Source organism: Acinetobacter sp. YH12236 (assembly GCF_013417645.1).
Classification (GTDB): Bacteria; Pseudomonadota; Gammaproteobacteria; order Pseudomonadales; family Moraxellaceae; genus Acinetobacter.
The window spans coordinates 1-57671 of sequence record NZ_VPDM01000022.1 but is presented as its reverse complement, the minus strand read 5'-3'; the positions used below and the strand labels follow the sequence as shown (position 1 = coordinate 57671).

Sequence of the window (57671 nt, the reverse complement as noted above, 5' to 3'; positions counted from 1 at the left end):
AAAAATGCGTCAATACATCTTTGGCGCGCGTAACAAAATTCACATCATCAACCTTGAGCACACTGTTCCTGCGTTAAATGATGCTTTGAACTTCGCTAACCAATTGGCTAGCAAAAAGAACAAAGTTTTGTTCGTTGGTACTAAACGTGCTGCTTCTGCAATCATCCGTGAACAAGCTCAACGCGCTGGTCAACCATACGTAGATCACCGTTGGTTAGGTGGTATGTTGACGAACTGGAAAACTCTTCGCCAATCTATCAACCGTTTAAAAGACCTTCAAACTCAATCTCAAGACGGTACTTTCGCTAAACTTACTAAACGTGAAGCTTTAGAACGTAGCCGTGAGATGGAAAAACTTGAACGTGCTTTAGGCGGCGTTAAAAACATGGGTGGTTTACCTGACGCATTATTCGTAATCGACGTTGATCATGAAGCGATTGCAATTAAAGAAGCTAAAAACCTTGGTATTCCTGTAATCGGTATCGTTGATACTAACTCTAACCCAGACAACGTAGACTACGTTATTCCGGGTAACGACGATGCGATCCGTGCAGTAACACTTTATGCTTCTGCTATGGCTGATGCGATTCTTGCTGGTAAAGAATATGCTCAATCACAAGCAAATGCACAAGCTAAAGCAGAAGAAGCTCCTGCTTCTGAGGCTTAATGCGTTAGACGCTAGCTTGTCATTTTTGCGACACGTGATGGTGGCAAAGTAAGCGTTATGTATGCAGGCGGCCCATGAGAATCCTCTGGGCCGTTTCTGTTCTAAAAAGAATTCATTTTCTACCGAATTTAGGAGATAAACATGACTGCAGTTACAGCAAGCATGGTTAAAGAACTGCGTGATCGTACTGGTCTAGCAATGATGGAATGTAAAAAAGCTTTGACAGAAGCTGGTGGTGACATCGAATTAGCGATCGACAACCTTCGTAAATCTGGTCAAGCAAAAGCAGCTAAAAAAGCTGGTAACATTGCTGCTGACGGCGCGATCACAATTGCTCAAGAAGGTAACAAAGCAATCCTTCTAGAAGTAAACTGCCAAACTGACTTCGTTGCTAAAGACGAAAACTTTGCTGGTTTCTCTGCGAAAGTTGCTGCTGCTGCACTTGCTGCAAACGAAACTGACGCTGCTAAAATCGCTGAACTTAAACTTGAAGATGGCGCTACTGTAGAAGAAGCTCGTATTGCTCTAGTTCAAAAAATCGGTGAAAACATTCAAGTACGTCGTGCGAAAATTGTTGAAGGTGAAAACCTTGCTGTTTACAAACACGGTCTTCGTATCGGTGTTGTTGTATCTTACTCAGGTGATGCTGAAACTGGTAAAGGCTTGGCAATGCACATTGCTGCATTCAACCCGGTTGCTGTAAATGCTGAACAAGTTCCTGCTGACCTTATCGCGAAAGAAAAAGAAATCGCTGAAGCAAAAGCACTTGAATCTGGCAAACCAGCAAACATCGTTGAGAAAATGGTTGTAGGTTCTGTTGAGAAATACCTGAACGAAGTTGTTCTTGAGCGTCAACAATACGTAATCGACAACGACAAGAAAGTTGCTGAAGTTCTTAAAGCGACTGGTACTACTGTTGCTAACTTCGTTCGTTTCGAAGTGGGTGAAGGTATCGAGAAGAAAGCTGAGCTTTCTTTCGCTGAAGAAGTTGCTGCTGCTCAGGCTGCTGCAAAATAATTCGGTAACGAATTAGAAAAAAGCCCCGAATGGGGCTTTTTTTATGACTAAATAAAGAATGATCAAGGGGGAATTATGGCAAATAAAACCCATATGGGGATCGGGGCTGTCATTGCACTTTTGGTGGCTGCTTATTTAGGTCTGGATTTATCAGAATCTAAACAACAGACCAATACTTTTGTACCTTCAGCAGAAGTTGCGATTCAACAGCAGACTCATGTTCAAAAAAGTACGCATAAGCTTTCTGATGATACCCAGCGTATAGAGCAAGCTTACCAGCAAAGACAAAGTGATCTTCAGGTTCAGGCAAGCGGTAAGGTGATAGCATTATTAAAAGATGATAATGAAGGTTCCCGTCATCAGAAATTTATTCTGGAGTTATCCACTGGTCAAACTGTATTGGTTGCGCACAATATTGATCTGGCACCACGCATCCAGAATATTCAAAAAGGGGATCAGGTTGTGTTTTTTGGTGAGTATGAATATAGCGAAAAAGGCGGGGTGATTCATTGGACCCATCATGATCCATCCAATAAGCACATCAGCGGTTGGTTAAAACACCAAGGAAAAACCTATCAATAAGAGAATTTTCCTTGATTTTATAAATGTAATGATATTACATACGCTTTAAGCGCACTGTATTGCCTCAGATTGACGAGATTTCCATTTAGGTAGGACTTTGCCTAAATAGGCATCCATGCACCATAACGGGCCAATGAGAAGGAATTGAAGGTCTTTGAAGAAAGAAGGCTTTTTACCTTCGACTTTGTGTCCATAAAATTGCCCAATCCAGGCAAAAACAAACAAGGCAATAAAGAAGCCGATCCCTACAGGCAAGATCCAGATGAACCAAGCCATCATCAGGGTTAGCGCTGCCATTGCTACAGCCAGTACGATGTCTAAACGTGCATAAAACACAAAAGCCAGAACCAGGAGCAGGGCAGTCAGTAAAGCGCTAAAGTGTGCCATGATGCCAATAATGGAAAAATAGATGGCAGGCACGCAGACCCAATGGATCAGTTTGTTGGTTTTGTTTTGATGACTTTCACTATATTCATCTAACCATTCGGATATTGTTTTCATTCTATCGCTCCCATCCATGAACGTACTGTTATTTTCAAAATATAAAACAGTTTGAGGGGATGGTCAAAGTGAAATCGATAGTGGGTGAGTAAAGGAGAGGAGGCCTATATCTGAATGGAATAATATCGACAGTATTAAGGATAAAAGCAATTCGAATTCTTTCTCTACATCACCAAATAAAAAAGCCACATGACTGTGGCTTTTGAGTTAAATGTAGAGCGGTCAAATCTTATGAGTTTGGACCATCTACACGCTCAATATTAACATGTGCAGTACCAGCATTGGTAATACCAAGCTGTTTAGCAGCGCCGTAAGATAAATCTAGAACACGGTTGCCATGGAATGGACCACGGTCATTAACCTTCACGACAACACTCTTACCATTGTTTTTGTTAGTCACGCGGATAAAGCAGTTTAATGGCAGGCTACGGTGTGCAGCAGTCATTGCATTCATATCGAATGTTTCACCACTGGCAGTTTTACGGCCATGGAACTGACGGCCATACCAAGATGCTGTACCTGTCTGACTGAATTTACGAACTGTGTTTGAAGCAACATTGTTCAGTTTCTCAATCACTGAAGGCTCTTCTGCAGGAATTGCAATTTTTGCTGCAATGGTTTGACGACGAACTTTATCGCCAGAACGCTCAGTGATTGAAAGGCTGTTCAAATTTGTGAAATTTGAATTGAAGCTTTGAGCTTCTTTATTTAATACACGCGCTGCAAGACGCGAATTGTCATGATCATTATTGAATGATGACGACTGAACCATATCTGCTTGCGATTGCGTTAGGGTAACGGTCGCGGCGATGGCTATAAAATACTTCAGAAAAGAAGAATGCATTGAATCAACTCCTAACAGCATGTTTCATTAGATTGGGCCTAAGTAGCTGATAACCCTATAAACATGCCTGATATTTAACTTATGCAACTACATTTAACGAATTGGATAATATTCATGCTGGCAACTGGCTGTCTAGTATTTAATTAAAATAGTTAAAAAAAGTACGCAAAATAAACAATGAGTGATTAAAAAATAATCAATATTGTAACAAGGCGTAAAAAATGCCTAAAATTTAGGCATTTTGTTTAATAAAAATCTTGACTTTAATAGTATGTAGTAATTTTTACTGTTATCGGCTCGTAATTTCTGTACCTAAAAGCCACAATGCAGTGGCATACATACGACTACGATTGTACGTGGTAATCACTTGAAAATTCGGATAAGTAATATAGTAAATCGGTCCGTAATTTTCTTGTAATTGAATGACATTGACCATATCAAGATCATCAATACGAACAATCGGATTCATCGGACTGATTCCTTGGGTTTTGATTACTCCATAAGGTGTTGGCTGAGTCAGATCTTTGGCGATGACAGAATCAGGATTCGAACCGCTATAACGGGCAGGGAAGGCAATTGGCTGATCACGTTGCCAGCCATTTTGAGCCAGATAGTTTGCAATTGAACCAATCGCATCTACCGCAGAATTGCGCAGATCGATATGGCCATTGCCATCATAGTCGACCCCATACTTTGGAATATTACTTGGCATAAACTGCGGATAGCCCACAGCACCTGCATAAGAACCCACGATCGAGGATGCTGACACACCATCTTTATATGACCATGCGATCAATGCCGCCAGTTCATCCTGGAAGTATTGCGCACGACGTTCATAACCAAAGCCAAGAGTTGCCAGTGCATCACGGGTCACAAATGAACCCTTGTTGCTGCCAAAACCGGTCTCTACCCCCAAAATACCCAAAATGATCGATTGTGGTACACCAAACTGCTGCTCAGCGCGATTTAGTGTTGCAGCATATTGCTGCTTGAAACGTACACCACGTTGAATCGTACCTTCAGACAGAAAATTGGTCTTATAGGCATACCAAGGCTTACTTTCACCTGGACGATTCATGATACTGATAATATTTGGAAGATTTTTTGCTCCCGTCATTGCACTGTCTACTTGCTGGGCACTTAGACCATAGGTCTGCATAGTGTTTTGCTTGAAACTGGCATAAGAGGGATGATATTGAAAATCGTTGGCCAGGCTTAAACTACTGAGTCCGAATGCACTGACAAGGATCGAAAGCTGCTTCAATTTTTTATAAAAATTCGATTTCAACATCTTGGTATGATTTCCAATTTTTTGATAGGTTTGTGGCTATGTCATTTGAATCGTGCCATGAAAAAGATCAATTCACTTTTCTCAATTTTCTGGCATTAGAGGCAATATTAAAGATAACATTCTGATGAATAGGAGTCATATAAACTCCCTTAAAAACAGGAAAGGGTTGGTTGTTTTTTCAGCATTTTGTATTTTAGTTCACAATAACTGTAACAAGCTATTTCTTAAGCCACAAAAAAGCCTGACCGAAGTCAGGCTTAATCTGCATTATTTGAATAAATATGCGGCTTTATTCAGTAAAGAATAGGGTGTCGTGATATTCTGCCATTGCCTGAAGTTCATCCTTATTTAAATTCAGGATGATTTTATCTGCTGCAATATTAATCGCTTTGATTACCGCTGAAGCACCAATATCAGCAGCCTTGCGTTTAATCATGCCTAAATCTAAGGTTTTATTAAAGTCGACCATGAAATGACGTACAGTCGCTTCACCAAACTGTTTGTACAGATTGCTGAGACTCTGCTTATCGACACTTTGGCCAGCTTTTAATTCTGCATAATGGTGTTTTAGATTGGTGACCAGATTGGCATCCAGAGGTTCACCAATACGGAAATTTCCTTCCGGATCTTTAAACAGGCTGCGTTCAGAAAAAGCAATCGACTCCTTGACGACTTCATTTGGTGCTTTACTCAGTAACTGTTTCAGTAACACTGCCACAGTAGACTTGATATAGCCTGCCAGTTTTTCTGCCGTATCGCGTTTTTCGCTTGCAGGAAAACGGCGTACCAGTTCCGTGAGAATTGCATCAATAATTTCATCATTAATCATTAATGCAGTTTTATCCCGCAGTGGATAAAGCGGTTCACTCGAGTTTTTATTTTTCTGTGCAGTCTGAATTGTATTTAATAGTTCTGCAGAAGGAATAAAACCAAAAAAAGGCATTCTTAAACCTCAATGTTTTTATTGTCGCGCTAAACGAATAGGGCGAGGCATCCATGTGGAATCCGATACACGACAAGGGTTGATATCCAATCCACCACGGCGTGTATAGGTCGCATATACCATCAGCTTTTCCGGTTTCAGATTTTGCCAGATATCGGCAAACATCTGTTCCACACATTGTTCGTGAAAACCGTTGTGCTGACGATACGAAATAATATAAGCCAAAATACTCTTATAACAAGGTTTTTTGCCCTGATAGCGTATAAATACTGTACCCCAGTCCGGTTGCCCAGTGACTGGGCAGTTACTTCTTAATAAATGTGAATAGAGTTGCACTTCGATATTTTCATCGCTGTGCTGATCTAAAGACAATAAAGAAGCGTCCGGATGATTTTCCAGGCGTTCCGGAATCAGATCATCAATACAGATACCTTCAGGATTGGAAATTTTCAGTTCATCGACATGAAAAAGATCCAGTGTGATTTCAGCACCGGCAGCTTTTGAGAGGTCTTTTTCTACAGTTGCAATAAAGGCCTCTTTCGAATCAAACTTGGCAAAGTTCAGACTATTGAAATATAGCTTTAAAGATTTTGATTCAATGAGATTTGGGGAAAATGCTGGCAGGGTAATCCGACCAATAGCCACTTGAGGTACGCCGGCAGCATTTAACCAAGAAATTTCAAATACATGCCACCAGTCTTTACCTTGCTGAATAGCTTCAACATGGGCATATTTTTCACGGGCAGGCGCACGGGAAATCGGGAACAAAATATCGGGTTGATACTCTGTTGGGTAGTTGGTGTCTTTACCAAGGAGAGAATGTTCTACACTCATTATTCACGCATTCCTGAACCACGAGACAATAAATAGTAAGCAATACCGTAAAGCACGGCACACCAGAAAGTAATCACGACCAATGAAATGGAAACATTGACATCACTATGACCTAAAATGCCGAAACGGAACGCATTGACCATATACACGATCGGGTTAACTAAAGAGAGATTTTGCCAGAACGGACTTAAAGCTGAAATTGCGTAAAACACACCGCCTAAATAGGTCAGTGGTGTGAGTACAAAAGTCGGGATGATCGAGATATCATCAAAAGATTTGGCATAGACAGCATTAATAAAGCCGCCTAAAGAGAATAATAGCGAGGTAATGAGTACTGTATATATAGTCACAAACCAGTTAGTAATATAAAGGTCTGCAAAAAACAGGCTCATGGCACTGACAATAATGGCAACAAACAGACCACGAATTACACCACCCAATACATAACCCCATAAAATAGCATGTAAAGGTACCGGGCTCATAATTAGCTCTTCAATGCTTTTCTGAAATTTTGAGCTAAAGAAGCTGGAAGAAACGTTGGCATAACTATTAGTAATCACCGCCATCATAATCAGACCAGGGACAATAAACTCCATATAACTATAGCCGCCCATTTCCCCAATACGTGAACCGACCAGATTACCGAAGATCACGAAATATAAACTCATGGTAATGGCAGGCGGCAACAGGGTTTGGGGCCAGATCCGCATAAAGCGACGGACTTCTTTATGAACGATGGTATATAAGGCGACGCCGAGCTGGTTTATATTCATTGTGCAGCTCCATCCAGATTTTTCTCGACCATTTTCACAAACAGTTCTTCTAAGCGGTTTGACTTGTTACGCATACTGCGTACCTGAATGTTTTGTGATTCCAGTAACTGGAATAGGTCATTCATACTATGAGCTTTATCCAGTGTCACTTCTAAGGTCATTGGATCTACTAAATTAAATTTCACACCAATAATTTCAATATTTAATGGCTCAATAGGTGCAGCCAGATCGAAGATAAAGGATTCTTCATTGAGCTGATTCAGGAAATTCTTCATGGTAGTATCTTCTTTGATCACACCACGGTCGATGATGGCAATACGACGACATAACATCTCTGCTTCTTCCAGATAATGAGTCGTTAAAATAATAGAAGTACCATTATTGTTCATTTCATTAAGAAAATCCCACATGGAACGACGCAATTCGATATCCACGCCGGCGGTCGGTTCATCCAGAATCAATAATTTTGGTTCATGCATCATCGCACGAGCGATCATCAGGCGACGTTTCATACCCCCTGAAAGCATACGAGCTTGAGTAGAGCGTTTTTCCCAAAGACCCAGTTTACTTAAATATTCTTCAGCACGCGCTTGAGCAATTTTTTTAGGAATACCGTAATAACCGGCTTGAGTGACCAGAATATCAAAGGTCTTTTCAAACTGGGCGAAGTTAAATTCTTGGGGTACTACGCCTAAACATTGTTTGGCTTCAGAAGGGTGGGTATCCAGATTGTGACCAAAAATTTCAACGGTTCCAGAGGTTTTTCTTGTTAATGAACTGATAATACCAATAGTAGTGGACTTGCCCGCGCCATTAGGGCCTAACAGGGCATAGAATTCACCTTCAGGTACAGTTAAGTTAATTCCTTTAAGTGCCTGAAAACCATTTCCATAGGTCTTCGACAAATCCCTTAATGTCAGCGCATCAGTCATAGAGATCTCAAATGGTGAAAAGTTGAGATATTGTGAGTGATCTTGCAGAATAAACCAAGTCATTCACATGGAATTCTCTGTTGCTGTTTTGGCACACTGTATAAAGGATAGGCATAAAAATAACGAAGTTATAGATAGTTGCTTTACCTTATGCATTTTTTTGTTATGATGTGCATCGCGCGCTCATAGCTCAACTGGATAGAGTACAGGTCTCCGAAGCCTGTGGCGTGGGTTCGAGTCCCGCTGAGCGCACCATCATTTTTAAGTTCACTTTCCTCATTAGATTAAAAAATCAATTCCAGATCTATAAAATAAATTATGAATTCTCTTCCTCTTCATCCTGATGTTTTTGACGTATTTGATCTCTTTTAACCTGAGGGTCTTGATTCACGCCTAACTGACCGCGTTGAATCTCTCGATCCTGTTTCTCTTGTGGATCTAATTCTTCTTCTGGAAACTCTTCATTCAGTTCTTCATCTGGTTTAGCCATCGGGAATTACCTCTTGTTGAGAATATATATATGTATAAGTCGCCCTAGTCCTTTAATTCTATAAAAGTGGATGAATTACATTGTTGTATTTAGAAATGATTTGATTCTAGGTATTGTTGCGAATGTAAGATTACTTTTGTAATTGAAAAATTCTTCAAGGTAGATAGAAGTAAATGAAGATTTAAGTAAAAATATAAGTTTTATAAATTAATTTATTCTAAGTTCATAGTTCATGTAATTCATCATGCTATAAATATATATGCCACTATTTTCATCATTTAACACAACGGTTAGAAATAAGTCGTTATATGATGAAGCCTTTGTTACGACCCAATCATAATTATCCTAAATTTTTTGCATGCTTAAATGATGTATTTTGCCAATTTTTTAAAGCTAAAAATTGGAATTTTTCATAAGAATTGATACACATTTGAGAATTCTAACTTTATATATCTCATTTGAGAAAATGAAAAGAAAAAATCTTTAAATAAAAAAATGATATGTTGATTTAAGTTGTTGAAAATAATAATTTAATATTGAAAATTTTATTTTTGGAAAGAAAGTTAGATAGCTAAAATTTTAGAAGGAATATCCTCAGCAGAAAATTTTTATCAAATAATAATTTATAAAATTTTAAAAAGATTATTTACAAATTGCATACAAAGTGGAATGATTATACAATTAATTAGGGGATTTTTTATGCAAATTCTACAAATTGGGCTGTTGTTAATTCTTCTTATATGTGCTCTCACATCCATTATTGTAGGTGTAATCCTCAGTGATTTTATATTTGGAATAATCGGTCTATTGTCCATTGTGGCTGCAAGCCTAGTCTTACAAGCGTGTAAAAACAGCTTAAAAGATCCTTTCAGGACGAAGGAAAGATGATCTATTTCATGTAAAGATAAAAATACTAGTGAGGGGGAAAGAGGCTTCTTAAAATCAGTAATGCATCATTTAATAAGATGAAGAAAATAAATCTAAAAAATAGAAATAATAAGGGGTTAATAATGAACATACTAAAAATGGGATTAGTTGGTGTTTTCATCCTTCTTGCTGTAATTGCCTTGATTACAGGATTTATTCATCAAGAAGTGCGTTTAGTAATTATTGGAATTTGATATACGCTGAATTATCAGGAGACTTTCCCTTGGGAGATTTTAGGCAGCCAACTTATAAAAGTCTTCGGCCATTTGATTTGGTGTCTTAAAACCCAAACCCTTTTGAATTCTTCGATGATTATAAAATAACTCAATGTATTTTATAATATCTGCTTTGGCTTCTTCTCTGGTTTGATAGTTGTAATGATGCATTAACTCATTTTTCAGTATTCCCCAAAAGCTTTCAATCGGTGCATTATCGTAACAGTCTCCGCGCTTGCTCATTGAACCTTGAAAACCATATTGCTCAAGTATATTTCGATATTCATGGCTGCAATATTGACTTCCTCTGTCTGAATGCACAATCAGTTCTTTGGTTGGTTTTTGATTGTGAATAGCCATATTTAGCGCATTACAAACAAGCTGTGTTGTCATGCGCTCATTTAAGCTATAGCCAACCACTTGCTTCGTGTAAAGGTCTTTTACCGCTGCTAAGTACAGCCATCCTTCAACAGTCCATATGTACGTAATATCACTTGACCATGCTTGATTTGGTCTAGTCATTGAGAATTGTTGCTCCAGCAGGTTTTCATAGATCGCTCGATTATGGTCACTATTCGTAGTCCTTTTAAAACGCTTGTGTCGCTTACAATACAGGTGGTTCAGCGCTTTTATCTGACGTACAGCGTACATACTCATTTTTATGCCCTGAGCTTGTAAGTATTTGGTTAATCGAATATAACCATAGCTCTGCCTTGTCTCCTCATGGGCTATTTTCACCAATATCGTCTGTTGATTTCGTTGAATCGTTCTTTTGCTCACGCCTCTCTTGAGCCAATCATAAAAACATGAAACTGAAACATGAAGTAATCGAGCCATTAAGGTAATTGGAAATGAATATCTTTTTTGTTTCATATAGGCGTACCTTACTGACTTTCTTTGGCAAAGTACGCTGCTGCCTTTTTTAAAAATTCACGTTCCATTTCAGCTATTTTGAGCTGTTGTTTAAGTTTTTTATTTTCTTCGAGTAGAGCGTTTAGATCAGGTGAATACTGTTTTGTACCTGCTAAAGTTCCAGCCTTTGCTTTGGTATTCCAATTTGAAAGAGTTTGCATTGAAATGCTAAGTTGTCTAGCTGTTTCCGAGACATTGCCTTGATTGGCTTCAATTAATTTGATGGCTTCAGCTTTAAATTCTGTGGTGTAAGTCTTGTATTTCTTGCTCATGGTAAACTCCTGATGAGTGTGTTTAGTTTACCAAGTTAAAACCTCCTGTTTTTTCAGCACACATCAATTTTATTAATTGTAGCATCACTACTCATGTCAATCTTGGCTAAAGAAAATGCAAAACAATTATTCATGATTAAAGGTCAATAGCATATATTGACCAAAAGCATTTATCTTCTCATGTATATTTGAGTACAGGGGAAAGAATAGGAATCTAGTCACATAGAGTGGTTTTTCTCTTAAAAATTAGTATCTTATTCTCACAATAAAAATGAGACATAGATATGAAAAAATTATTATTCATTGGGTTGATGATTGGGGCTTCTTCAGTTGCTGGAGCGAATACACCATTAGCTATTCAATATGGTAATCCTGTTCCAATAGATAAAGCAGTAATTACAACTACACCTTATCATGCTCAAGAAAACCTAATAAGTCAGTACTCTTTGGCTTTTGGCTATGCCGGTTCAAAAATAGGGTCGGACAGTTTTTTGGGTACCGAATCATTCGATGGGCTGTTTATTAATGGTGAATATCAATCCCATCCAACGGCCAGCTTATGGGCCGAATATAAATTTCAAAGTTCAGATATTGATTACAATCAAGTTGCAATGGGGATAAAAAATAAATTTCTGGAAAATGATCAGCTTTATTCAGCAGTTTCTATAGGTCTGGGAATGAGCTGGGTAGATGAAAGTGAAACGGATGCAGATCTTGGTCGAATCGATCTTGAATTGGATTATTTTACAATTCCCGTTGCATTGGAAGTCGGTTATAAAGTTGCTCCTGAAGCAGATTTATTTGGATCTTTTGGTTATCAATGGATGTTTAACCGTGACGCCAAGATTTGTATGAATGGCGCATGTGTCTCTGGTAAGAGTGATGATCTGGACTTAAATGGGGTTACTTATCAATTTGGTTTTCGCTATTACTTTTAGTGGCTAATCAATCGCCTTAATAGCGAACTCTTTTACTTAAGACTTGAAATTGTATTTAGATGAAATTATTCATTTTTCACATAAATAAAGAATATTTTTTATTGAAATTTAAATAGATAGGGTGTAGAGATAGAAAAGAATAGAATTGTTTGTAGTGCTCTATTGAGCCAGCCAAAATATTTTAATCTGCTTTTGAAAAAGCACAATTTAAATATTGTATAAGTCTTCTTTTAGAAGTGTAAAAGCGTATTGTAGGTAAAAAAAATCCTGCTATATTGAACTCATGGTAGGTTATAAAACGAAACGACGCTACCAATAAGTTGGACGGATCAATGACAGTTAGTTGAGTTCGAACTTCGGTTCAGGCAATAGATCTAGCACTAGCCATCCAACACAGAGCCCGCAGCGATGCGGGCTTTTTAATGCAAAATTTTAAGCGTGAGTTATTAATAATTTTGACTCTTTTATTTGTATGGCACATTCTTCATTAGCGACAATATATAGTCAATAAAAGGTGCTCGCTAAAAAATCTTACATATTCGTTTGAAAGCCTTTCAAATAACTATGTTATAAGAATTCAGACAAGCAAATTTAATAATGCCAATAAAGGGAGGTATGACGATGACAAAAGATTTAATTGAAGTGCAAGTCAAAAACCAGTATGGCAAAATTCTGAATGTAAAAGCATTACTACGTGCTGGCGCTCAGCATAGTGATCCGTCCCAGCGTTTGGAACAGCAAGTCGAATATATTGTCGTGGATGATGAAATTATCCGGCCAACGATTGAACTGTTATTTGCCAGTGAGCAGACCGACTGTATCTATCGTGTTTTAGAACCTAAATAAGGATCCGGGATTCATTATGCTGCTTTGCGACCCTTAAAAAAAGATATAGCTCATCCAATGATGAGCTTGATTTTGATATCTTAGTTCAGCTTCTTTATAAATAGTTTGATGCAGAATAAAAACTGATAAATTTAATTCAAAGAGATTGGATAAATTCCTATCATTTCTCAGTTTCTTAATTTTTTATGTTATATAGCATCAAGCTATCTACATAGATGATCTAAATGAACTTCTTCAAAAATACGCTCTGAGAAAAGCATTATTTCAGAAAACTTTTAATGTGACATTTACATCATAACGGTCAAACTCGTCCAGAATCTGATGAAGTGTTTGCTGTCCGAGTTCATCTGCAGGCCTAATATGTACTTCCTGATTGGTCGCGCTGTCAAAACATTCAATTGTTTGAATTAGCCAATGATGTTCGATTGAACTCTTTTGAATTAATACCCGTCGTGGCTGTAATGCGTCACTGATCTGGCGGGGCAGTACATAAGTAATCGCAAGTTGTATAGTGTCCAATTCTTCAGCTGGACTCAAAAAAGTGATTACCCAATTGCCCACTTTACTGAGCTGCATGGGATTATCAAAGGCATCGAATTCGAGATAATATTGCATGGGAAGAAAGAGGATTAATTTATATTATTTCCTATATGCACCTGTTTAGAGGGGGTGTTCTATCACGCTAAAGTATAAGAACAGCTAGATGCAAGAAGTGATTAAATATTAAATTATTAAAAATCAATAAATTAATATTGATTTGTATCTGTTTTTATTCTGAATATCGATTAGTTAAGAGCTTTAAAGACTAAGATAGTCATCTATAAAATACTTTATTTCACTTGCTGAATAAAACAAAACATGATTAGTTAAAAATCCCTCTCAATATTTAGAGAGGGACGAAAAAATTTAATTTACAGCGTAAGGATCGCGGTATTTTCCAATGCTTTGCGTAGATAAGGATCTAAGTCCTCCTGACGAAGGAGCCACTGAACATAGTCAGCAGGAAGTTCGGCAATCGCAGTACCACGGTGCTTACCGAAATTGATGGTACGTGGAATACGCGCATCTTCAGATGCTTCATAGAGTTCTTCAATACTGCTGATTTTCAGGTGATGCACAATATGCATCAGGATATTTGCTGTCAAAATGATATCCATATCGGCGCGATGGGCTTTACGGATCATTTCTCGGGCGCGCTCGCTGCCTTTGGTAATCATATAGATTAATGCAGAGATATTATGTGCTTCAGCCTCTGGCCAAACACGGCGGGCGAGGGCAAGGGTACAAATTGCTTTAATATTCGATGAATCGACGCCACATTTTTCTAAGGCACGAATATCATAATCAATATTATGGCCAATGATATAAGTGGTTTCTTGCGGGAGTTCAAAGCTGCTGTAATGCGGTTGTCCTTCCAAATCGGACTGCAGAATATGATGTACGGCCATTGCGGCAAAGGAAATCGGTTCGTCGCATGAATAAAGCTGATCAAACAAGCGACTTTTATCCAGACTGATTTTATGGTCTATGATCTCTACAGGCGCATAGGCAATTTCAATGGGTTGACCATTCAAGGTATGGGTTTCAGTATCGAGAATGATAGCCTGCATGACGAGAATATGCCTGAAAAAAAGTGGATATCAAAATCTAACATTATTGTTTCGATCCTGACAATTGAAATGCCGGATTTCAACTTTAATTGCAGACTTTTTGACTGATATAGAATATTTGTAATCTACACTTATAAATAAAAGTTTTCAAAGTTTCTGTAAATATTTCCAAAACTTAAATTTATCGTGTTGGAATGGTCATAAATTAAATCGCTATTTATTAGAAAAATAACAAAATAATCTCTTGTATTTAATGAAATAACTTGGGAAATTATTGTCTAGTTTTATCAACTGATAAAGATAAAACTATAAAAATTATGAGAGATAATAATTAAGACAAGGATAAGATCGATGAAACGTCATGTATTGACTGGTTCTCTACTCGCGCTAAGCGTAGCTTTAACTGCCTGTAATGATAGCGATGATGATCGTTATTATGAATCCAAACCCGCTATTACCGTAAATAATATTGACAATCCAGTCGTAACCACACCTGTAGCCTATACCAAAACAGATCTGACTGCTGTTGCCGATGAGAGCGTGGTCATGACCTATAAGATGTTAGGTATTAATAATAAGGAAACCCAAGCGACGGCACTGCTTTTCACTCCAAAAGGAACGCCTCCTGCAAAAGGTTGGCCGATAGTGGCATGGGCACATGGTACGACGGGTGTGGCCGATCAGTGTGCACCAAGTCGCAATGAAATAAATTCTTATATCAAAAATATGATTGCCGGATTCCTTCAAGCGGGATATGTGGTCGTTGCGCCTGATTATGAAGGTTTGGGTGAGCCGGGTGGAAAAGAACTTCATCCTTTCCTTAACCTTAAGAGTGAAGCTTATTCGATTACCGATGCTGTAGTCGCAGCAAAAGACTATTTAGGTTCGGATGCCTCTAATCAGTGGATGGCAGTCGGTCATTCTCAAGGTGGTCAAGCGGCTTTAGGCGCTGCCCAATATGCAGCACGTGCTTCTCAAATGACTTATAAAGGTACGGTAGCTTTAGCTCCTGCTTCTAATTTCAGTCTGATTCTGGCAGGTGGAGAGGCTCAAGCTGGACAAGAACCAGATCTGAATAAAAAGATTCAAACTCTAGCCTCTTTAGATACTTTTACCGCGCTGATTGTCGCGGGATTGCGTAATCCGAATCCAAATCTGCAATATATTCAGGTCTTTAAAACACCAACAGACGAGATTGCCAAGAATGCCGAAACAGATTGTTATGATGTATTAGGCAACAAATTCGGTACGGCAATGGGAGCTTATGCCCAAACCAATGGGAATCTGGAAGAATATCCGCGTACTCAAGCTAATTTTATGAGTATTCCAATAGTGAAGAATTTCCTGGATAAAGACTCTCAGCCTTTACAGGTTAAAGTGTCTACACCTGTGATTATTTATCAGGGAGAGGCGGATTCTACTGTTCCAAAGGCTGCAACAGATGTTTTAGTGAGCTTAGCGAATCAGAAACAAACCTCGGTACGATATATTACGGACGGTTCATGGGATCATGGTAGCGTCTATGCACTGAATATCGCTAATATTATTTCAGATGTAAAATCTCTAATGCCAATTCAATAACTTATTTTTATCTCTATAGCTCATGTTTTTTTAAGCATGAGCTATTTTTATTGCAAACTGAATAAAGTTCATGATCGAAATTGGCAAAGTTCATGTTACAATACGCGCCAATCTTAGCACGGCTTAAAAGCCCTAATTTAATAGGACCTCGCTAATGTTTGCCAATATCTCTATTGCTGAATTTGATCCAGAAATCGCTCAAGCAATCTCTAACGAAGATGCTCGCCAAGAAGCGCACATCGAGTTGATCGCTTCTGAAAACTATTGTTCACCAGCAGTAATGGAAGCTCAAGGATCAAAACTCACTAACAAATATGCAGAAGGCTACCCAGGCAAACGCTACTATGGCGGTTGTGAATATGTAGATGTCATTGAACAATTGGCAATTGACCGTGCTAAAGAATTATTTGGTGCTGATTATGCTAACGTTCAGCCACATGCTGGTTCTCAAGCAAACTCTGCAGTTTATTTAGCGCTGCTTAACCCAGGCGACACAGTATTGGGTATGAGCTTGGCTCACGGTGGTCACTTGACTCACGGTGCGAAAGTAAGCTTCTCAGGTAAAACTTATAATGCAATTCAATACGGTCTGAATCCAGAAACTGGTGAGATCGATTATGAAGAAGTTGAACGTCTAGCTGTAGAACACAAACCACGTATGATCGTAGCTGGTTTCTCTGCATACAGCCAAATCGTAGATTGGCAACGTTTCCGTGACATCGCGGATAAAGTTGGCGCTTACCTGTTTGTAGATATGGCTCACGTTGCTGGTCTGGTTGCTGCTGGCGTTTACCCAAGCCCAGTTCAAATTGCTGACGTAACAACAACAACTACTCACAAAACTCTTCGTGGTCCTCGTTCAGGTCTGATCCTTGCAAAAGCAAACGAAGAAATCGAGAAAAAACTTCAATCAGCTGTATTCCCAGGTAACCAAGGTGGTCCTCTGGTTCACGCGGTTGCTGCTAAAGCAATCTGCTTCAAAGAAGCAATGGCACCTGAATACAAAGCATACCAACAACAAGTGGTTAAGAATGCTCAAGCAATGGCTGAAGTTCTAATCGAACGCGGTTACGATGTTGTATCTGGCGGCACTAAAAACCACCTGTTCTTGTTGTCTCTGATCAAACAAGACATCACTGGTAAAGATGCTGACGCTTGGTTGGGTGCTGCACACATCACTGTGAACAAAAACTCTGTACCAAATGATCCACGTTCTCCATTCGTGACTTCAGGTATCCGTATCGGTACACCTGCTGTAACGACTCGTGGTTTCGGTGAATCAGAAGTTCGTGAACTTGCTGGTTGGATCGCTGATATCCTTGATGCTAAAGGCGATGAAGCTGTGATCGCTGCTGTTAAAGAAAAAGTTGCTGCTGTTTGTGCTAAATTCCCTGTTTACGCAAAATAAGCCTAACTTGAGAAAAGCCCCCTCAAGGGGGCTTTTTTATTGGGTGATATTTTTTCTGACTCATCTTCTGCTGCTAGCTTTTACGATGAGTTAAAAGGGAAGATAAGATCAAAGCTTAATCAATCCTATATAGAAAATACTTATCCTTTTATAAAACAAAGTTGAGAAATACAGATCCTATAAATCTGATTTCGAAAAGAGTATTGAGTTTTTCTAAAACTGGTTACATTCTTTGAAAAACAGCTTTATAAGTTGAGTTAAGACACAATTTTTTTAGCAGCTAAAAATAGATTTTTTATATTTGAACTTAATTTAATCTGATTAACCACTTAGAACCTAGATTCATTCGCTTTTTAAAGACTATTCAATCATTCATTAAACAAGGTAGTAAGAATGGCTAAACCAAAAATTATTTTATCTGAACAGGATGTGGAGCGTCTCGAAACCATGCTTGAAAATCAGGACAAGCTCAGTGAGACCATGCTTCAACTGGAAGATGAACTGGCTCGTGCTGAAGTGGTCAAGCCAGAGGACATGCCAAGCAATGTGGTGACCATGCATGCGCGTGCATTGCTGACGATTGCACCATCAACGGAGCCTGTAGAAATCACCTTAGTCTACCCGCATGAGTTTAAAGGTGAAAAAGGGCAAGTGAATGTCGTAGCACCGATTGGAACTGCAATCTTGGGCCTGGCAGAAGGACAGACCATTGAATGGCCACAACCTGATGGTCAGTTGATGAAAGTCACGATTGAAAAAGTGCTGTATCAGCCGGAACGAGAAGGTGACTATCTATAATTTTTTAGTTAATTCGCCAATATAAAAAGGCCCCTATCATCGGGGCTTTTTAATATCCATGTTTTAATGCTTGGTGAGTTTATCCAGATAACCCATAATAAATGCAGAAATCACAAAAGTCAGATGCATGATGATGTACCACATGATTTTGTCATTCTCGACGTTACGAGCATCCATAAAAATACGTAGTAAATGAATCGAAGAAATAGCTACGATAGAAGCAGCAACTTTTAGTTTAAGCGAATTGGCATCCATAGTGCCGAGCCAGTTCAGGCGGGTTTTATTTTCATCGATTTTGAGTTGTGAAACAAAATTTTCATAACCTGAAAACATCACCATCACAATAAGTCCACCAACCATGGTCATATCAACCAGGGAGAGAATTACCAAGATCAGGTCAGCTTCAGTATATTCAAAGATATGCGGCAGGACATGAATGACTTCCTGAAAGAATTTTAAGGCCAGTAATAATAAAGCGAATGATAAACCAAAATAGACAGGTGCCAAGATCCAGCGTGCGGCATACATCGTATTATGAAAAAAACGTTCCATTTTATTCTCAGGTTACCTACTTTATTGTTGATCTTGATCATAAATAATTCATGCTTAAAATTCGAGAATTATTTATGTTTTATAATGCCTTATAAGTATTCTTAAGTTTAAAAAAAGCTTAATTAAGACCATAAATTAACTTGGCATTTATTGTGCTTATCCTTATTTGGTTGATTATTAGCCTATTTGAGGCTGATGGGAAAGGTTATAGAGAGCAACAGCAGGCTAGAAGCAAAATGATTCATACAAGAAATGACTGTAGGCCAAACTTAATTCCAACAATATCTTCAACGTATATAAAGAAAATTCTATGGCTTGAAGCATTCCTTTGCAAAATGCTACATGTTATGTTGAATGAAAAGACGTACTATAAAAATCGAATTCATTGAGTTTAAAGGGCCATGTCACAGATAGATGTTTTGATTCCAATCCAAGACATTGCAGTAGAGCAGAGCGAGATTCTAAGTATCAAGCGCAACGAACTTGTGCCTTTACTCCACGATCAATACAAGCTGAATCATTATGCGGACTCACTTATTCAGGCGCAGGCAGTACTATTAAATGGGGTAGATCCCCATCTGACCCAACAACTGAGCCAGACGATTGAACAGCTGATTCACATGCTGGCTCAATCAAAAAAATATTTTAAAAAACGTAAATTTAATGCCTTGCAGAAATGGCTGGGTATTGATCTGGACTATGGCTCAAGTCAGGTTGAATACTATAAAAAACTGGACTATTTACTGGATCAGGCAGATCACCTTAGCCGTAAGTTACAAATTGAAATCCAGAAATCCCAATCGCGATTCCAGCAGCTGATCGGTTTACGTGAGCAAATGGCCAAGCATATTGTGGCAGCAGAAGAATTTTTATCTGAATATCCGCAGTTTGTAAGGAATCAGCATCCACTGGATAATTTTTCTGAGCGGTTGTCAAAAAAGGTGCATACCTTAAGAACCTTGCAAAGCAGTAATGACATTGCCATTACCCAGATGCAATTGTCCCAGCAACTGTCTTATAGCCTACTGGATCGGTTTAAAGAAGCGCAACAGGTGCTGATTCCGGCCTGGCAATATCATGTCAAACAAAGCCAGACGAAACACTCGACAAGTGATCTGGAAAAACTTGATAATAGCCGGGACAATTTGATTAAAACGTTAAAAAAGTCACTCGAGAAACCCTCGAATACATAACAATATAAGGTGAAACATGACCAAATCTGATGTAGTAAATTTACCTGTCGAAAGCTCAACTGAACTGACTGAACAGAAGTTTCAGCAAATGGATCTCAAAGAGCTGGGCTTGCAGCCTGCCGATTTTCAGGGGGTCTTGGCAGCACGTAAAGAACTGCAGAATATGAGTCATAATAGTGTGGCCGAATATGGCAAAAATATAGCCACCAAAACTTCAAGCTATACCGATGAATTGCTGAATCTGGTACAGAACAAAGATCTGGATGCAACCGGTCAAAAGCTGAATCAGGTGGTGCAGGTGGCACAGCAACTGAATACCAGCAGTATCTTGAACAAGAAAAAGAGTTCAGGATTTCTGGGCAATATCATCAGCAAATTTAAGGGCGTGAAAGATAACTTTGACTCGCATTTCAATACCACCAAAGAACAGATTGATGTGCTGGTCAAGGAAATTGAAACTTCACAATCTGGATTAAAAGCCCGCGTTGATACCCTGGATAAAATGTTCGATGGGGTGCAGGAAGAATACAAGCAGCTGGGTATTCATATTGCAGCTGGACGTTTACGTGAACAGGAATTGCAGCAGGAAATTGCTGCGCTTACAGCTTTGCCACAAGATCAGAGCACCACGCAAAAAATCTATGACCTAAATCATCTAGCCAATAATCTGGAAAAACGCATCAGTGATTTACAGGTATTGCAGCAATCTGCGATGCAGACTTTGCCTATGATCCGGATTATTCAGTCCAATAACCTGATGCTGGTGGATAAATTCTATGCCATTAAAAATATCACATTGCCAGCATGGAAAAACCAGATCAGTCTGGCCATTTCACTGAATGAACAGAAGAACAGCGTACAGCTGGCCAATACCATTGATGATGCGACCAATGAGCTTTTACGCCGTAATGCAGATTTATTGCATCAGAACTCGGTCGATACGGCAAAAGCCAACCAGCGTTCTGTTATTGATATTGAAACGCTTGAACATGTGCAAAATACCCTCATTAAAACTGTTAATGATGTGATTCAGATCCAGAAAGAAGGTGTACAGAAACGTACTGAAGCAACGGTACGTTTAAGAGCCTTACAAGATAATCTGAATCATTTGGTGATTGAATCAAGTACCAGTGGATCTAAACCCAACTAAATGCAGTAGGGCCAAGATCTAAAAAAAGGAGTAGAGATTGCCGCCCTTAGATGAATATGCTGTAAATCCTCAGGAAATCAAGCAAGGGGTCGTCGCACTCAAAAAGCGTCAACGTAATTTGATGCTTTTGGGACTGACCACCTCTACGGTCTGTATTGCATCCGTGATAGGTCTATTCTTTCAGCAGGAAATGGTTTATGGCTTTTTTGGCCTGAGTACTCAGCTTCAACAGCTGCATTTACCAGTCAGTGTCGATGCTAATCTGGCCAGTATTGGGGATAGTCCGGATTATTTCTTTGCTCTATTAAGCTGGTTTGGCTGGCTGATTCTGAAAATCTTTGCCTCTTTTATTGGTGCATTTTTTCTGGTTGGATTGCTGAAGAAGTTTCGCTTCTTCTATGTGCGCTTTCAGTCTTTCATATTGAAGTTTGTAGGCTGGCTGATTTCCTTTATCGTGATCTGGTCAGGACTGACTTATTGGCAATATGACCTGAGAAATGACCGTGAAGACGCTTATCAGCAAGTGGTCTATTACGATAGTAATATCAATGATAGTGAAGTGGCTCGTTATCTGGTTGATTCCGATATTGCTTCACCGGTGAAATCTTATTTACTTGCCCAAACTGCACTCTTGCATAAGCCTGTGGATCTATCCGCAGCCAGACCTTATGTCGCACAAGTAGTTGAAGCAGAGCGGCAAGATAACAAGTTTGAACAATACGGATTTAAACCGGAACAGATCTGGACCATGCAGCAACAGGTCTATGGCAAAAGTCTAACGCCTGTGGCACAAAGTGTAGATCGTCAAGCCCAGCAAGCCGAACAAGTCAGCAAGATTACCAATGTCATCATTATTGGCATTGCCATCTTATTTGCCTTGCTTAGCTTAATCATATTTGTACTAGCTAATTCAATTAAGGGGCGTTCGCTACGTATTGAACAGCGAATCTTCTAAACTTAAAAATGCTTCTTTAAAAGGAGCATTTTTATTTTCCAATCTATATTCGGTTTCTTTGGGATAAAAGGCATAAATTCTAGCGATAATAAAAAATAAAATGAGGAGATGGTTTTTGATCTATAAAAACGATCTTTAAGATAAAAACAAACTGTTTTACCTATTTTTGTTATTCACTTAATATAGCTTCATCGAATAAATATTTACTCCCTTGGAGACGTTAGCAATGTTAGATCAAAATACTTCAGCTCAATTAAAAACACTACTTGAACGTTTGGAAGGCCCGATTGAATTAGTGGCAACTCTGGATGGCTCTGACAAATCAGCTAAAATCAAAGAACTGGTTGAGGAAATCGCCCAGCTTTCTGATCTAGTGACTGCCCGTTTTGACGGTACCAACAAACGTGCACCAAGCTTTGGTGTGGCAAAAGCCGGTGAACAGCCTCGTGTGTTCTTTGCAGGCTTGCCGATGGGTCATGAGTTTACTTCCCTGATTCTGGCATTGCTGCAAACTTCAGGCTATGCACCAAAAGTCTCTGCCGAAGTTCTGGAATCGATTAAAGGTTTAGGCATTAAATCTGACTTTGATGTATTTGTCTCACTCAGCTGTCATAACTGTCCTGATGTGGTACAGGCATTGAACCTGATTGCCATCTATAACCCGGGTACCACAGCAACCATGATCGATGGTGCTTTCTTCCAGGAAGAAGTAGAAGAACGTAAAATCATGGCCGTACCGATGGTCTTCCAAGACAATGAACATATCGGTCAGGGTCGTATGACGCTGGAAGAAATCATTGCCAAACTGGATACCAATGCCGCAGCCAAAGATGCTGAAAAACTGAATGCCAAAGATGCATTTGATGTCCTAGTGATTGGTGGTGGACCTGCAGGGAATACTGCAGCGATCTATGCAGCACGTAAAGGCATCAAAACTGGCATCGTGGCTGAACGCATGGGCGGTCAGGTGATGGATACCATGGACATTGAAAACTATACGTCAGTGCAAAAAACTCAAGGTCCGAAATTTGCGGCTGAAATGGAAGCACACGTGCGTGAATACGGTGTTGACATCATGAACCTGCAACGTGTCTCTGACATTAAAGGTGCAGATCGCACAGCCAATGGTCTGGTAGAAGTGACTTTAGAAAATGGTGCCAAACTTGAATCTAAAACAGTCATTCTGTCTACCGGTGCACGCTGGAGAGAAATGAATGTTCCAGGTGAAGCAGAATACAAAACCCGTGGCGTTGCATACTGCCCACACTGTGATGGTCCATTGTTCAAAGGTAAACGTGTTGCGGTAATTGGTGGTGGTAACTCCGGTGTAGAAGCTGCGATTGACCTTGCGGGTATTGTTGAGCATGTAACGCTGGTTGAGTTTGATACCAAACTGCGTGCGGACCAGGTATTGCAGGACAAACTGAACAGCTTGCCAAACACCACCGTAATCAAAAATGCGCTTTCTACCGAAGTGATCGGTGATGGTTCACAAGTCACAGCGTTGAAATACAAAGACCGTGCAACTGATGAAGAGCATACTGTTGAGTTGGCTGGGATCTTCGTTCAGATCGGTTTGTTGCCGAACACTGACTTCCTGAAAGGAACCGATGTTGAGCTAACTAACCGTGGTGAGATTGTGATTAACGAGCGCAATGAAACCAATGTCAAAGGTGTGTTTGCTGCAGGTGACTGTACCACTGTTCCTTACAAACAGATCATCATCGCGACTGGTGAAGGTGCCAAAGCATCATTATCTGCCTTTGATTACATCATTCGCTCTGGTCAGTAAAAAAGAGCACCTGGAATCCCCACATTCCAGGTGCTTAATCTCAAACACCTATTATTATTTTCGCTTTATAGGAACTCAGGATGCGAACACCCGGGTTCCTTTTTTTAGTTATTGTTAGATCAGCCAAAAGCGTCCCCAATCGCTTTTAGCTGTTCCTTTCCTCTGGACAGTTTTTGTTTTCAACCCTTATTTTTATCTTTCCCCAAGGTTGTTCTTAGATGAAGTCATCAGACTTCATGCATCATTCAAGCTTTGAACAGATTCAAACCTTTAAATTTCTCCATTAACTGTTCTTGCGTTTCCCGATGCTCGGGATGCGGCACAATGCATTCAATCGGACAGACGGCAATACAGGTTTGATGATCATAGAAACCCACACATTCGGTACAACGATTGACGTCAATTTCATAAAGCTTCTCGCCCTCATAAATTGCTTCATTTGGGCATTCCGGTAAGCACATATCACAGTTGATACATTTATCGGTAATCAAGAGCGCCATTTTTTAACTCGCCTGATAAGCCAATGAAGAGGCTGAAATGTCTACAGATGATGATGGCAGATTACGGATCAGCAGGGCATACTGCATATCGACATCTGCTGGAGCTGGAATTTCAACGATATGACCTGAACCTTTGGCATCTTCAATCAGATTGCCTTTACGGTCTTTAATCTCTGTCAAGGTAAAAGTGATGTTGCCTTTAGTGGTCATCAGCTCTAGTGAGTCACCAACGACAAAACGGTTTTTCACATCAATCTTGATATAGTCGCCATTACGCTCTAACACTTCCCCGCAGAACTGCTGATGATCGAAACTCGATGAACCATTTTCATAGTTTTGATATTCACTATGTACGTGGCGGCGCAGGAAACCTTCGGTATAACCACGATTCGCCAGACCTTCCAGTTGAGTCATCAATGAAGGGTCGAATGGCTTACCAGCAAGCGTATCATCAATGGCTTTACGGTAAATCTGCGCAGTACGCGCACAATAGAAATAAGATTTGGTACGGCCTTCAATTTTTAGTGAATGTACGCCAATTTTGGTCAGGCGTTCCACATGCTGAACGGCACGCAGGTCTTTGGAATTCATAAAATAGGTGCCATGTTCGTCTTCTTCGGCTGCGAACATATCTTCGTCATTACGTTGCAATAACACGGGTTCATCAAACTGATGTTGTACTTGTATATGTGACTCATCAGCATCTTTTGAACAACAGCCGGAATCCAGATTTTTCACCGGAATCACGTCACCAGTCACATCTTCCTTGGCATCCAGTACTTTGTATTCCCAGCGGCAGGCATTGGTACAGGCACCCTGATTAGCATCGCGCTTATTCATATAACCAGACAGCATGCAACGGCCAGAATAGGCCATGCACAGTGCGCCATGAACGAACACTTCAATCTCCATATCTGGGACTTGCTGTTTGATTTCTTCGATTTCTTCGATGGACAGTTCACGTGACAGAATCACACGAGTCAGTCCCATATTCTTCCAGAACTTTACAGTTGCCCAGTTCACGGCATTGGCCTGTACAGACAGGTGAATGTCCATGTGCGGGAAATGCTCACGCACCATCATGATCAGGCCAGGATCAGACATGATCAGTGCATCTGGTTGCATGGCAACCACAGGTTCAAGGTCACGGATAAAATTTTTCAGTTTGGAGTTATGCGGCTGAATATTCACAACCACATAGAACTTTTTGCCGAATTCATGCGCTTCTTTAATGCCAATCGCCAGATTGTCATGGTCAAATTCATTATTACGAACACGCAAGCTATAACGCGGCTGACCGGCATAGACTGCATCTGCACCATAAGCAAAGGCATAGCGCATATTTTTCAGTGAGCCAGCAGGTGAGAGAAGTTCGGTAACGTGAGAAATGCTCATGATGAAATCGAAAGACATATAAAAAGTACGTCTTTATTCTAGTCATCTAAAATCAGGATTCAACCTAGTAAATAACTCGGAATTGGCATAATTCAACTCAATTTCAAGTTAAAAGATAAACAGTGAATGATTTAAAATATCCATAAATATTTCAGCTATTTTCAATAGATTCCAATGTTTTCAAAATCTGGCAATGGTCAATCGTGGTTGGGATATTACAGCTTTCGCGAAGCGCCATTAACTGCTGTTTAAATAACTGTAATTCTTTAATTTTATTTGAAATATCTATAAGGTGCTGATCAATCATCTGGTTAACTTCACAGCAATCCTGTTCTGGATTCTGTTCCAGCTGAATCAGGTATTCAATTTCTTTTAAAGACATGCCTAAAGCACGACAGCGTTTGATAAAAATCAAGCGTTTTAAGGCCTCTTCGCTATAATAACGATACTGGTTACTTGCTCGAAAATTCGGCTGAATTAAACCTCTTTTCTCATAAAATCGAATGGTATCAGTGCTTAAATCAGTTTTCTTGGCTATATCAGAAATCAAATAATGTGACATAAATACCTCAGGCTTGACCTTGGAGTGACTCCATAGTTTCTAATGACTTTATCGCATTCAGGATAAAAAATCATCGGAGAATAATATGGCCTGTAGTTGTAGTCATGAACCCGCGCCGCCCAAACCTAATAGCAAATTTAGAACAGCTTTATGGATTGCATTATTGATTAACCTGACCTTATTTGGTGTGGAGCTGATCGGCGGTGCTTATGCACATTCATCGGCCTTATGGGCAGATGCGCTAGATTTCTTTGGAGATGCTGTGAATTATGGTATTTCTCTGGCGGTGATTGGTGCAAGTCTGTATTGGCGTGCAACAGTTGCTCTGGTTAAAGGATTGACCATGGCAGTATTTGGTCTGGTCGTCATTGGTAAAGTGATTTATGCCTTTATGCAAGGTATTCCACCTGAAGCCATTACGATGGGGATCATCGGGGTCTTGGCCTTAATCGCAAACGTTGTCACAGCCATAATTTTATATGCTTTCCGAGATGGCGATGCCAATATGAAATCAGTCTGGTTGTGCAGCCGTAATGATGCGATCGGCAATGTGGCCGTCATTTTTGCAGCAGTGGGAGTCTTTGGCAGTGGCAGTCTATGGCCAGATATTATTGTTGCAATCATTATGGCGAGTCTTGGCTTAAGCGCTGGATATCATGTGGTGAAACAGGCTCTAACTGAACGAGTATTGAAGCATGAGTCAGCCTGATCCTTAATATTAAATTTAATTATGAAAAAGCTGCTGATCAGGCAGCTTTTTTATTAGCCATAAGTCTAAAAAATAGATGAAAAATAAAGCTTTACAAATGCGATAAATTTAGGAAGAATCATGCGCGAAATTTAGAAAAGATTCATATAACTAAACAATTTAAATTTTTTAGTGTTTTTGAGGGGGAGCAATGAGCTTCATAAAACTACTTTCACTTTCAACTATTATACTGATGACTGGCTGTAGTTCTATGGTCGTCACTTATGATGCATCGGGTCAGGTGATTGGATCATGTAAAGCTACACGTGGTCTGCTTTCAACTGCTAGTGCTCATTGTAATGGATCAGGCAATGCAATTGGCGTGAACTACAATACGGTGGATGCCAAGACAGGTTTATTGCCAGTACCACCAAGTCAAAATCAGATTCATTTAGCACCATAAATCTTAGAGGGGAATATCATGAAATTATCAACACTTATTGCATTAGCAGCGACTATTGTACTAACTGGTTGTGCATCAACAGTGACTACATTTGACTCACATGGCCGTATGATTGGTTCATGCAAAGCAGAAAGCGGTTTTATTATCGGTGGTGGTGCAGGCTGTTCAGGTTCTGCAAACCAGGAAGGTCGCGATCGTTAATTTTTAATGACGATTGCAATAAAAAACCGAAGCCTAAGCTTCGGTTTTTTCTTTATTCATCAAAAAATTATTTTTGATCAGGTAAAGCAAAGGCAATAATATAGTCGCCAACATCTTTAGAATGGCTTGCACCACCTGCAGAAATCACAACATATTGTTTGCCAGTTTTTGGAGATTTATAAATCAGCGGTGCAGCAACAGCAGCAACAGGAAGCTCAGCTTTCCACACTTCTTTACCAGTTTTCGAATCCAGCGCACGTAGGTAATAATCCTGAGTACCTGCGAAGAACACCAGACCAGAAGCGGTTGAAGTAGGACCACCTAATGTCGGCATACCTAAAGGAATTGGCATATGGGTTTTCACACCTAATGGACCCAATTCTTTGGCTGTACCCATTGGTACTTCCCAAACGACTTTTTTAGATTTCAAGTCGATGGCAGTCATGGTACCAAATGGTGGTTTGTTACAAGGAACACCCAGTTTAGACTGCATGATGTCAATTTTCACACCCGCATAAGGACCAGCTAATTGTGGACGTACTGTACCCATGAATCCTGGTACTTCGTCAGTTGAGATATGATATTTACTCATATCTTCTTTACGAACCAATGACATACGAAGTGGCATACGCATATCGTTGACGTACATCATGCCAGTAGATTCATCAATGGAGATACCACCCCAGTTGAAACCACCAAGCAGACTAGGCCATTCGATATATGGTTTTTCACCTGGTGCAGTGTAAAGACCGTTATAGACAGAGTCCTTAAAGTCGATACGACAAGCCAGTTGGTCAAAGGTTGAGATGCCCCACATATCCTGTTCAGTCAATGTTGCATTACCAATTTGTGGCATGCCAACAGAGAATGGTTGGGTAGGAGAAATTTTTTCACCTTCAGCACCATTGGTGTCGACTGGACGTTCTTCCACTTTAGTGACTGGTTTACCAGTACGGCGGTCAAGAACGAAGATTTGCCCCATTTTAGTGGTTTGAATTAACGCTGGAACTTTTTTGCCATGATCATCGGTCATGTCATAAAGAACAGGTTGTGACGGCAAGTCATAATCCCAAACATCATGGTGAACAGTTTGATAAGACCAAACAGTTTTACCAGTCAAAGCATTTACCGCAACAATGGCAGAGCCAAATTTTTCTTTGGCTCCGTTACGGTCGCCGCCCCAGTAGTCAGGAGGACCATTACCTGTAGGCAAGTAAACCAGATTCAGGTCTTTGTCATAAGTCGGGATGGTCCACATGTTTGGTGTTTCTAAAGTAAAGCCTTTGCCATCTTTAGGTTCACCAACCAGTTCAGGATTACCGACATCCCAAGCCCAAGCCAATTTACCAGTACGAACGTCATAAGCACGGACAACACCAGACGGTTCGCCATGCACAATATCACGTACCCAGCCACCTAATACGGCAACATGACCCGCAATCAGTGGGGTCGAGGTTGGGTGATAACGTTTACTTTGTTCAGTTGGCCCCATGTCATGCAAGACATCGACTTGACCATTCACACCAAATTCTGGACATAAAGCACCAGTTTTGGCATTTAAGGCAATTAAACGGCCATCAACAGTAGAAGTCAGGATACGTTGTGGACAAGCTTTAATACCCGGTGCTTGTAAGTCTGCTGCAGTTAAAGATTTGTCTTTAGTTGCATCATAGTAACCAACACCACGGCAAGTGATATGCTCTGCAGTTTTTGCATGTGGATCATATTTCCAAAGTGCTTTACCACTGTCACCATCAATTGCTGAAATGATGTTAGTCGGTGTACATGAATATAAAGTACTACCAATTTGAATTGGTGTATTTTCATCGACACCGGCAGAAGTATCACGACCAGTGTGATAAGTCCAAGCCACTTTTAGATCTTTGACATTTTCAGGGGTAATGTCAGTGTACGGTGCAAAGCGGGTACCGTTACCATTACGACCGAAATATTCCCAGTTGTCTGGGTTTTCTGCATTCGGTTTAGCCAGTGCAGGGTCTTGTACGATATCAACAGGATTGAGGATTTTGCCGTGTGGGAAGAACGCAGCAATCAGGGCTGCGACACAGGCAAAGAAACCGGCAAAGCCAACAAGATTGGCAGCTTTGATTTTTGCAGCATTGAGTGTTGGCAGGCTTTTGCTTGCCCACATGCTGAGGACAAACAGAATAGTTGGAACCACCAGACGTGGGATATATTGCCAGAAGCTCAAACCTTGAACTTCAGCAATAGACCAGAGGAGGGTTGCAATAAAAGTAACAATAGAAAGCCAGAAACCAAAGGCTTTTTTCATCGCATATAAAATGGCGATTGCAACATAGGCAATCCCTGCAATGAGATAATAGCTTGTACCACCGAGGCTGAGTAATTTAGCGCCTTGAATGATCAAGTACAGCGCAACGAGTAAAGTTAATACCACTACAAAATAGCGATAGACTTTAGACCCTGTACGCTCGAGAGAGGAGGGTTGTTCAGTGCTCATACCTTGCCTATAAAAAACGGCTTGGTTGCATAAACGGTGAAACAGGAGAATGGGATCAAAACAGATCGAATTAAAAGTTTACAGAGTTTATGTAACTAAGTCTTTAGCGAGGATAAATCCTCATGAGAAATCAATTACAGTTACATATTCTAACATTTAAGAAGATTTTTTGACTAAAAAATATAATGTGAGTATTGATATTTATCATTTATTTTATTGTTTTGAACAATTATGTTTTTCTAAGTGTCTTGATTATAAAAAATTTTAAGTAAAGAATAGTTTGGGTTAATTCTTTCAGATTAAGACTTACTGGATATAAAAAACGCATGCTTAAAGCATGCGTTTTGAGATTGCAAAGGAATTTAGATTATTTTTCAACGAATGCACGTTCAATCACGTAATCGCCTAGAACGCCCATACGTGGAGATTCTTTCAGACCGTGTTGATCCAACAGTGCTGCAACGTCGTCTAGGAATGCAGGAGAACCACAGAGCATTGCACGGTCAGTTTCAGGATTGAAACGTGGTAGTCCGATTTTCTCGAATAATTGACCAGATTCAATCGCAGTGGTTACACGACCTTGAGTATGGAATTCTTCACGAGTAACAGTTGGGTAATACACTAATTTTTCTTTAGCGCCCAATTCACCAAAGAATTCGTGGTTTGGAATTTCGTTAAGAATCAAATCTTGATAAGCCAGTTCTGAAATGAAACGTGTACCGTGAACGACGATGATTTTTTCAAAACGTTCATAGGTTTCTGGATCTCGAATCACAGAAAGGAAAGGTGCAAGACCAGTACCTGAAGAAAGAAGATACAAGTTCTTACCTGGATTCAGGTCATCAAGAACCAGCGTACCTGTAGGTTTTTTAGAAACCAGGATTTCGTCGCCAACTTTAACTTTTTGTAGAATAGAAGTAAGAGGACCATCTGGCACTTTAATAGAGAAAAACTCTAGCTCTTCTTCATAGTTTGCACTTGCGATTGAATACGCACGCATTAAAGGCTTGCCATTGACCTCAAGACCGATCATCACAAACTGACCGTTTTTAAAACGTAATGCAGTGTCACGAGTCGTTTTAAAAGAGAATAAAGTGTCATTCCAATGGTGGACGTGAGTAATCTTTTCGACGTTAAAAGCAGCCATTAAAGGTCTCAATAAGTTATCAAATTAGAACAGGTTGCTATTCTAATCTAAATTCATTCTCTATAAACTGAATATATTTAATTGAGCTTATCAAAAAAAGTGATTATGACCGAACTCACTCTGCCGATTATTGGCTATATGCATTCTCCCTATAAAGAAAAGTTTGGCATCCCGCGTCAGCCTAATTTGGTACAGGTTGAAAGCTATATTGAAATGATCGGCCCATATAATGATTTACTCGCATTTGAAGGCATCGAAGAGTTTAGTCATCTCTGGTTAGTCTGGCAGTTTCATGACAATAAAAATCAGCAGAGCCAGCAGTTTCGTCCGCAGGTTCGACCACCCCGTTTAGGCGGTAACAAGAAAATTGGTGTATTTGCTACACGTAGTATGTACCGTCCTGCACCCATTGGTTTATCAGTCGTAAAGTTAAATCGTGTAGAAAAAGTCGGTAAAAATGTCTGGGTTTATGTTACTGGAAGCGACCTATTAGATGGAACGCCGATTATAGACATTAAACCTTATATTCAATATTCGGATGCAGTGATTGATGCGCAAAGCGGCTATGCACAGGACGAACCATCACGTAAGTCTGTAATGTGGAGTAAGGACGCTGAACAGCAAAAAAAATTATTATTAGAAAAAGGAAAAATATCTGCTCAATTGCTAGAAGAACTTGAAGCCGTTTTATCTCTCGATCCTAGGCCGGCATATCAGGATGATGAGAACCGGGTTTATGGAATGAAGTTTGCGGATTTGGATGTGAAATTTAAAGTTACTTTAACTGATATTGTAGTCGATCAGTTAATTTGTTGAATTTTTAAAATGAAATACTGATTTAAAATAGGAACCTCAACTAAATTGGAGTCCCTATTTAATATGAATATAAAGCACTCGAAGTACTTTATATCACGTTATTATGAGTATTTTTTAATTTGCTTTCTTAATTCTTCAGATGCAATATTATTAAATAAAGTGCATGCATTCTCTTGTAAAGTTGCATACTCCTGTAGAGCTGGTTTGTCCTGAGCAGATGCTGAATTAACCAGTGCTTTAGATGCGGCTAAAATATTTTTAATATTATATTCTTCTCCAGCTGGATGATAATCAACTTCATAATATTTGCTCTTATATTCAGCTAGTCCCCATTGCTGATCTTCTCTAAGATCTAGATATGCTATAGCATCCTTGAAAGTATGTTTGGCATATTTACTATCTTTTGAAATATCAGCCCATTCAAGTTTCAAATAATCTTGTACATAATCTTCAAGTGAATATTTATATAGCTCAATATATTTTTGTGAGTTATCAATAGTTTGAAATTGAATACAAGTAGATCCGGTAGGGAATATTGAATTAGAAAGTACTCGATAAAAATCTTCCCCTTTTTCTCCCATAGGGTAGGTATCGAGTAAATTATATTTTAAATTGACATAATGCTCTGGACTGAGGACTTGAGCAATATTTTTACCACTAATATCAAAGACCTTGAATGTAAGTGTACTGCTTAATCCTGTGGAATTAATTGGAGAATATGGAACTTGCTTCCAGGTGGTTGCATTAGCCGTAATAGTCCCTTGCAATTTGCCATAGGTCGCATGTGTAGAACCGTGATCATATAATCCATTTTCAGTTAGATAGAAAGTTTCACTTTCATCCCAGCCTGTTGTTTCGTCTACTTTTATATAGATATTCCCTTGATCAAAGGTTAGCTGTTCAATTTCATAATTTAGATCCGAGTCGGAATATTCATCAATATAGAATGATGACCATTGTTGGAAGTCAGGTTTTTTAAGGGTAGTATTTCCAGTTCCAGTTCCAGTTCCAGTTCCAGTTCCAGTTCCAGTTCCAGTTTTACCGCCATTTGAATTAGAAGATGAACCCCCACCACACGCACTTAGCATTAATGCACTGAAAATAGCGAGCGATAAATTTTTTAACTTCATAATAGTCCTTATTAAAATAATTAATTTAAATATTGCTTTTCTTAATTGAAGCAAACTGATTATAGCGAGAAAATATTAGAATTAAACTTGTAAAATATATAAAAATTGATTATTTGAATATACTTAATAGTCAAAAATACATCCACCAAAAAATACCCATCAACACAGCCATATGTAAAATCTGTATCGGTGCAAAATACAACGCGAATTTAAAACCACCTGTTAAGGCTGCATTGACCGATTTAGCCAAAGCATGTGCGCCTAAACCTAAGAGTAAGGCATAGATCAAACGGGTATTGGAGGGATCTCCTTGAATGACCACACTGGCCATTGCGGCATGAATTTCAAATAAGGACGCAAATAAAGTACCAGCCAGGAGACCAGCATTACCGAGTAATATTTCCAGTCCGTAAACTCCAGCCTGAATAAGGGTTAATGCGGCAGAGATAATCACAGCTTCCTTGAGGCTAAACATCTTACTGTCAGAAGATTCAGGAGACTCCTGATTTTTAGCAGGTTCAGCTTTATGTAATAATATAAATGCACATGCAGCCAGAAGAAGCATAGCGACCAACGACGGTAAGAGCAAAATTTTTAGCCAGTCCCAAGAAACGCCTCCCACTACAATAAACAATAGAACTAATGTCGACATGCAGGACATCAGGGCAGCACCAGCATTGGATTTTGCATCCATTTCACCTTTACGGACCTGTATCCCTAATTGAGCAATAGTGGCTGTACTGGAAACAAAACCCGAGGCAATTGAAGACAATATCAAGGCATTTTTAGTCGAGAAGAAACGTTTAGCGATATGTGCCAAAGCTTGAACTACCAGAATCAGAGTTACTAATTTTAAAATCAGATAAGGGTTCAGCACTTCACCCCATAAAGGCCGGTCAGGGGTTAGCGGTAAACCAATCAGAATCAAGGCTAATAATAGTAATCCATCCCTAAATTCAGCCTCAGTAATCCACTGTCCGGCAATATTATGCATAGAGTGTTTGGCCATTAAAATTATCGTGATCAGAACTGCTAGTCCTGCAGCCAGAGGAATATTCCACAGACAAATCGCCCCAATAAAATAGGTCATGATAAAGGCCAATTCGGTGGTAATCCCCGGATCTTCTATCTGGTTTCTAATAGAAAAAATGACAATACCGCCAATAATGAGTGCACCGGCCAGACCCATTGCCATTCCGAATAAAAAGCACAATGCGCCTAATAAAGCACAGATCGCAAAAGAGCGTAGCCCGGCAAAACTGGCCTGTTCTTCACGCTGTTTATGCCGTTCACGTTCCAGACCAATCAATAAGCCACATCCTAAGGCGGCGGTCAGGAGGGTAAGCAGCTCATGAAAGGAACTACTTTCATTTAAGGGAACTACGTTTAAATCCATACCCGGTCTCAGCGATTGAATAAGATATCCTGATTGAAATATAGGCGAAAAATTGACACATCGACAAGCAGAAAAAGGTTATGACCTAAAACCCATGTGATGTGTTTATCATTTATGAGAAACAATATTGCTTTTAAGTTTGGAAGTCGCGATGGAATGCGAAAAACAGGAAAAACTTGTTATAGTGGAGGCAGTTTTGGGGACCATCGATCATGAAATTTGATTTTGAAATTGATACAGGCTGGTGTTTGGATCAGCTTTTAAAAGACGGAAAAATAACTGAACGTGACCGGATGCGAGTTCAGACCACACATCGTCAACGTGAACAAATAAAATGGCATCCCTTGCAATGGATCGCGCACTTTAGTCTGGTTGATCAGTCCCATCCTCAAAGTACTTTGACACTCAACCGCTTATGCCAGTGGCTGGCAGAAAAAACCGGTTTAATGTTCTATATTATCGATCCGCTCAAAGCTGATGTGCAGGCCTTGACCAATGTTATGTCACAGGAATATGCATTGCGTAACCGTATTCTGGCAGTAGAAATTCAACCAGATAAAGTTCTGATTGCTACAGATCAGCCTTATAAAACTGAATGGGTCTCAAACCTCGAACAGAATATTGCACCAAAAAAAATTGAACGGGTATTGCTCAATCCGGAACAGCTCCAGCGTTATATTGTTGAGTATTATCAGGTGAGTCGTGCAGTCAGTGGCTCACAAAAATCATCTGCTTATGACCGGGAAAATAAAGGCGTAGAAGCCTTACTGCAACTGGGTGATTCACAGAATCCGGATGCCAATGACCAGCATATCGTGAAACTGGTAGACTGGGTGCTGCAATTTGCCTTTGAGCAGGGTGCCAGTGATATTCATATGGAACCGCGCAAAGACACCGGCAAGATCCGTTTCCGGATTGATGGAGTATTGCATACCATCTATAACATGCCAGCCAATACCTTGACCGCAGTTATTTCCCGAATCAAGATTCTGGGCCGGATGAATGTGGCAGAAAAACGTAAACCACAGGATGGTCGTTTAAAAACTCGGACTCCAAAAGGGCAGGAAACAGAACTGCGTTTATCGACCTTACCCACCGCATTTGGTGAAAAGCTGGTAATGCGTATATTTGACCCAGAAGTTCTGGTCAGAAGTTTTCAGCAGCTCGGTTTCGAAGGGTATTTACTGAATGAATGGAACGCGTTAACCAGTCATAGTCATGGGATTATTCTGGTCACCGGACCGACCGGTTCTGGTAAAACCACCACACTGTATTCCACTTTAAAGCAGCTTGCGACTGAGCAGGTGAATGTCTGCACGATTGAAGATCCGATCGAGATGCTGGAACCAAGCTTTAACCAGATGCAGGTCAATAACGGAATTGAACTGGGCTTTGCAGATGGTGTACGTGCACTGATGCGTCAGGATCCTGACATTATTATGGTCGGCGAGATTCGTGACCAAGATACGGCCAATATGGCGATTCAGGCAGCATTAACCGGTCACTTGGTACTTTCTACCTTGCATACCAATGATGCGCCGTCGAGTCTGACCCGTTTGCATGATCTGGGCGTACAACCATTTTTAACAGCAGCGACTATCCTGGGGGTTCTGGCCCAACGTCTGGTGCGTAAGCTATGCCCACACTGCAAGCAGGAGAGTTTTCTGGATGAGCAGGAATGGCAACATCTGGCAGTGGACTATCCTTTACCACGTCCGGAATTTGTTTTTAAAGCAGTCGGTTGTGAAGAGTGTCGCCATACCGGTTATAAAGGCCGAATCGGGATTTATGAGTTTATGCCGCTTAGCCTGACCACCAAGCAATTGATCGGAGCGGATGCTAACCTGAATCAGTTACGTCAGCAGGCAAAAAAAGAAGGGGTAGAACCTTTACGGATTGCCGGTGCTCGCAAGATTCTGGAAGGGGTCACCACGCTTGAAGAGGTCTTAAGAGTTGTGCCATTAAATTAATTCTAAAGATGAAGCGATCTTAAGATTCAATTCATCTTCGGCTGTTTTAATAGCATTATCGAAACAGGGCAAGACTTTAAAAAGAGGTAACTGCAATGAAAATGATGATGAATACTATTTTAGCAGCAGCATTAATGGGTTCAATTGGGACTGTCGCAGTTGCGAGTAGTGAAACTGCGGTGAATCAGGCTGCATTTGCTAAAACGACTACAGTTAAGCAAGCATTGACCATGAAAGATGACAGCAAGGTTCAGCTGAAAGGTTATGTGGTAAAAGCTGTCGGTGATGAAAAATACCAGTTCCGCGATAATACTGGCACCATTACTGTCGAAATTGATGATGAACTTTGGCAGGGTAAACCTGTATCAGCTAAAACACCTGTGGTAATCATTGGTGAAGTGGACATTGACTATAAACCTGCGAAACGTGTTGAAATTGATGTCGACCAAGTTCAGTTCTAATTCCAGCATGATTTCCTGAACTGAATCTGAAGACAGCAACAAAAAACCACATGCAAGTTACCAAAAAGTATGTGGTTTTTTTGAGTCTAAAACTTTTTCAAGGCAAGATAGAAAGTTCAAGGCAAGATAGAAAGATAAAATAAGCGGAGCATAGCATGCGTATTCTTTTGGCAGAGGATGATGAATCTCAGGCGGAAAGTATTCAAACCTGGCTGGAAATGGATGGTTATGTGATTGATCGGGTTCATCGTGGAGATCATGCCATTCTGGCGATTGAACAGCATCAATACGACTGTATTTTGCTGGACCGTGGCTTGCCGAATGCAACTGGAGATGACATTCTTAAAAGCTTGCGCAATAAACAGAAAGATACGCCCGTTATATTTATTACCGCCAAGGACAGTATTTATGACCGGGTCGCAGGACTCGATTTGGGTGCCAATGATTATCTGGTAAAACCCTTTAGTCTGGAAGAACTTTCCGCTCGCGTGCGTGCCCAGCTCAGACAAAAACAGCAAATGCCAAATCATATCCTGCAATGGCAGGATCTTAGTCTGGACACCCAAGCCAAGACTGTAATGAAGGCGGGGCAGAGCATTAATCTGACTGCAAAAGAATTCCAGATTTTATATAAGCTGATGCAAAAACCAGAACATATCATTACCCGAGAACAGCTGGAAGAATCACTCTATGCCTGGGGAGATGAAATCGAAAGCAATGCGATTGAAGTCTTTATTTATCAGCTACGTAAAAAAATTGGCAGTCAGATGATTAAAACCATTCGTGGCTTGGGCTACCGGATGCATAAACCCGAGGCCTCCATATGAAGGCACCCATTTCCCTGCAAAGCCGGCTGATTCAACATGCCATGTTCAGTTCCATACTGGCAGGATTTCTGGCATGGCTGCTGTTATTGGGAATTTCCAGTTATCAGGCGATTGATTTGCATGATGACCTGATGGAGGAAATTTCAGAGTTACTTTTAGGAGATGTTAACCAGGCCAAAAATACGCAGGTTGATGAAATCAGTGAGCAGTTTGATATTCAATATGCCTTACTACTGAATCAGCAGGTACTGACCACTTCAATTGATGATGAACTGATTAATGAGATACCAGTTGCACAGAAAAACGGATTTCACTTTGATTATGAAAATGGTCATTTTATTCGAATTCTGATTGCTGAAGATCAAGACTTGAAAGTGAAAGTGGTACAACCGCTTTCGGTACGCTTTGATGAGCTTTGGCAAACGACTTTAGGTTTCGCCGGGATTTTATTTATCCTATGGATATTACAGTGGCTGATTTTACGTTTTGCCATTAAGCGGCAATTAAGACCTTTAAATAAAATTTCCCGAGAAATCGGTTCTAAATCTGCACAGGATCTCACTCCGGTTCAAAGTCCTGATCCTGAGATTACTGAATTGCAACCGATTATCCGTCAGCTGAATGCCATGTTGAGCAGGCTGGAAAAGTCATTGGCTGCCGAGCAACGTTTTACTGCCGATGCTTCACATGAGTTGCGTTCCCCATTGTCTGCCATTCAAATGCGTTTACAGGTGCTGAAACGTAAATATCAGGAAGATGCTCAACTTAGGCAAGCGTTACAGATGATTCAGAATGACGTCAACCGCGGAACGCAGATTCTGGAAAACTTACTGCTATTGGCTCGGCTTGATCCAGAACATGCAGAGCAGTTGCCCAAACAGCAGGTGAATCTTAAAGTATTGGTTCAGGAGGTCTTACAAGCTTTACAACCTTTTGCTCAGGAAAAAGAGATCCACTGGAACTTAAAACTTGAAGATGCAGTGATTGAAGCAAATGCAGAGCTGATTTTTAGCTGTATCCGCAATCTGGTTGATAATGCCATTCGTTATACGCCGATGCAGGGACAGGTCGAAATCAGGACGATAGTTGAAGGTCAGAATCTACAACTTATGATTGAAAATTCGGGAGAGGGAATTCAGGAAGAAGTTGTTCAACGTTTAGGTGAGCGTTTTTACCGCGCCTTGGGCACGCGAACACAAGGTTCAGGTTTGGGATTGTCGATTTGTCAAAAGATTATGCAGTTACATACGGCCAAGATTGATTATGCGCCGTCAGTTTTGGGTGGGCTTAAAGTTTCATTAATTTTTCAATCTGAAGAATAAAGATATTAGATATAGCAATTAAAAAAAGCAGTATGCGCTGATTCATACTGCCTGTTCCCACGTTTATTATTTTTGGAGTATTTAAATTACTTAGTCAGGATGAGACGATTGTTACGAGTCAAACGTAGACGGTATTCTTCACCCGCATGCATGATCCGGATTTCTCGTCCTAGCGCAAATAAATTGTTCGAATGCAACATCGGTAGCGCATGCTGAGTATCATTATTGCGGGTAAATAGGCTAAATGGTGCGTTCATTCCGTCGACTCCGTGGTGTGTTTTGGATTGATTTAAATGATAATCATTATCGAATAGATCTGTCAACGAATAATTGCTGCATTTATAAAAAACTCTAATTTGCTTACAATCTGTAAAACTTCAATAGTTCAGAACATTATGTCTAAAGCCACAATTCATGTCGCAATCGCTATTTTATTTCATCACAATCAGGTTCTGGTCGGTTGGCGTGAAGCTAAACAGCATCAGGGCAATAAATATGAGTTTCCAGGCGGAAAAGTAGAACAGGGCGAATTGCCTATAGAGGCATGTCGACGTGAAGTGATTGAAGAAGTCGGAATTGACATCGAACAATGGCAGGCTTTTGATTTTATTTCGCATGAATATGAAGATGTCATCGTCAATCTGCATATTTTCCATGCTTCGGTTCAGCCAGAACAATTAGCTGGAATCAAGCAGCCTTGGCGCTGGTATAGCCGGGATGAACTCAGTGAACTAAATTTTCCTAAAGCCAATCAGGCCATGATTCAAAAGCTGCAATGGCCGAGAAAGATCAAAATTTCTGAAGACTTGAGTCACCTGAATAATCTGGAAACAGACCAGATGCTGTATTGGCGAGTAATGGCCAGCCCTGAACACATTAGCCAGTTACAGCAGATTCCAGTCGATCAGTTATCCAGATTGATCATTAATCAGGAACTTTGGTCACAATTGAATGAATTGCAGCAGCAAACCATTCGTACGCTTCACCTGAAACAGTCTCAATTGATGCAACTGCAAAAAGGGGAGTTAGCTGGTGGCTATCGTTATCTTGCAGCCTGTCACGATCTGGAAGCATTAAAACATGCAGAAAACATAGGCTGTGAAGCAGCTTTACTCAGCCCGGTACTGGCAACAGAAACACATCCTGATACCGCAGCTTTAGGCTGGGAAAAATTTAAACAGATGGCTGAACAGGTACAGATTCCTGTATTTGCCTTAGGCGGTATAAAAGCTGAAGATCTAGACCATGCTCAAAACCAGCATGCTTATGGGATTGCAGGGATCCGTTATGTTTAAGTCAGAAACTTATTATAAATAACCGGGCTCACGCCAGGGCCTTAAAATTTCTTTAAGGCCTGCTGAGCTTGCTGAATGGCTTTGGTGTTTTTTTGCAGTTGAGCTGCTTTCAGGCGCACCTGCCAGAGCTGCTTTTTCATTGCATTGGTCTGCGCATAGCTCAAACCACGTAAGGCGAAAGCATCTGCACGGGCCGGCTGGTTTTTACGGTTTGCGATCAAGCCAAGATACAGATAAGTTTCTGAAGCTTGGGGCGCCAAACGCTGAGCTTGTACTGCAGAAGTTTCAGCTTGATTATATTGCTGCTTGCTATAGGCCTGCTGAGTTTGCTGCATCAATTTTTTAAATGCAGGTAAGTTACGTCCATCATCAAACTTTTGTGCCTGAGGCTTTTGCTCAGGGATCACAATCTTCTGACGTTTAATCTCCGGTCGATCATAGGGCGTAATCACTACACCATCAGGTGTAGAGGATTTTGGTTTCTGCTTAACCGGAGGTTTAGTAGGAGCCGCAGGCTGTTCTGGCTCCGACATGCTTTGGCAGCCCACCAGACCGAGGATGAGCAGACCAGGAATCAATTTTCTTAACATAAACATAGACTCAATTATTGGCTATAACTTCCACTCGCGATAATACGGGTTTGTTTAGCAACTTCGCGTTCTATTTCTGTTTCACTTTCTTGTATATAACGACTGAGATCATCATCTTCCTCATCTTCTGGTGAAGGTTCTGAATCAATCGTATAAGGTTCAGTGGCGTAATGCGAGATGCCACAAGCAGTTGCCTGATTAGGCAAGGCATGACGTGAAATCGGAATATACATGGCACCATCACAGCCTTGGGCAGTCAGTTTACCTGTATAACGGTCCAGCCAGTGCCATTCAATTTCATTAGGCTGAGCCAGATTCACCGGCTTCTGATGCAGCTGTTTCATGACATTGGTCCAGACCGGAAGTGCACCTGAAGAACCGGTTAATCCAGTGACTTTGTTGTCATCCAGACCTAACCAGACCACTGTCATATAGTTGCCAGAATAACCTGCAAACCATGAATCACGGGTATCGTTTGTCGTACCCGATTTACCCGCCAGATTCAGGTTGCGTGGCAAACTGTTATAGGCAGAACGACCAGTACCACTCGACATGACCTGTTGTAAACCATAATTCAGAGCATAGGCTGATGCTGGATCAATCGTCGGCTGAACACTTAAGCTGTAACGTTCAAGCGAGCGGCCATTCGCATCAACTACTGAACGAATCGATTTCACCGGATATTTAAAGCCACCTGTTGCGAAGTTACCGTAAATATTCATCACTTCCATCGGTGACATGTCTACTGCACCTAAATAAATAGATGGATAAGAAGGAATGTCAGAAGTCACACCGAATTTTTGCAGATGGTTAATAAAGGTCGACAGGCCAAATTCCTGTGCCAAACGTACCGCAGACAGGTTATAGGATTGTGACAGGGCAAGAGACATCGGTACTACACCATGTGCGCTACCACTATAGTTTTTCGGTGTCCATGGTTTGCCATCACTTTGAATGGTGATCTGGCTGTCTTCAATTGGACTGGCCCAGTGATAGCGATTCGATTCTAGTGCTGTCAAATAAATCACCGGTTTGAGTAATGAACCCACCTGACGCTTGGCATCTAAAGCACGGTTAAAACCGGTAAAGTCCTGGGTAGAACCTACCGCTGCAACCAGTTCGCCATTTTCAGGGTGTGCGACCAGAACAGCGCCCTGCAAATCTTTTAGACGGCCTGGATTGGCTTTGCTTAAACGGGCTACACTTTCCTTAAAGCTGTCTTGAATTCGGGTTTGTGCCAATGGATCTAAGGTTGTGAAAATACGCAGACCCTGGTTGGTTAAATCAGTTTCCTGATATTCGGTACGCAACTGACGGCGAACGATATCCAGAAAATCCGGGAAGCGAGCAGGGCCTAAAGTTGGTTTGGAAATGACGTTCAGCGGACGGGCAGTTTCTGTTTCATACTGATCTTGGGTCAGATTACCCATTACCAGCATATTATTTAGAATCACATCACGACGTTTTTTCGCAAGTTCAGGATTACGCCATGGGTTATACAGGCTTGGACCTTGTACCAGACCGACTAAAAAGGCCTGTTGAGAAATATTCAGTTCACGTAACGGCAAGCCAAAATAAAATTGTGAAGCCAGACCATAACCATTTATGGAATAGTTGCCATTTTGGCCCAGATTCACTTCATTTAAATAGGCTTCCAGAATCTCATCTTTGCCATAATGCAATTCAATCAGCATTGCCATAAAGGCTTCATTCACCTTACGTTTTAAGGTGCGTTCTGGTGTTAAGTAGAAATTCTTGACCAGCTGCTGGGTGAGGGTTGAACCACCTTGACGTTTACCACCAGTAATATTACTTACCACTGCACGTGCAATCCCGCGTGGAGATACACCATGGTGATTGTAGAAATTACGGTCTTCAGTGGCAATTAATGCGTCAATTAACGGTTTAGGCACTTTATTGAGCTTAATCAGCACACGGTCTTCATTATGCTGTGGATAAATACCACCAATCAATAAAGGTTCCAGACGGGCAATCCCGCTAGAAGAGGGTTTGGTCGCACTTACTTCAGCAATCTGATCGCCATCAAAGCTGACTTTCAATACCTGTTCAGGTTCAACGCGATCGCCAAAATCAAAGCCACGGGTATGCACATACATGGTATTGCCAGTGCTGACAAAGCTGCCCGATTTGGTATAGCTGTCTGAACCTTTATAACCCAGTAATTTTAATTCTTGTTGGAAATCCTGCTGGCTGACCGGGGCATTTACATACACTTCCATCGGGCGTGCGAAAACCTTGGCCGGAATATCCCAGCGTTGACCTTCAAATTTTTCACGCACAATATTATCTAATTTAATCAAATAGATACTAAATGCTACAAATGCAGAAATGACTAGAATGGAGAAGATTAAGGCAATGAACCCCATACCTCGTTCAGATTTCATAAATGACGATAAGACCCTGTGAAATTGTGCTAATCATGCGAAGCTTTTCATTATTTTGCAATATTTAATCAATTATTGAGATTAAAATTAAAATTAAACTTCACATTTTCTCCTTAATTTCAATCTATTTCAATTCAATCCTGCACAGCTTTGTCATGTTATAAATTGTCATCCTATTCAAGCTTAATGTTATGATAAGCAGGATTCGAAGCGGAGCGACGACACTGGTGCAAATTTCCCACAAGACATTTCGAAATATCGGGTTGATTGGACGCCCGGATAAATCTTCAGTGGTTGAAACCTTATGCCTGATCCACGATCATCTGCTCAATTTAGGTCTACATCCTGTTTTTGATGCAGATACAGCTGAACTGGTTCCTTATCAGAATACCCAAACAGTTAGCCGCGCCTTGTTGGGCGAAGTGGTTGATCTAGTCATTGTGGTAGGTGGGGATGGTTCACTGTTACATGCAGCGCGGGCATTGGTAAAATACAATACGCCAGTGATCGGGGTGAACCGTGGTCGTTTGGGCTTCCTGACAGATATCAAGCCAACTGAAGTCATCTTTAAACTGGATCAGGTATTAAAAGGTGATTTTCAGGCAGAACGCCGTTTCTTGCTGGAAATGGAAGTTCGCTCCAAAGGTGAAATCATCTATGATGCGATTGCCCTGAATGATGTGGTCTTGCACTCCGGTAAATCGGTGCATATGATCGATTTCGAGCTGAATATTGATGGACAATATGTCTATCGCCAGCATAGTGATGGTCTGATTGTATCTACACCGACCGGTTCAACAGCCTATGCACTGTCCGGTGGTGGGCCGATTGTGCATCCAAGTATGGATGCAATTGTGCTGGTGCCGATGCATCCGCATACCTTGTCTTCACGTCCGATTGTGGTCGGAGGGCATAGTGAAATTAAACTGATGATTCGTGAAAATCGCGTACTGCCGATGGTGAGTGCGGATGGACAACACAGTGTGTCTTTGAATGTTGGCGATAGCGTCCATATTCGTAAGCATCCCTTTAAACTGAATCTTCTGCATCCGCCAGGTTATGACTTCTATAATGCATGTCGAACCAAACTGGGCTGGAATCAGGACTTCGACTATCTTAAGCAGGATTAAATATGAATATTGAACAAATGCTTGCCGTACTCAATCCTGAGATTGTAGAACGCTTAAGAACAGCCATTGAAATTGGCAAGTGGCCAAATGGTGTAGCACTGACTCAGGAGCAGCGTCAGACCTGTATGCAGGCTGTCTATGCCTGGGAAATGAAAAACCTGCCAGAAACCGAACGTAGCGGTTATATCGATCGTGGCACTAAAGAAGAAGGCGAACAATGTGATGATGATCATCACAAAAATGAGCCGGAATTTAAACCGATCCGTTTCGTTTAATCGAAACCGAAAAAAAGACCACAGATGTGGTCTTTTTTAATGTCTGTTTTTTGGTTTGATCAAACTGAAAGACGGCTATTCCAGAGTTCTCTGGCTTTTTGCATCGCCGCTTCATAGCTGTCATATTCGCCCATGGTATACAGTGCAATGCCCATAGTTTCAACCACTGCGATTTCCCCATATTCATGTGAGCGTTGACCTTCCCATACTTGCTTAAACACAGCCAGATCCAGCTCTTCTTCAATCGGACTACGGTTGTCAGTCAGTTTTGGTAATTCGTGCTCATAAAGTTCGCCATTCTTAATTCCGCAGATTAAAGTTTTGGCATCCGGGTTACGTTCGAACTCACCACCTTCACCTTTAATGACTGCACTATTTTGATAGCCTAACTTGTAAGCGGACTGCTGATGTGAACTACGATAAGCAGGGTGGAAAATGGCTTGTAAAGTCGCTTTGGCATTAAATGGATTAATCAGGCGTGCCAGCGTATGAATCGGAGAGCGTAAGCCCATGACATTACGTAGCCCGATCAACTCAGCCAGAATTGGAGAGATCACCTCCAATGGCAGGTAAGCAAAATGTTTGTCTTTAAGCTGCTGTTCCACCTCAACATCATTTTGGCAGATCGGATAGCCTAAGTAGTTAAGTACCTGTTCTGTATAGACCCGATTCAAGGTATGACCTGAAGCACCATGCATCACGATATTATAGCCATGCTTAGCAAGGGTAAGCGCAGCCAGAATGAACCAAGGATAATGTTTGCGTTTGCCTGCATAAGAAGACCAGTCCAGATCAACATCAAGCGCCTTAAAATTCAGTTGGTCCCGGGTCGCTTGCACAAAGCCTGCGAGTTCATCAACGGATTCTTCTTTGACGCGTAATAGCATCAGAAAAGCGCCCAGTTGTACGTCCAGTACTTCATTTTTCAGGATCATGCTAAAAGCCTGATAGGCTTCTTCATAGCTTAAAGAACGTGCACCATTTTTTCCCTTGCCAATAATACGAATAAACTGGGCAAAAGGATGTTCGGCATCTTTATAAATATTTCGCTTTGTGGTCATGGGCATAGATCAATCATGTTCATCAAGTATTGGCATATTTTACGCTGATATTGGTATTTCACCTTCTTATTTTGCAGAATTATTAGAGTTTTATAAGACTATAGTCTAAGAGGTATTGTTTAGTATTTAGGCAAATTTAACATTTCGGGTTAAACAAAAGTCTAAAAAGCGGTTAAAATTTCACGCAATTCTTGTGTTTGCTTTATCTCCTGATCAATGCACTGACTTTTCTTAAAGATCGGTGTTCCTGTGATTGTTAAATGTACATACACATTCTAATTTCAGTATCAGATTAATTTTTTGATACATAGGCACTTTTTTGTTTCAGACAATGAAGTATTGGACGCTTGTTTTTTAAAAATAAGTGAAAACTGAATATTGCTTCTGGTTAGAAGTATATCGTGAAGTAAGGTTATGGCTAAAAAACCAATTTATAAGTCGCTTTATTTTCAAGTGATTGTAGCCATTATTGCGGGTATCCTCGTCGGACATTTCTCGCCAAGTGGTACACAAATCATTAATGGTGCAGAACAATATGTTCCAGGTCTGGGCGAACAACTGAAGCCGCTGGGTGATGCATTTATCCGTTTAATTAAAATGATCATCGCACCTGTGATTTTCTGTACCGTGGTTAGCGGGATCGCAGGCATGGAGAGTATGAAATCAGTTGGTAAAACTGGTGGTGTCGCTCTACTTTACTTCGAAATCGTGTCAACGATGGCGCTGATCATTGGTCTTCTGGTAATTAATATTGCCAAGCCAGGCGTTGGGATGAATGTTGATCCGGCATCGCTGGACACGGCCGGGATTTCTAAATATGTAGAGTCGGGTGCTTCTCAGTCTACCGTTGATTTCTTTATGAATATCATTCCAAATACGGTGGTTGGAGCATTTGCTGAAGGCGAAATCCTGCAAGTCCTTTTATTTGCGATCCTGTTCGGTTTTGCATTACACAAACTGGGTGCACAAGGTAAGCCAGTCCTCAAACTGGTAGATCAGATTTCACATGTGTTCTTTAACATCGTGAACATGATCATGAAACTTGCGCCTATTGGTGCATTTGGTGCGATGGCTTTCACGATCGGTAAATATGGGATCGGTTCTCTGGCGCAATTGGCCCAGTTGATCATCTGTTTCTATATCACCTGTTTGCTGTTTATCTTTATTGTGCTGGGTTCAATTGCACGCTTTACCGGCTTTAGCATTGTCAAGATGATTCGCCTGATTCGTGAAGAGCTGTTGATTGTACTCGGTACTTCATCGTCTGAATCTGTATTGCCACGTATGCTGAAAAAACTGGAGCTGGCAGGTGCTGAAAAGTCAGTGGTGGGTCTGGTCATTCCAACAGGTTATTCGTTTAACCTGGATGGTACTTCGATTTACCTGACAATGGCGGCAATCTTCATTGCACAGGCGACAAATACGCAACTTGATTTGTCTCACCAGATTACCTTGCTTCTCGTATTGCTCATTTCTTCTAAAGGTGCAGCGGGTGTAACTGGTTCAGGCTTTATCGTGATGGCAGCAACATTAGCGGCTGTAGGTAATATTCCGGTTGCAGGTCTGGCCTTGATTCTCGGTATTGATCGCTTCATGTCTGAAGCCCGTGCCTTGACCAATCTGGTCGGTAACTCTTTGGCAACTCTGGTTGTAGCAAAATGGGTCGGTCAGTTAGACATGGACAAGCTGAACTATGCATTAGCAAATCCGGCTGAAATTGATGAAAAAATGGCGCAGGAAGGCAATAATGCTCATTAAGTTTGAGTTTGTCTTATAGGTCATAAAAAAGGAAGCTTCGGCTTCCTTTTTTATTTTTATCTGACTGTGAAGTTAGCAAAAAAATAAGTCAGGTACATGACAGCCTTTCTAAAAATAGTTAGCCTGTGCACAGGAAATAAAACGATAAACACGATAAGGATAAAAGAATGCTGGCTTACGATGCTGACCTGGAACTTTTCCGCGACAATTTCAAACGCTTTATGAATGAACATGTAGCGCCTTACTATGAAGAGTGGGAGCATGAAGGCATGATGCCGCGTTCAGTCTGGAATGCGATGGGTGAAAATGGCTTCTTGTGTGTCGATGTCCCGGAAGAATATGGTGGCTACGGTGTTCCGACTCACTATTCCCTGATGTTGATTGAAGAGTCAGCTCGAGCAGGCTATAGCGCCATCTCAACCGGCCTGTCTTGTCACTCGGATATCGCAGCGCCGTATATCTTGCATATCGGTACAGAAGAGCAGAAAAAATACTGGTTACCGAAAATGGTGTCTGGTGAAGTGGTCGGTGCGATTGGCATGACTGAGCCGGGTGCAGGTTCTGATTTGCAAGCCATGCGAACCAATGCCATCTTGCAGGATGATCATTATCTGTTAAATGGTTCTAAAACTTTTATTTCCAATGGTCAGCATGCTGACCTAGTCGTATTAGCCGTGAAAACAGATCCACAAGCACGCGCCAAAGGTGTGTCTTTGATGCTGGTGGATACGCATCTGGAAGGCTTTAAAAAAGGCAAGAACTTGGACAAAATTGGTCTGCATTCACAGGATACTTCAGAGCTGTTCTTCGATAATGTCAAAGTACCGAAAGATCAATTGCTGGGTCAGCCAGGTCAGGGCTTCGTCTATCTGATGCAGGAACTCCCACGTGAACGTACCGCTATTGCGGCAACCGCACTGGGGGCGATTCGTGGCTCGATTGATGTAACGACTCAATATGTCAAAGAGCGTCAGGCCTTTGGTCAGGCGATTGGCCAGTTCCAGAATACCCGTTTTGTACTGGCACAGGCCAAGATTGACGAGCTGGCAACAGCAGCTTTCTATAACCAGAATGTTGAGTTGTATATGCAAGGCAAGCTGGATGTTGAAACTGCAGCAGCGCTAAAGAGTTTCTCTACTGATATGCAGATGAAAGTTGCTGACAATCTGCTTCAGCTCTTTGGTGGTTATGGCTATATGACTGAATATCCGATTTCGCGTTTCTTTGTTGATGCTCGCATTCAACGGATCTATGGCGGTACCAATGAAATCATGAAAGAAATTGTTGCACGTGGTCTGCTTGGACGTTAAAAATCAACAGATAAAAAAAGAGTCCTAAATGGACTCTTTTTTTATGAAAAGAATATTCTTGAAATCTAGATATTTTATTATTTTAAGATTTTAGTACATCCAGACATTCATGAATAAAAATTGGCAAATCATTTGGTACTCGAGATGAAATCAGCTGATTATTGTCATTGACCAGTTCGACATCATAATAAGTCGCACCTGCATGTTGTACCCGAGGTGCATGCGCACGGATACTGGTAATGATGCGGTTCTTTAAAACATCTGCTTCACTGAGTAATAAAGATGCGTCACAAAGACTGAAGATGGTCTTTTTGGCCTCATTAAAAGCCTGAATGAAATGTAAGACTCGCATATCGTTGGCGAGGGACACTGGCGATTCACCGCCCGGAATGAGTAGGGCATCAAAATCATCAATACTGATATGATCAATTCCCCGATCAATGGTTACACTCGACTGGCCATGTAGTCCATGTACGACTTTTCCGGCATGCAGTTCAATATTACAGACACTGTGCTCTGCAGCAAGTAAGGCTGCAACAGGCTCAGTATATTCAAGATCTTCAAAATTATTCGTTACAAGTACCGCTATTCTTTTTGGCATTATAGGCACCCCCAATATAGTTTTAAATTAGACTAGCGATTTAAGGTTTAAAAAACGTCTCTGCTTTGTAACCAAATAGTGATTTAGTGTAAAAAATCCAATTAAATCAAAGGAAAATGATCAAAAAAACAGTTTTCTATGTGCATTTTATTGTGAACTGTCACTCAGATTTTAAGTAGTTAAACTAGAGGAATCGAGATGGCTTTATTTTTATTTTCTTATGCTTAAAATCGTTATGTAGATTAAGAAATAGTGATATTTCATCTTGATAAAAATCAGTTAAGATGGGCGGGCAAAGTTTACAATTTGATAATGTAAAAGATGCGAAAATGCTGAAAGAAATGTTACCAGATATGACTAAAGCGATGAACGGTTAAAATCAAATCCCTGTTTTTAAGAATTAATCTACTAAAGTTATATTGTGTAACATTTGCAGCGCACTAATTGTTATACTGCACAGATAAGGTTTATGAAGGGCGACATCACGATGATCAACGACGATCAAAACACAACGGCTTCTTTAGATTTGGCTAAAATTCGTGAAGATATCGATTCAGTTGATCAACAAATCCAGCAATTGATTAACCGTCGTGCACGTTTGGCTGAGGCTGTAGCAAAAGCGAAATTCGCATCTGAAGAAAATCCGCTGTTTTACCGTCCGGAACGTGAAGCACAGGTTTTGCGCAATGTTATGGAGCGCAATGAAGGACCATTGTCAGATACGACGATGGCACGTCTGTTCCGCGAGATCATGTCGGCTTGTTTGGCGCTTGAAGCACCGCAAAGTATTGCATTTTTGGGACCTGTTGGTACCTACACACATTCAGCAGTGTTGAAACATTTTGGTCATGATGCTGTGGTTCGTCCATTACCCACCATTGATGAAGTATTCCGTGAAGTAGAAGCGGGCAGTGCACATTATGGTCTGGTGCCTGTTGAAAACTCCTCTGAAGGGGTAGTGAACCACACTTTAGACTGTTTCAAGACTTCGCATCTGAATGTGATTGGCGAAGTAGAATTACCCATTCATCACCAGTTCCTGATCTCTGAAAATACCCGTAAAGACAGTATTAAGCAGATCTATGCACATCAGCAAACTCTGGCTCAGTGCCGTAAATGGCTGGATGCCCATTATCCAGGTGTAGAACGTGTGGCACTCAGTTCAAATGCTGAAGCGGCACGCCGTATTCAGAATGAATGGCATTCTGCTGCGATCGCTTCTGAAATTGCTGCGAATATTTATAATCTTGAGATTATGCACAGCAATATTGAAGACAATCCAGAGAACACGACACGCTTCCTGGTGATTGGCCGTGAAAAAGTGCCACAAAGCGGCAATGATAAAACTTCATTACTGGTATCTGCGCATGACCGTGCCGGTGCATTGCTGGAAATTCTGGCTCCATTTGCCAAACACAACATTAGTCTAACTAGTATTGAAACTCGACCTGCACTTCCTGAAAAATGGGCTTATGTATTCTTTATCGATCTTGAAGGTCATATTGAGCAGGAAAATGTTAAAGCTGCGATCGAAGAAATTCGTCCGTTTGTGAAAGAAGTCCGCGTGCTTGGTTCATATCCTGCAGCTGTTTTATAAAAGCAGCCTTTCGTGGTTAGTGCGAGGGTGCTAACCACTGTTTCATCTGTAAATCGGAAGTATAAAATGTCGTTTGTCCCAGCCAATGAAGGCATCTCTAAATTAAAGCCATATCAACCAGGTAAACCGATCAGTGAACTTGAGCGTGAGTTGGGCATCACTGATATCGTGAAACTGGCTTCAAATGAAAACCCGCTGGGCTGTTCAGATAAAGTCAAAGAAGCAGTGGCTGCGGAACTGGCGGAAATTGGCCGTTATCCGGATGGCGGTGGCTTTATCCTGAAAGATCAGATCAAGACACAATTCGGTTTTGATCATAACCAGATTACTTTAGGTAATGGTTCAAACGACTTACTGGAAATATTCGCCCGTGCATTTGTTTCTGAAAAAGATTCAGTGATTTATAGCCAGCATGCGTTTGCGGTATATGCACTGGTGACTCAAGCGATTAACGCTGAAGCGATCGAAGTACCTGCTAAAGGTTTCTCACATGACCTTGAAGCGATGGCGGCTGCGGTAAAAGACAACACCAAGCTGATCTTTATTGCAAACCCGAATAACCCGACAGGGACCTGGTTTGAAGAAGCTGAATTTGAAGCATTCATGCAGAAAGTTCCTGCGAACGTGATCGTGGTGCTAGATGAAGCCTATGTGGAATATTTCCCGGAAAACTTCAATAGCCTGAAATTCCTGAAACAGTATCCAAACCTGATTGTCAGCCGTACGCTGTCTAAGTGCTATGGTCTGGCTGCGCTGCGTGTTGGTTTTGCTTTGGCATCTGTTGAAGTGACTGATTACTTGAACCGTATCCGTCAGCCATTCAACGTCAACCATTTAGCGATGGTGGCTGCGGTTGCTGCACTGAAAGATGAAGCATTTATCGAGAAATCTCGTGAAGTGAACAAGGCGGGTATGGCTCAGCTAGAAGCGGGTTTCAAAGCTTTAGGCCTGAACTATGTACCTTCACGCGCGAATTTCATCTTGGTTGATGTACAGGCTGACCCAGCAGAAACATTTAACAAGTTGTTGAAAGAAGGGGTGATCGTACGTCCAGTGGGTATTCCAAATCACCTGCGTGTATCGATTGGTACTGAAGCTGAAAATGCCAAATTTCTTGCTGCATTAGGTAAAGTACTTGGCTTAGAGGCGAAAGCTTAAGTTATGTCGCAGCCACTGTTTGAAAAAGTTGCCTTTATCGGACTTGGACTGATTGGTTCAAGCCTGGCGCGTGTCATTAAGGCCGAGCATTTAGCCAATGACATCGTGGCATCGACCCGCTCTCAAAAAACCTTGGAAGATGCCAAGGCACTGGGTCTGATTTCCGACGGCTATGCAGATCCTGTAGAAGCCGTTAAAGGAGCAGACCTGGTGGTGCTGGCATTACCTGTTCGTGCCACCCAGAAAGTGCTGGAAACCATCAAGCCTTATTTATCGGAAAATGTCATTTTGACCGATGTTGGCAGTACCAAAGGCAATGTGGTGGATGCAGCTAAAGCCGTGTTTGGTGAAAATCTGCCAGTCGGCTTTGTTCCGGGGCATCCGATTGCTGGTGCCGAACATACCGGCGTGCATGCAGGTAAGGTCGATCTATTTGCCAATCACAAGGTGATTTTGACACCGTTGCCAAGCAGCGGACAATGGGCGGTCGAGAAACTGATTCAACTGTGGCAGGCGGCAAAGGCGGAAGTGATTTGTATGGATGTGGAAAAGCACGATGAAGTGCTGGCACATACTAGTCATCTTCCGCACCTGATGGCCTTCAACTTGGTCGAACAACTGGCCAAGCGCGAAGACAATCTGGATATTTTTCGTTATGCTGCCGGTGGCTTCCGCGACTTCTCGCGTATTGCTGCCAGTGATCCACAAATGTGGCATGACATCTTTTTTGCCAATAAAAAGGCGATTCTCAATGCCGTGGACGGCTTTGAAGCTCAACTCGCGATTATCCGCAAGCTGATTGAAGATGAAGATTCACAAGCCTTAATGGGCTTATTGGGGCATGCGCAGGCTGCGCGTCAGCACTTCAATCATATGCTCGCCAAGAAACCTCTCATGGAGAAAAATAAAGTGACACAACAATTTACCATTCAACCAGGTGCCAAGACGTTCCAGGGTAAATTTACCGTGCCAGGTGACAAATCTGTGTCACACCGTTCCATCATGTTTGGTGCCATCGCTGAAGGCACAACGCATGTAACGGGTTTCCTTGAGGGTGAAGATGCGCTTGCGACGCTGCAAGCCTTCCGTGACATGGGCGTAAGTATTGAAGGTCCTAAGAATGGCGAAGTGACCATTCATGGCGTGGGTATGCATGGTCTGAAAGCACCAAAATCTGCGCTTTACATGGGCAACTCGGGTACTTCGATGCGTCTGCTGTCTGGCATGCTGTCAGCACAGAAATTTGATTCTGTAATGACTGGCGATGCTTCACTATCTAAACGTCCAATGGAGCGTATTGCTAAACCATTACGTTTGATGGGTGCACAGATTCAAACTACGGGTGAACGTGGTACACCACCAGTATCGATTACCGGTAATCAAAACCTGAAAGGTATTCAATACGACTTGCCAATGGCATCGGCTCAGGTGAAGTCTGGGATTTTGCTAGCGGGTCTTTGGGCTGAGGGCGAAACTTCAGTGACTGAACCTGAACCAACCCGTGACCATACTGAACGTATGTTGCGTGCGTTTGGTTATGACGTAAAAACTGAAGCTAACCGTATTTCCCTGCAAGGTGGCGGCAAACTGGTGGGTACTAACATTCAGGTGCCTTCTGATATTTCATCTGCTGCTTTCTTTATGGTCGGTGCAGCGATTACTGAAAATGCTGACGTGACTTTGGAAGCGGTAGGCATTAACCCAACCCGTACTGGTGTCATCGAAATCCTGAAACAGATGGGAGCCGACATCGCTGTTGAAAATGAACGTATTGCGGGCGGTGAACCGATCGCGGATATTCGTATCCGTGGTACACGTACCTTAAAAGGCATTCATATGCCGGAAGACCAAGTGCCACTAGCAATTGATGAATTCCCGGCATTGTTTATCGCGGCAGCTTGTGCTGAAGGCCAAACGATTCTAACTGGTGCTGCTGAGCTGCGTGTCAAAGAATCGGATCGTATTCAGGTGATGGCAGATGGTCTGAAAACCATGGGCATTGATTGTACGCCAACTGATGATGGCATTATCATTGAAGGTAAGGGCAAGGCAGGTGACTGGTCACCAATCTTTACCGGTGGTGAAATTGAATCGCATCATGATCATCGTATTGCCATGAGCTTCTCAATCGCAGGTCTGCGTAACTCAGGTGAAATTAAGATTGTTGGGACTGAAACTGTCGCAACCAGTTTCCCAACCTTCACTGAACTGACTTCTCAAGCTGGTCTGGCGATTGAAGTGACAGAATAATTCTAAAATTTACATGAAACAGCCAAGCTTTTGCTTGGCTGTTTTGTTTATATTGGCTTATGCTAAAACCATACAACAAAAAAGCCATTTGGATGTAGCAATGCGAAAATTAAAATTTATGGCCAATCCTCAGAGCCAGCAACAATTACAGGGCAGTCAGCAGACTCAGGAATATGTGGCACATCTGCTGACGGAAGAGCTCGGTAAATATGGCTTTAAGACTTTGGCGCAAAGTGGTGCACAAGTGGCCGTAAGTGTCGATGAACATGAGTTGCCATTATCAGTGAGCTGTGAGACACGAGACCAGGAAGGGCACCTGATTTGTGAAATTGCTTCTTATCCGGATGAAGAACAGGACTGGCTGGACCGGATTACAGAACAAAGTTTATTAAATCAGTTGGCACAAGCCGTTGAAGCATCATTGAAAGAACAAGAAAGTTTTAGTGAGTTTGAGTGGAAGAACTAGTTCAACAAATGCAAAGGGTTTTGCCCATACTACGCTGATCATAAAGAATATATCTTTGTGATCCGTCATATTGAAAGACATGAATTTATCGGATTATGCGGTTTGCATCGACTGCATGATGAAATACCTGAAGTGGGTATCTGGATTCGTGAAAAGGCGCATGGTCATCATTATGGACATGAGGCAGTACGTTGCATTGTGGCCTATGCTTTCAATACATTAGGGATCAAAGCTTTGAGCTATCCGGTAGCCGAAGAAAACTGGGCTAGCTGAAAAATTGCAGAACGTGTAAGTGGAAAAATTACCAACCACCTAGATAAACCTAAATATCGGGCTGTAATTTATGAAATTCATGCTAAAGATTTTATTTCTGAATAAAAAAACCTCATCATTCGATGAGGTTTTTTTTGATCAGCTTAATGCGAGGAAACGGCTCATCGCAATCCGAAGCTGTTTTAAATAACCGGTAAAGAAATGATTTGCGCCAGGCAGGATAGTGACCAGATGACGTTGAGGCTTGGCCCATTCAATCATGTCGGATAAAAGCGTGACATCATCCGCTTCACCATGGATAAATAAAATATCACCTTTGATCTGTGGAGTAACATAGTGACGTAGGCCAGCTACGGTTGCAGTCGGTAGACCACACAAAATCACTTTTGAAGGTTGCAGTTCAACGGGCAGGGCAGCGTAACACTTGGCCATGACATGTGCGCCAAAACTGAAACCGCCTGCAAAGAAAGGCAGGCCAATATGTTGGCGACGCGCATATTTAATGACTTCAAGTATATCATCCGTTTCACCAAAGCCTTCATCATGCAGACCGGCACTTTGACCAGAACCACGGAAACTTGGACGATAGACAACACAACCACGCTCTAAAAACATTTGTGCCAGTAACACCGGAACCTTATGTTGTGGTGTGCCACCTTGTAATGGATGGGGATGACAAACAATCGCGAATCCTTTCACTTCACCCTGAGGATAATCCACAAAAACCTCAAGTTGGCCAGCAGGGCCTTGGAGGAAGATTGGTTCGGACATAGAAAACCGATAAATTGCAGGAGAATTTTCTATTTTAACGATTATGATAAATAAAAACATGAATTGGAATTAAAATAAGTCTACTGATATAGTTTGATTAATCATTTTTTAACCAGGTTGCTATGCTTGCTTTAATTTCACCAGCCAAGACTTTAGATTACGAAACACCTTTACCTACCGATCAATTTACTCAGGTAAGATTGCTGGAACATTCCCAGGAATTGATAGAAGTTGCCCGCAAGTTATCCGCAACTGAAATTGCCAGCTTAATGAGCGTCAGTGAAAAAATTGCCAATCTGAATGCGGAACGCTTTAGAGACTGGCAGCCAGATTTTGATTTTTCCAATGCTCGTCAGGCAATCTTTGCCTTTAAAGGGGACGTTTATACCGGTCTGGATGCTTACCAGTTAAAGCAGGATCAGATTCATTACGCACAGAACCATCTGCGTATGTTATCCGGCCTATATGGCTTATTGCGTCCGCTGGATCTGATGATGCCTTACCGTCTGGAGATGGGAACCAAGTTGACTAACCCACGTGGTGCTCATCTCTATGAGTTCTGGGGACATACCATCACTGACCTGATCAATCATGATCTGGCAGCAGCAGAGTCTGAAATTCTGGTCAATATTGCCTCTGATGAATATTACAAGGCAGTGAAAGAAAGCAAAATTCAGGCTGAAATCATCAAGCCGGTATTTTTAGATCAGAAAAATGGCAAATATAAAGTCATCAGCTTCTATGCCAAGAAAGCTCGTGGATTAATGGCGCGCTTTATCATTGAAAACAAGATCAAACGAACTGAAGACTTAAAAGCCTTTAATACCGATGGGTATTATTTTGATGCTGAAAGTTCATTAAAAGGTGAGTTGGTATTTAGACGTGATGAGCAGCTGGCTGCTTAAGGTAAAAGATTTACCCAAGGCTGAATGAAGAAATTTTCTTAAAAGTCTTGGGTGAATTTAAGTTTAGCAATATTGAATTGAATAAAAATTAAAAAAAAGGAAGGAACTTCCAAAATATCATTTATTTAGAAGAATTTTTAACAGGAAATGGATAAATTTTTTAGAAGAAAAGCTAAATAAAATAATGAAAGCTATAGGGAGCTTTAAAAGATATTTTTCACTCGATAAATTTATATAGTAAAGACAAATTTCTAAAAAAATAAAAAATAGAATCAATCAATTAATTTCTTTTAATATTCAAAAAATGACTAAAAAATCTCTGTACACGACAAATTTCACAGAACCCTTATCCTATCAGGATTCTGCTTTCTTAAAATTGCCAAAATTTCCTTAAACTCTTCTTTTTTCCCAAAACCAATTAAACGCTGAATCGCCATTTGAAC

At 41.0% G+C, this 57671-nt stretch carries 56 protein-coding genes, 1 tRNA gene and 1 pseudogene (1 of these 58 running past the window's edge); 33 read left to right on the top strand and 25 right to left on the bottom strand.

The features are described from left to right. The 3 genes from rpsB to FTV14_RS10740 all read left to right on the top strand — a co-directional run. Positions 1-667, top strand: partial view of a 30S ribosomal protein S2 gene (gene rpsB, locus FTV14_RS10750; protein ID WP_004784492.1) — the 3' portion only. It extends 80 nt beyond the left edge of the window; 667 of the gene's 747 nt are visible here — the last part of the coding sequence; its start codon lies beyond the left edge, outside the window; it ends in the stop codon at positions 665-667. Positions 668-808: 141 nt separating this feature from the next. Then, complete coding sequence (tsf, locus tag FTV14_RS10745) at positions 809-1684, top strand: translation elongation factor Ts (protein WP_004784491.1); 876 nt, start codon at positions 809-811, stop codon at positions 1682-1684. Positions 1685-1759: 75 nt separating this feature from the next. After that, positions 1760-2266, top strand: coding sequence for a DUF3465 domain-containing protein (locus FTV14_RS10740; RefSeq protein WP_180053901.1), 507 nt, complete (start codon positions 1760-1762; stop codon positions 2264-2266). A 45-nt stretch (positions 2267-2311) separates the two neighbouring features. Here the strand turns inward: FTV14_RS10740 and FTV14_RS10735 are convergent, their stop codons facing one another. The 7 genes from FTV14_RS10735 to FTV14_RS10705 all read right to left on the bottom strand — a co-directional run bounded on the left by FTV14_RS10735 (position 2312) and on the right by FTV14_RS10705 (position 8384). Continuing rightward, a complete protein-coding gene (locus FTV14_RS10735; protein ID WP_180053900.1) occupies positions 2312-2767 on the bottom strand; it encodes a DUF962 domain-containing protein in 456 nt (151 codons plus the stop codon). Positions 2768-2996: 229 nt separating this feature from the next. After that, positions 2997-3611: a septal ring lytic transglycosylase RlpA family protein gene (locus FTV14_RS10730; RefSeq protein ID WP_180053899.1), complete on the bottom strand. Its 615-nt coding sequence runs from the start codon at positions 3609-3611 to the stop codon at positions 2997-2999. Between the two features lie 289 nt (positions 3612-3900). Further along, positions 3901-4902, bottom strand: a complete 1002-nt coding sequence (mltB, locus tag FTV14_RS10725; RefSeq protein WP_180053898.1) for a lytic murein transglycosylase B — start codon at positions 4900-4902, stop codon at positions 3901-3903. A gap of 289 nt (positions 4903-5191) precedes the next feature. Beyond that, positions 5192-5845, bottom strand: a complete 654-nt coding sequence (locus FTV14_RS10720; protein WP_180053897.1) for a hypothetical protein — start codon at positions 5843-5845, stop codon at positions 5192-5194. Positions 5846-5863: 18 nt separating this feature from the next. Next, on the bottom strand, positions 5864-6679 hold the full coding sequence (gene queF, locus FTV14_RS10715; protein ID WP_180053896.1) for an NADPH-dependent 7-cyano-7-deazaguanine reductase QueF: 816 nt from the start codon (positions 6677-6679) through the stop codon (positions 5864-5866). Further along, on the bottom strand, positions 6679-7452 hold the full coding sequence (locus tag FTV14_RS10710) for an ABC transporter permease (RefSeq protein WP_004784472.1): 774 nt from the start codon (positions 7450-7452) through the stop codon (positions 6679-6681). Before FTV14_RS10710 ends, queF begins: the two co-directional genes overlap by 1 nt. Further along, on the bottom strand, positions 7449-8384 hold the full coding sequence (locus FTV14_RS10705; protein ID WP_180053895.1) for an ABC transporter ATP-binding protein: 936 nt from the start codon (positions 8382-8384) through the stop codon (positions 7449-7451). Before FTV14_RS10705 ends, FTV14_RS10710 begins: the two co-directional genes overlap by 4 nt. A gap of 179 nt (positions 8385-8563) precedes the next feature. Here FTV14_RS10705 and FTV14_RS10700 point away from each other — a divergent pair. Further along, positions 8564-8639, top strand: a tRNA-Arg gene (locus FTV14_RS10700). Positions 8640-8700: 61 nt separating this feature from the next. Here FTV14_RS10700 and FTV14_RS10695 read toward each other — a convergent pair. Beyond that, positions 8701-8874 carry a hypothetical protein gene (locus tag FTV14_RS10695; RefSeq protein WP_171505603.1) on the bottom strand — a complete coding sequence of 58 codons (174 nt, stop codon included), beginning with the start codon at positions 8872-8874 and terminating at the stop codon, positions 8701-8703. A 1160-nt stretch (positions 8875-10034) separates the two neighbouring features. Next, positions 10035-11200 (bottom strand): IS3-like element ISAba22 family transposase gene (locus tag FTV14_RS10690; protein ID WP_180053894.1). Its coding sequence is split into 2 segments (ribosomal slippage): positions 10035-10942 and positions 10942-11200, totalling 1167 coding nucleotides; the frame shifts between segments, so codons are not numbered across the junction. 284 nt (positions 11201-11484) lie between these two features. Here FTV14_RS10690 and FTV14_RS10685 point away from each other — a divergent pair. Together FTV14_RS10685 and FTV14_RS10680 are read left to right on the top strand one after the other, a co-directional pair. Continuing rightward, entirely contained in the window at positions 11485-12138 is a 654-nt protein-coding gene (locus FTV14_RS10685; RefSeq protein ID WP_180053893.1) for a hypothetical protein, read from the top strand. Positions 12139-12759: 621 nt separating this feature from the next. Further along, positions 12760-12984, top strand: a complete 225-nt coding sequence (locus FTV14_RS10680; protein WP_159124508.1) for a hypothetical protein — start codon at positions 12760-12762, stop codon at positions 12982-12984. 264 nt (positions 12985-13248) lie between these two features. On the opposite strand, the gene FTV14_RS10675 is transcribed toward FTV14_RS10680, so the two are convergent. Further along, positions 13249-13545 carry a hypothetical protein gene (locus FTV14_RS10675; protein WP_354667256.1) on the bottom strand — a complete coding sequence of 99 codons (297 nt, stop codon included), beginning with the start codon at positions 13543-13545 and terminating at the stop codon, positions 13249-13251. Here FTV14_RS10675 and FTV14_RS16200 point away from each other — a divergent pair. Continuing rightward, the gene (locus FTV14_RS16200) at positions 13489-13617 is read left to right on the top strand and encodes a hypothetical protein (RefSeq protein WP_354667255.1); all 129 of its coding nucleotides are present in this window, start codon (positions 13489-13491) and stop codon (positions 13615-13617) included. The genes FTV14_RS10675 and FTV14_RS16200 overlap by 57 nt on opposite strands. Positions 13618-13895: 278 nt before the next feature. On the opposite strand, the gene FTV14_RS10670 is transcribed toward FTV14_RS16200, so the two are convergent. Next, entirely contained in the window at positions 13896-14594 is a 699-nt protein-coding gene (locus FTV14_RS10670; protein ID WP_166135972.1) for an exonuclease domain-containing protein, read from the bottom strand. 351 nt (positions 14595-14945) lie between these two features. Between FTV14_RS10670 and FTV14_RS10665 the strand changes: the two genes are divergently transcribed. The 3 genes from FTV14_RS10665 to rnk all read left to right on the top strand — a co-directional run bounded on the left by FTV14_RS10665 (position 14946) and on the right by rnk (position 18381). Beyond that, positions 14946-16175: an alpha/beta fold hydrolase gene (locus FTV14_RS10665; protein WP_180053892.1), complete on the top strand. Its 1230-nt coding sequence runs from the start codon at positions 14946-14948 to the stop codon at positions 16173-16175. Positions 16176-16329: 154 nt separating this feature from the next. Then, positions 16330-17583 (top strand): serine hydroxymethyltransferase, encoded by a 1254-nt coding sequence (gene glyA, locus FTV14_RS10660; RefSeq protein WP_004784306.1) that lies wholly within the window; start codon positions 16330-16332, stop codon positions 17581-17583. Between the two features lie 393 nt (positions 17584-17976). After that, on the top strand, positions 17977-18381 hold the full coding sequence (gene rnk, locus FTV14_RS10655; RefSeq protein WP_034171243.1) for a nucleoside diphosphate kinase regulator: 405 nt from the start codon (positions 17977-17979) through the stop codon (positions 18379-18381). 63 nt (positions 18382-18444) lie between these two features. On the opposite strand, the gene FTV14_RS10650 is transcribed toward rnk, so the two are convergent. Beyond that, on the bottom strand, positions 18445-18933 hold the full coding sequence (locus FTV14_RS10650; RefSeq protein WP_005236522.1) for a TIGR00645 family protein: 489 nt from the start codon (positions 18931-18933) through the stop codon (positions 18445-18447). A gap of 401 nt (positions 18934-19334) precedes the next feature. On the opposite strand from FTV14_RS10650, the gene FTV14_RS10645 reads away from it, so the two are divergent. The 4 genes from FTV14_RS10645 (at position 19335) to ahpF (ending at position 24023) form a co-directional block, all read left to right on the top strand. After that, a complete protein-coding gene (locus tag FTV14_RS10645) occupies positions 19335-20126 on the top strand; it encodes a tellurium resistance protein (RefSeq protein WP_180053891.1) in 792 nt (263 codons plus the stop codon). 16 nt (positions 20127-20142) lie between these two features. Then, a complete protein-coding gene (locus FTV14_RS10640) occupies positions 20143-21276 on the top strand; it encodes a toxic anion resistance protein (protein ID WP_179993421.1) in 1134 nt (377 codons plus the stop codon). 37 nt (positions 21277-21313) lie between these two features. Continuing rightward, on the top strand, positions 21314-22231 hold the full coding sequence (locus FTV14_RS10635; RefSeq protein WP_166135984.1) for a hypothetical protein: 918 nt from the start codon (positions 21314-21316) through the stop codon (positions 22229-22231). Positions 22232-22457: 226 nt separating this feature from the next. Continuing rightward, positions 22458-24023: an alkyl hydroperoxide reductase subunit F gene (gene ahpF / locus FTV14_RS10630; protein ID WP_180053890.1), complete on the top strand. Its 1566-nt coding sequence runs from the start codon at positions 22458-22460 to the stop codon at positions 24021-24023. Between the two features lie 245 nt (positions 24024-24268). Here ahpF and FTV14_RS10625 read toward each other — a convergent pair whose 3' ends face one another. From FTV14_RS10625 to FTV14_RS10615, 3 genes are all read right to left on the bottom strand, one after another. Then, positions 24269-24523: a YfhL family 4Fe-4S dicluster ferredoxin gene (locus tag FTV14_RS10625; protein WP_180053889.1), complete on the bottom strand. Its 255-nt coding sequence runs from the start codon at positions 24521-24523 to the stop codon at positions 24269-24271. Positions 24524-24526: 3 nt separating this feature from the next. Further along, positions 24527-25936, bottom strand: a complete 1410-nt coding sequence (gene yegQ / locus FTV14_RS10620; protein ID WP_180053888.1) for a tRNA 5-hydroxyuridine modification protein YegQ — start codon at positions 25934-25936, stop codon at positions 24527-24529. 133 nt (positions 25937-26069) lie between these two features. Further along, positions 26070-26480, bottom strand: a complete 411-nt coding sequence (locus tag FTV14_RS10615; RefSeq protein WP_180053887.1) for a Cd(II)/Pb(II)-responsive transcriptional regulator — start codon at positions 26478-26480, stop codon at positions 26070-26072. An 85-nt stretch (positions 26481-26565) separates the two neighbouring features. Between FTV14_RS10615 and FTV14_RS10610 the strand changes: the two genes are divergently transcribed. The 3 genes from FTV14_RS10610 to FTV14_RS10600 all read left to right on the top strand — a co-directional run bounded on the left by FTV14_RS10610 (position 26566) and on the right by FTV14_RS10600 (position 27832). Further along, on the top strand, positions 26566-27189 hold the full coding sequence (locus FTV14_RS10610) for a cation transporter (RefSeq protein WP_180053886.1): 624 nt from the start codon (positions 26566-26568) through the stop codon (positions 27187-27189). Positions 27190-27379: 190 nt separating this feature from the next. Next, positions 27380-27631 carry a hypothetical protein gene (locus tag FTV14_RS10605; RefSeq protein ID WP_166135999.1) on the top strand — a complete coding sequence of 84 codons (252 nt, stop codon included), beginning with the start codon at positions 27380-27382 and terminating at the stop codon, positions 27629-27631. A gap of 18 nt (positions 27632-27649) precedes the next feature. Continuing rightward, positions 27650-27832: a hypothetical protein gene (locus FTV14_RS10600; protein WP_166136002.1), complete on the top strand. Its 183-nt coding sequence runs from the start codon at positions 27650-27652 to the stop codon at positions 27830-27832. Between the two features lie 67 nt (positions 27833-27899). Here FTV14_RS10600 and FTV14_RS10595 read toward each other — a convergent pair whose 3' ends face one another. Beyond that, complete coding sequence (locus tag FTV14_RS10595) at positions 27900-30314, bottom strand: membrane-bound PQQ-dependent dehydrogenase, glucose/quinate/shikimate family (RefSeq protein WP_180053885.1); 2415 nt, start codon at positions 30312-30314, stop codon at positions 27900-27902. Positions 30315-30681: 367 nt separating this feature from the next. Next, a complete protein-coding gene (locus FTV14_RS10590) occupies positions 30682-31461 on the bottom strand; it encodes a ferredoxin--NADP reductase (RefSeq protein WP_005236496.1) in 780 nt (259 codons plus the stop codon). Between the two features lie 105 nt (positions 31462-31566). Here FTV14_RS10590 and tsaA point away from each other — a divergent pair, with 105 nt between their 5' ends. Beyond that, the gene (gene tsaA / locus FTV14_RS10585) at positions 31567-32277 is read left to right on the top strand and encodes a tRNA (N6-threonylcarbamoyladenosine(37)-N6)-methyltransferase TrmO (RefSeq protein ID WP_180053884.1); all 711 of its coding nucleotides are present in this window, start codon (positions 31567-31569) and stop codon (positions 32275-32277) included. 101 nt (positions 32278-32378) lie between these two features. Here tsaA and FTV14_RS10580 read toward each other — a convergent pair whose 3' ends face one another. Continuing rightward, complete coding sequence (locus tag FTV14_RS10580; protein ID WP_180053883.1) at positions 32379-33407, bottom strand: hypothetical protein; 1029 nt, start codon at positions 33405-33407, stop codon at positions 32379-32381. 130 nt (positions 33408-33537) lie between these two features. Then, entirely contained in the window at positions 33538-34803 is a 1266-nt protein-coding gene (locus FTV14_RS10575; RefSeq protein WP_180053882.1) for an MgtC/SapB family protein, read from the bottom strand. A 212-nt stretch (positions 34804-35015) separates the two neighbouring features. Between FTV14_RS10575 and FTV14_RS10570 the strand changes: the two genes are divergently transcribed. The 4 genes from FTV14_RS10570 to FTV14_RS10555 all read left to right on the top strand — a co-directional run bounded on the left by FTV14_RS10570 (position 35016) and on the right by FTV14_RS10555 (position 39383). Continuing rightward, positions 35016-36773 (top strand): GspE/PulE family protein, encoded by a 1758-nt coding sequence (locus tag FTV14_RS10570; protein ID WP_180053881.1) that lies wholly within the window; start codon positions 35016-35018, stop codon positions 36771-36773. Between the two features lie 95 nt (positions 36774-36868). Further along, a complete protein-coding gene (locus tag FTV14_RS10565) occupies positions 36869-37234 on the top strand; it encodes a NirD/YgiW/YdeI family stress tolerance protein (protein ID WP_125279084.1) in 366 nt (121 codons plus the stop codon). Positions 37235-37389: 155 nt separating this feature from the next. Next, complete coding sequence (locus FTV14_RS10560; RefSeq protein ID WP_180053880.1) at positions 37390-38061, top strand: response regulator transcription factor; 672 nt, start codon at positions 37390-37392, stop codon at positions 38059-38061. Then, positions 38058-39383, top strand: a complete 1326-nt coding sequence (locus FTV14_RS10555; RefSeq protein WP_180018547.1) for a HAMP domain-containing sensor histidine kinase — start codon at positions 38058-38060, stop codon at positions 39381-39383. Before FTV14_RS10560 ends, FTV14_RS10555 begins: the two co-directional genes overlap by 4 nt. An 86-nt stretch (positions 39384-39469) precedes the next feature. Here the strand turns inward: FTV14_RS10555 and hemP are convergent, their stop codons facing one another. Further along, positions 39470-39640: a hemin uptake protein HemP gene (hemP, locus tag FTV14_RS10550; RefSeq protein ID WP_004784247.1), complete on the bottom strand. Its 171-nt coding sequence runs from the start codon at positions 39638-39640 to the stop codon at positions 39470-39472. A 138-nt stretch (positions 39641-39778) separates the two neighbouring features. Here hemP and FTV14_RS10545 point away from each other — a divergent pair, with 138 nt between their 5' ends. Beyond that, a complete protein-coding gene (locus FTV14_RS10545; protein ID WP_125279081.1) occupies positions 39779-40678 on the top strand; it encodes an NUDIX domain-containing protein in 900 nt (299 codons plus the stop codon). 41 nt (positions 40679-40719) lie between these two features. Here FTV14_RS10545 and FTV14_RS10540 read toward each other — a convergent pair whose 3' ends face one another. Beyond that, positions 40720-41268 (bottom strand): tetratricopeptide repeat protein, encoded by a 549-nt coding sequence (locus FTV14_RS10540; RefSeq protein ID WP_180053879.1) that lies wholly within the window; start codon positions 41266-41268, stop codon positions 40720-40722. Between the two features lie 14 nt (positions 41269-41282). Further along, positions 41283-43673 (bottom strand): penicillin-binding protein 1B, encoded by a 2391-nt coding sequence (gene mrcB / locus FTV14_RS10535; RefSeq protein ID WP_180053878.1) that lies wholly within the window; start codon positions 43671-43673, stop codon positions 41283-41285. Positions 43674-43864: 191 nt separating this feature from the next. Here mrcB and FTV14_RS10530 point away from each other — a divergent pair, with 191 nt between their 5' ends. Next, positions 43865-44803, top strand: a complete 939-nt coding sequence (locus FTV14_RS10530; protein WP_125279078.1) for an NAD(+) kinase — start codon at positions 43865-43867, stop codon at positions 44801-44803. A gap of 2 nt (positions 44804-44805) precedes the next feature. Beyond that, positions 44806-45078 carry a YeaC family protein gene (locus tag FTV14_RS10525; RefSeq protein ID WP_004784238.1) on the top strand — a complete coding sequence of 91 codons (273 nt, stop codon included), beginning with the start codon at positions 44806-44808 and terminating at the stop codon, positions 45076-45078. Positions 45079-45137: 59 nt separating this feature from the next. Here the strand turns inward: FTV14_RS10525 and FTV14_RS10520 are convergent, their stop codons facing one another. After that, positions 45138-46139: a glycosyl transferase family protein gene (locus FTV14_RS10520; RefSeq protein WP_166136025.1), complete on the bottom strand. Its 1002-nt coding sequence runs from the start codon at positions 46137-46139 to the stop codon at positions 45138-45140. A gap of 414 nt (positions 46140-46553) precedes the next feature. On the opposite strand from FTV14_RS10520, the gene FTV14_RS10515 reads away from it, so the two are divergent. Next, the gene (locus tag FTV14_RS10515; protein ID WP_005236469.1) at positions 46554-47897 is read left to right on the top strand and encodes a dicarboxylate/amino acid:cation symporter; all 1344 of its coding nucleotides are present in this window, start codon (positions 46554-46556) and stop codon (positions 47895-47897) included. A gap of 167 nt (positions 47898-48064) precedes the next feature. Next, positions 48065-49207, top strand: coding sequence for an acyl-CoA dehydrogenase family protein (locus FTV14_RS10510; protein WP_159123221.1), 1143 nt, complete (start codon positions 48065-48067; stop codon positions 49205-49207). Positions 49208-49289: 82 nt separating this feature from the next. Here the strand turns inward: FTV14_RS10510 and FTV14_RS10505 are convergent, their stop codons facing one another. Continuing rightward, entirely contained in the window at positions 49290-49808 is a 519-nt protein-coding gene (locus tag FTV14_RS10505; RefSeq protein WP_180053877.1) for a DJ-1/PfpI family protein, read from the bottom strand. Positions 49809-50295: 487 nt separating this feature from the next. Between FTV14_RS10505 and pheA the strand changes: the two genes are divergently transcribed. The 5 genes and pseudogenes from pheA to FTV14_RS10480 all read left to right on the top strand — a co-directional run. Continuing rightward, positions 50296-51405 (top strand): prephenate dehydratase, encoded by a 1110-nt coding sequence (gene pheA / locus FTV14_RS10500; protein ID WP_125279073.1) that lies wholly within the window; start codon positions 50296-50298, stop codon positions 51403-51405. A 66-nt stretch (positions 51406-51471) separates the two neighbouring features. Next, the gene (gene hisC, locus FTV14_RS10495; RefSeq protein WP_179993203.1) at positions 51472-52563 is read left to right on the top strand and encodes a histidinol-phosphate transaminase; all 1092 of its coding nucleotides are present in this window, start codon (positions 51472-51474) and stop codon (positions 52561-52563) included. A 3-nt stretch (positions 52564-52566) separates the two neighbouring features. Then, a complete protein-coding gene (locus FTV14_RS10490) occupies positions 52567-54813 on the top strand; it encodes a bifunctional prephenate dehydrogenase/3-phosphoshikimate 1-carboxyvinyltransferase (RefSeq protein WP_180053876.1) in 2247 nt (748 codons plus the stop codon). A 100-nt stretch (positions 54814-54913) separates the two neighbouring features. After that, the gene (locus tag FTV14_RS10485) at positions 54914-55279 is read left to right on the top strand and encodes a hypothetical protein (protein WP_166136040.1); all 366 of its coding nucleotides are present in this window, start codon (positions 54914-54916) and stop codon (positions 55277-55279) included. A gap of 36 nt (positions 55280-55315) precedes the next feature. Then, a pseudogene (locus tag FTV14_RS10480) lies at positions 55316-55552 on the top strand (GNAT family N-acetyltransferase); the annotation flags it as partial. 138 nt (positions 55553-55690) lie between these two features. Here FTV14_RS10480 and FTV14_RS10475 read toward each other — a convergent pair. Next, positions 55691-56323, bottom strand: coding sequence for an alpha/beta hydrolase (locus FTV14_RS10475; RefSeq protein ID WP_159123226.1), 633 nt, complete (start codon positions 56321-56323; stop codon positions 55691-55693). A gap of 122 nt (positions 56324-56445) precedes the next feature. On the opposite strand from FTV14_RS10475, the gene yaaA reads away from it, so the two are divergent. Next, a complete protein-coding gene (yaaA, locus tag FTV14_RS10470) occupies positions 56446-57228 on the top strand; it encodes a peroxide stress protein YaaA (RefSeq protein WP_180053875.1) in 783 nt (260 codons plus the stop codon). Positions 57229-57671: the final 443 nt, after the last annotated feature.

Excerpts from the sequence above, each read along its gene's own strand:
- FTV14_RS10485 (WP_166136040.1), top strand. The coding sequence starts at position 54,914 with ATGCGAAAATTAAAATTTATGGCCAATCCTCAGAGCCAGCAACAATTA.
- FTV14_RS10735 (WP_180053900.1), bottom strand. The coding sequence starts at position 2,767 with ATGAAAACAATATCCGAATGGTTAGATGAATATAGTGAAAGTCATCAA.
- FTV14_RS10490 (WP_180053876.1), top strand. The coding sequence starts at position 52,567 with ATGTCGCAGCCACTGTTTGAAAAAGTTGCCTTTATCGGACTTGGACTG.
- FTV14_RS10720 (WP_180053897.1), bottom strand. The coding sequence starts at position 5,845 with ATGCCTTTTTTTGGTTTTATTCCTTCTGCAGAACTATTAAATACAATT.
- FTV14_RS10560 (WP_180053880.1), top strand. The coding sequence starts at position 37,390 with ATGCGTATTCTTTTGGCAGAGGATGATGAATCTCAGGCGGAAAGTATT.
- tsaA (WP_180053884.1), top strand. The coding sequence starts at position 31,567 with ATGACCGAACTCACTCTGCCGATTATTGGCTATATGCATTCTCCCTAT.
- FTV14_RS10600 (WP_166136002.1), top strand. The coding sequence starts at position 27,650 with ATGAAATTATCAACACTTATTGCATTAGCAGCGACTATTGTACTAACT.
- tsf (WP_004784491.1), top strand. The coding sequence starts at position 809 with ATGACTGCAGTTACAGCAAGCATGGTTAAAGAACTGCGTGATCGTACT.
- FTV14_RS10605 (WP_166135999.1), top strand. The coding sequence starts at position 27,380 with ATGAGCTTCATAAAACTACTTTCACTTTCAACTATTATACTGATGACT.
- FTV14_RS10665 (WP_180053892.1), top strand. The coding sequence starts at position 14,946 with ATGAAACGTCATGTATTGACTGGTTCTCTACTCGCGCTAAGCGTAGCT.
- mltB (WP_180053898.1), bottom strand. The coding sequence starts at position 4,902 with ATGTTGAAATCGAATTTTTATAAAAAATTGAAGCAGCTTTCGATCCTT.
- queF (WP_180053896.1), bottom strand. The coding sequence starts at position 6,679 with ATGAGTGTAGAACATTCTCTCCTTGGTAAAGACACCAACTACCCAACA.
- FTV14_RS10580 (WP_180053883.1), bottom strand. The coding sequence starts at position 33,407 with ATGAAGTTAAAAAATTTATCGCTCGCTATTTTCAGTGCATTAATGCTA.
- FTV14_RS10530 (WP_125279078.1), top strand. The coding sequence starts at position 43,865 with ATGATAAGCAGGATTCGAAGCGGAGCGACGACACTGGTGCAAATTTCC.
- pheA (WP_125279073.1), top strand. The coding sequence starts at position 50,296 with ATGATCAACGACGATCAAAACACAACGGCTTCTTTAGATTTGGCTAAA.
- FTV14_RS10740 (WP_180053901.1), top strand. The coding sequence starts at position 1,760 with ATGGCAAATAAAACCCATATGGGGATCGGGGCTGTCATTGCACTTTTG.
- FTV14_RS10565 (WP_125279084.1), top strand. The coding sequence starts at position 36,869 with ATGAAAATGATGATGAATACTATTTTAGCAGCAGCATTAATGGGTTCA.
- FTV14_RS10555 (WP_180018547.1), top strand. The coding sequence starts at position 38,058 with ATGAAGGCACCCATTTCCCTGCAAAGCCGGCTGATTCAACATGCCATG.
- FTV14_RS10615 (WP_180053887.1), bottom strand. The coding sequence starts at position 26,480 with ATGTCACATTATTTGATTTCTGATATAGCCAAGAAAACTGATTTAAGC.
- yaaA (WP_180053875.1), top strand. The coding sequence starts at position 56,446 with ATGCTTGCTTTAATTTCACCAGCCAAGACTTTAGATTACGAAACACCT.
- FTV14_RS10610 (WP_180053886.1), top strand. The coding sequence starts at position 26,566 with ATGGCCTGTAGTTGTAGTCATGAACCCGCGCCGCCCAAACCTAATAGC.
- rnk (WP_034171243.1), top strand. The coding sequence starts at position 17,977 with ATGGCTAAACCAAAAATTATTTTATCTGAACAGGATGTGGAGCGTCTC.
- FTV14_RS10590 (WP_005236496.1), bottom strand. The coding sequence starts at position 31,461 with ATGGCTGCTTTTAACGTCGAAAAGATTACTCACGTCCACCATTGGAAT.
- FTV14_RS10640 (WP_179993421.1), top strand. The coding sequence starts at position 20,143 with ATGACCAAATCTGATGTAGTAAATTTACCTGTCGAAAGCTCAACTGAA.
- mrcB (WP_180053878.1), bottom strand. The coding sequence starts at position 43,673 with ATGAAATCTGAACGAGGTATGGGGTTCATTGCCTTAATCTTCTCCATT.
- FTV14_RS10650 (WP_005236522.1), bottom strand. The coding sequence starts at position 18,933 with ATGGAACGTTTTTTTCATAATACGATGTATGCCGCACGCTGGATCTTG.
- FTV14_RS10710 (WP_004784472.1), bottom strand. The coding sequence starts at position 7,452 with ATGAATATAAACCAGCTCGGCGTCGCCTTATATACCATCGTTCATAAA.
- FTV14_RS10645 (WP_180053891.1), top strand. The coding sequence starts at position 19,335 with ATGTCACAGATAGATGTTTTGATTCCAATCCAAGACATTGCAGTAGAG.
- FTV14_RS10730 (WP_180053899.1), bottom strand. The coding sequence starts at position 3,611 with ATGCATTCTTCTTTTCTGAAGTATTTTATAGCCATCGCCGCGACCGTT.
- FTV14_RS10570 (WP_180053881.1), top strand. The coding sequence starts at position 35,016 with ATGAAATTTGATTTTGAAATTGATACAGGCTGGTGTTTGGATCAGCTT.
- hemP (WP_004784247.1), bottom strand. The coding sequence starts at position 39,640 with ATGAACGCACCATTTAGCCTATTTACCCGCAATAATGATACTCAGCAT.
- FTV14_RS10705 (WP_180053895.1), bottom strand. The coding sequence starts at position 8,384 with ATGACTGATGCGCTGACATTAAGGGATTTGTCGAAGACCTATGGAAAT.
- FTV14_RS10510 (WP_159123221.1), top strand. The coding sequence starts at position 48,065 with ATGCTGGCTTACGATGCTGACCTGGAACTTTTCCGCGACAATTTCAAA.
- FTV14_RS10625 (WP_180053889.1), bottom strand. The coding sequence starts at position 24,523 with ATGGCGCTCTTGATTACCGATAAATGTATCAACTGTGATATGTGCTTA.
- FTV14_RS10540 (WP_180053879.1), bottom strand. The coding sequence starts at position 41,268 with ATGTTAAGAAAATTGATTCCTGGTCTGCTCATCCTCGGTCTGGTGGGC.
- hisC (WP_179993203.1), top strand. The coding sequence starts at position 51,472 with ATGTCGTTTGTCCCAGCCAATGAAGGCATCTCTAAATTAAAGCCATAT.
- FTV14_RS10575 (WP_180053882.1), bottom strand. The coding sequence starts at position 34,803 with ATGGATTTAAACGTAGTTCCCTTAAATGAAAGTAGTTCCTTTCATGAG.
- FTV14_RS10595 (WP_180053885.1), bottom strand. The coding sequence starts at position 30,314 with ATGAGCACTGAACAACCCTCCTCTCTCGAGCGTACAGGGTCTAAAGTC.
- FTV14_RS10475 (WP_159123226.1), bottom strand. The coding sequence starts at position 56,323 with ATGTCCGAACCAATCTTCCTCCAAGGCCCTGCTGGCCAACTTGAGGTT.
- FTV14_RS10695 (WP_171505603.1), bottom strand. The coding sequence starts at position 8,874 with ATGGCTAAACCAGATGAAGAACTGAATGAAGAGTTTCCAGAAGAAGAA.
- FTV14_RS10680 (WP_159124508.1), top strand. The coding sequence starts at position 12,760 with ATGACAAAAGATTTAATTGAAGTGCAAGTCAAAAACCAGTATGGCAAA.
- ahpF (WP_180053890.1), top strand. The coding sequence starts at position 22,458 with ATGTTAGATCAAAATACTTCAGCTCAATTAAAAACACTACTTGAACGT.
- yegQ (WP_180053888.1), bottom strand. The coding sequence starts at position 25,936 with ATGTCTTTCGATTTCATCATGAGCATTTCTCACGTTACCGAACTTCTC.
- FTV14_RS10525 (WP_004784238.1), top strand. The coding sequence starts at position 44,806 with ATGAATATTGAACAAATGCTTGCCGTACTCAATCCTGAGATTGTAGAA.
- glyA (WP_004784306.1), top strand. The coding sequence starts at position 16,330 with ATGTTTGCCAATATCTCTATTGCTGAATTTGATCCAGAAATCGCTCAA.
- FTV14_RS10515 (WP_005236469.1), top strand. The coding sequence starts at position 46,554 with ATGGCTAAAAAACCAATTTATAAGTCGCTTTATTTTCAAGTGATTGTA.
- FTV14_RS10520 (WP_166136025.1), bottom strand. The coding sequence starts at position 46,139 with ATGACCACAAAGCGAAATATTTATAAAGATGCCGAACATCCTTTTGCC.
- FTV14_RS10545 (WP_125279081.1), top strand. The coding sequence starts at position 39,779 with ATGTCTAAAGCCACAATTCATGTCGCAATCGCTATTTTATTTCATCAC.
- FTV14_RS10670 (WP_166135972.1), bottom strand. The coding sequence starts at position 14,594 with ATGCAGGCTATCATTCTCGATACTGAAACCCATACCTTGAATGGTCAA.
- FTV14_RS10505 (WP_180053877.1), bottom strand. The coding sequence starts at position 49,808 with ATGCCAAAAAGAATAGCGGTACTTGTAACGAATAATTTTGAAGATCTT.
- FTV14_RS10685 (WP_180053893.1), top strand. The coding sequence starts at position 11,485 with ATGAAAAAATTATTATTCATTGGGTTGATGATTGGGGCTTCTTCAGTT.